The 57,671-nt window shown below is 37.2% G+C and carries 55 protein-coding genes, 1 tRNA gene and 3 rRNA genes (2 of these 59 cut by a window edge); 44 read left to right on the forward strand and 15 right to left on the reverse strand.

The genetic code is table 11. From position 1 onward, the window contains the following. Positions 1-303, forward strand: partial view of a cyclic nucleotide-binding domain-containing protein gene (locus CES88_RS09445; RefSeq protein ID WP_290733717.1) — the 3' portion only. The gene continues 168 nt to the left of window position 1, outside the view; 303 of the gene's 471 nt are visible here — the last part of the coding sequence; its start codon lies beyond the left edge, outside the window; it ends in the stop codon at positions 301-303. Between the two features lie 24 nt (positions 304-327). On the opposite strand, the gene CES88_RS09450 is transcribed toward CES88_RS09445, so the two are convergent. Both CES88_RS09450 and CES88_RS09455 read right to left on the reverse strand, forming a co-directional pair. Further along, positions 328-762 carry a FliG C-terminal domain-containing protein gene (locus tag CES88_RS09450; protein ID WP_290733728.1) on the reverse strand — a complete coding sequence of 145 codons (435 nt, stop codon included), beginning with the start codon at positions 760-762 and terminating at the stop codon, positions 328-330. Positions 763-779: 17 nt separating this feature from the next. Then, a complete protein-coding gene (locus CES88_RS09455; protein WP_290733730.1) occupies positions 780-1,205 on the reverse strand; it encodes a hypothetical protein in 426 nt (141 codons plus the stop codon). A 91-nt stretch (positions 1,206-1,296) separates the two neighbouring features. Between CES88_RS09455 and CES88_RS09460 the strand changes: the two genes are divergently transcribed. Genes CES88_RS09460 through CES88_RS09470 form a run of 3 tightly spaced genes read left to right on the forward strand, consistent with a single transcriptional unit; the run spans position 1,297 to position 3,962 of the window. Further along, complete coding sequence (locus CES88_RS09460; RefSeq protein ID WP_290733732.1) at positions 1,297-2,478, forward strand: thiolase family protein; 1,182 nt, start codon at positions 1,297-1,299, stop codon at positions 2,476-2,478. A 9-nt stretch (positions 2,479-2,487) separates the two neighbouring features. Continuing rightward, positions 2,488-3,789 (forward strand): hypothetical protein, encoded by a 1,302-nt coding sequence (locus CES88_RS09465; RefSeq protein WP_290733734.1) that lies wholly within the window; start codon positions 2,488-2,490, stop codon positions 3,787-3,789. Beyond that, complete coding sequence (locus CES88_RS09470) at positions 3,786-3,962, forward strand: hypothetical protein (protein ID WP_290733736.1); 177 nt, start codon at positions 3,786-3,788, stop codon at positions 3,960-3,962. The genes CES88_RS09465 and CES88_RS09470 overlap by 4 nt, the downstream gene beginning before the upstream one ends. 3 nt (positions 3,963-3,965) lie before the next feature. On the opposite strand, the gene CES88_RS09475 is transcribed toward CES88_RS09470, so the two are convergent. Next, positions 3,966-4,511: a hypothetical protein gene (locus CES88_RS09475; RefSeq protein ID WP_290733738.1), complete on the reverse strand. Its 546-nt coding sequence runs from the start codon at positions 4,509-4,511 to the stop codon at positions 3,966-3,968. A 120-nt stretch (positions 4,512-4,631) separates the two neighbouring features. Here CES88_RS09475 and CES88_RS09480 point away from each other — a divergent pair, with 120 nt between their 5' ends. The 9 genes from CES88_RS09480 to CES88_RS09520 all read left to right on the forward strand — a co-directional run bounded on the left by CES88_RS09480 (position 4,632) and on the right by CES88_RS09520 (position 13,429). After that, positions 4,632-5,504, forward strand: coding sequence for a hypothetical protein (locus CES88_RS09480; RefSeq protein ID WP_290733739.1), 873 nt, complete (start codon positions 4,632-4,634; stop codon positions 5,502-5,504). 127 nt (positions 5,505-5,631) lie between these two features. Next, positions 5,632-6,123: a ubiquinol-cytochrome c reductase iron-sulfur subunit gene (locus CES88_RS09485; RefSeq protein ID WP_290733741.1), complete on the forward strand. Its 492-nt coding sequence runs from the start codon at positions 5,632-5,634 to the stop codon at positions 6,121-6,123. A 50-nt stretch (positions 6,124-6,173) separates the two neighbouring features. Further along, positions 6,174-6,956: a cytochrome b N-terminal domain-containing protein gene (locus tag CES88_RS09490; protein ID WP_014242929.1), complete on the forward strand. Its 783-nt coding sequence runs from the start codon at positions 6,174-6,176 to the stop codon at positions 6,954-6,956. 29 nt (positions 6,957-6,985) lie between these two features. Next, positions 6,986-8,062, forward strand: a complete 1,077-nt coding sequence (locus CES88_RS09495; RefSeq protein ID WP_290733747.1) for a hypothetical protein — start codon at positions 6,986-6,988, stop codon at positions 8,060-8,062. A 29-nt stretch (positions 8,063-8,091) separates the two neighbouring features. Beyond that, entirely contained in the window at positions 8,092-10,932 is a 2,841-nt protein-coding gene (locus tag CES88_RS09500) for a c-type cytochrome (protein WP_290733749.1), read from the forward strand. Between the two features lie 55 nt (positions 10,933-10,987). Then, a complete protein-coding gene (locus CES88_RS09505) occupies positions 10,988-11,623 on the forward strand; it encodes a cytochrome c oxidase subunit 3 (protein WP_290733751.1) in 636 nt (211 codons plus the stop codon). 1 nt (position 11,624) lies between these two features. Further along, entirely contained in the window at positions 11,625-11,855 is a 231-nt protein-coding gene (locus CES88_RS09510; protein ID WP_290733753.1) for a hypothetical protein, read from the forward strand. Then, on the forward strand, positions 11,836-12,372 hold the full coding sequence (locus tag CES88_RS09515) for a DUF420 domain-containing protein (RefSeq protein ID WP_290733755.1): 537 nt from the start codon (positions 11,836-11,838) through the stop codon (positions 12,370-12,372). Before CES88_RS09510 ends, CES88_RS09515 begins: the two co-directional genes overlap by 20 nt. Before the next feature lie 52 nt (positions 12,373-12,424). Next, the gene (locus CES88_RS09520) at positions 12,425-13,429 is read left to right on the forward strand and encodes a hypothetical protein (RefSeq protein ID WP_290733757.1); all 1,005 of its coding nucleotides are present in this window, start codon (positions 12,425-12,427) and stop codon (positions 13,427-13,429) included. An 8-nt stretch (positions 13,430-13,437) separates the two neighbouring features. Here CES88_RS09520 and CES88_RS09525 read toward each other — a convergent pair whose 3' ends face one another. Continuing rightward, on the reverse strand, positions 13,438-14,592 hold the full coding sequence (locus tag CES88_RS09525; RefSeq protein WP_290733758.1) for an aminotransferase class V-fold PLP-dependent enzyme: 1,155 nt from the start codon (positions 14,590-14,592) through the stop codon (positions 13,438-13,440). After that, complete coding sequence (locus tag CES88_RS09530; protein ID WP_290733759.1) at positions 14,585-15,685, reverse strand: tryptophan 2,3-dioxygenase family protein; 1,101 nt, start codon at positions 15,683-15,685, stop codon at positions 14,585-14,587. Before CES88_RS09530 ends, CES88_RS09525 begins: the two co-directional genes overlap by 8 nt. Before the next feature lie 151 nt (positions 15,686-15,836). Between CES88_RS09530 and CES88_RS09535 the strand changes: the two genes are divergently transcribed. The 8 genes from CES88_RS09535 (at position 15,837) to CES88_RS09570 (ending at position 23,812) form a co-directional block, all read left to right on the forward strand. After that, on the forward strand, positions 15,837-16,805 hold the full coding sequence (locus CES88_RS09535) for a COX15/CtaA family protein (RefSeq protein ID WP_290733761.1): 969 nt from the start codon (positions 15,837-15,839) through the stop codon (positions 16,803-16,805). A gap of 27 nt (positions 16,806-16,832) precedes the next feature. Continuing rightward, entirely contained in the window at positions 16,833-18,656 is a 1,824-nt protein-coding gene (gene cyoE / locus CES88_RS09540; RefSeq protein ID WP_290733763.1) for a heme o synthase, read from the forward strand. Positions 18,657-18,766: 110 nt separating this feature from the next. Beyond that, positions 18,767-19,561, forward strand: a complete 795-nt coding sequence (locus tag CES88_RS09545; protein WP_290733765.1) for a hypothetical protein — start codon at positions 18,767-18,769, stop codon at positions 19,559-19,561. Between the two features lie 36 nt (positions 19,562-19,597). Then, positions 19,598-21,325: a cbb3-type cytochrome c oxidase subunit I gene (locus tag CES88_RS09550; RefSeq protein ID WP_290733767.1), complete on the forward strand. Its 1,728-nt coding sequence runs from the start codon at positions 19,598-19,600 to the stop codon at positions 21,323-21,325. A 4-nt stretch (positions 21,326-21,329) separates the two neighbouring features. Further along, positions 21,330-21,923, forward strand: a complete 594-nt coding sequence (locus CES88_RS09555; protein ID WP_290733769.1) for a cytochrome c oxidase subunit 3 — start codon at positions 21,330-21,332, stop codon at positions 21,921-21,923. A 9-nt stretch (positions 21,924-21,932) separates the two neighbouring features. Continuing rightward, entirely contained in the window at positions 21,933-22,829 is an 897-nt protein-coding gene (locus CES88_RS09560; RefSeq protein ID WP_290733771.1) for a cytochrome c, read from the forward strand. Positions 22,830-22,835: 6 nt separating this feature from the next. Continuing rightward, on the forward strand, positions 22,836-23,519 hold the full coding sequence (locus tag CES88_RS09565) for an SCO family protein (RefSeq protein ID WP_290733773.1): 684 nt from the start codon (positions 22,836-22,838) through the stop codon (positions 23,517-23,519). An 11-nt stretch (positions 23,520-23,530) separates the two neighbouring features. Continuing rightward, positions 23,531-23,812, forward strand: coding sequence for a cytochrome C oxidase subunit IV family protein (locus tag CES88_RS09570; protein WP_290733775.1), 282 nt, complete (start codon positions 23,531-23,533; stop codon positions 23,810-23,812). Between the two features lie 72 nt (positions 23,813-23,884). Here CES88_RS09570 and CES88_RS09575 read toward each other — a convergent pair whose 3' ends face one another. Continuing rightward, positions 23,885-24,883: an extracellular solute-binding protein gene (locus tag CES88_RS09575; RefSeq protein ID WP_290733777.1), complete on the reverse strand. Its 999-nt coding sequence runs from the start codon at positions 24,881-24,883 to the stop codon at positions 23,885-23,887. A gap of 140 nt (positions 24,884-25,023) precedes the next feature. Then, on the reverse strand, positions 25,024-25,599 hold the full coding sequence (locus CES88_RS09580; protein WP_290733778.1) for a peptidylprolyl isomerase: 576 nt from the start codon (positions 25,597-25,599) through the stop codon (positions 25,024-25,026). A gap of 209 nt (positions 25,600-25,808) precedes the next feature. On the opposite strand from CES88_RS09580, the gene CES88_RS09585 reads away from it, so the two are divergent. The 19 genes from CES88_RS09585 (at position 25,809) to CES88_RS09675 (ending at position 45,861) form a co-directional block, all read left to right on the forward strand. After that, positions 25,809-25,884 (forward strand) — tRNA-Ala (locus tag CES88_RS09585). Between the two features lie 262 nt (positions 25,885-26,146). Further along, positions 26,147-27,703 (forward strand): 16S ribosomal RNA (locus CES88_RS09590). A 243-nt stretch (positions 27,704-27,946) separates the two neighbouring features. Next, positions 27,947-30,876: ribosomal RNA gene (locus CES88_RS09595) — 23S ribosomal RNA — on the forward strand. 138 nt (positions 30,877-31,014) lie between these two features. Further along, positions 31,015-31,131, forward strand: a 5S ribosomal RNA gene (gene rrf, locus CES88_RS09600). Together the 16S, 23S and 5S rRNA genes with 1 tRNA gene alongside form the textbook arrangement of a ribosomal RNA operon. Before the next feature lie 183 nt (positions 31,132-31,314). Then, positions 31,315-33,714: a DNA translocase FtsK gene (locus tag CES88_RS09605; RefSeq protein ID WP_290733780.1), complete on the forward strand. Its 2,400-nt coding sequence runs from the start codon at positions 31,315-31,317 to the stop codon at positions 33,712-33,714. Between the two features lie 177 nt (positions 33,715-33,891). Further along, positions 33,892-34,692: a 30S ribosomal protein S2 gene (rpsB, locus tag CES88_RS09610; RefSeq protein WP_290733782.1), complete on the forward strand. Its 801-nt coding sequence runs from the start codon at positions 33,892-33,894 to the stop codon at positions 34,690-34,692. 33 nt (positions 34,693-34,725) lie between these two features. After that, positions 34,726-35,613, forward strand: a complete 888-nt coding sequence (gene tsf, locus CES88_RS09615) for a translation elongation factor Ts (RefSeq protein ID WP_290733784.1) — start codon at positions 34,726-34,728, stop codon at positions 35,611-35,613. 79 nt (positions 35,614-35,692) lie between these two features. Further along, positions 35,693-36,400, forward strand: a complete 708-nt coding sequence (gene pyrH / locus CES88_RS09620) for a UMP kinase (protein WP_290733785.1) — start codon at positions 35,693-35,695, stop codon at positions 36,398-36,400. A 13-nt stretch (positions 36,401-36,413) separates the two neighbouring features. Next, positions 36,414-36,971 carry a ribosome recycling factor gene (gene frr, locus CES88_RS09625; protein WP_290733787.1) on the forward strand — a complete coding sequence of 186 codons (558 nt, stop codon included), beginning with the start codon at positions 36,414-36,416 and terminating at the stop codon, positions 36,969-36,971. Position 36,972: 1 nt separating this feature from the next. Next, positions 36,973-37,728, forward strand: a complete 756-nt coding sequence (gene uppS, locus CES88_RS09630; RefSeq protein ID WP_290733789.1) for a polyprenyl diphosphate synthase — start codon at positions 36,973-36,975, stop codon at positions 37,726-37,728. 11 nt (positions 37,729-37,739) lie between these two features. After that, positions 37,740-38,564: a phosphatidate cytidylyltransferase gene (locus CES88_RS09635; RefSeq protein ID WP_290733791.1), complete on the forward strand. Its 825-nt coding sequence runs from the start codon at positions 37,740-37,742 to the stop codon at positions 38,562-38,564. A 7-nt stretch (positions 38,565-38,571) separates the two neighbouring features. After that, positions 38,572-40,140 carry an RIP metalloprotease RseP gene (gene rseP, locus CES88_RS09640; RefSeq protein ID WP_290733793.1) on the forward strand — a complete coding sequence of 523 codons (1,569 nt, stop codon included), beginning with the start codon at positions 38,572-38,574 and terminating at the stop codon, positions 40,138-40,140. Continuing rightward, on the forward strand, positions 40,140-40,754 hold the full coding sequence (locus CES88_RS09645) for a hypothetical protein (RefSeq protein ID WP_290733795.1): 615 nt from the start codon (positions 40,140-40,142) through the stop codon (positions 40,752-40,754). The genes rseP and CES88_RS09645 overlap by 1 nt, the downstream gene beginning before the upstream one ends. 112 nt (positions 40,755-40,866) lie before the next feature. Continuing rightward, complete coding sequence (locus tag CES88_RS09650; RefSeq protein WP_290733797.1) at positions 40,867-41,409, forward strand: hypothetical protein; 543 nt, start codon at positions 40,867-40,869, stop codon at positions 41,407-41,409. Beyond that, a complete protein-coding gene (gene pssA / locus CES88_RS09655) occupies positions 41,406-42,164 on the forward strand; it encodes a CDP-diacylglycerol--serine O-phosphatidyltransferase (protein ID WP_290733799.1) in 759 nt (252 codons plus the stop codon). The genes CES88_RS09650 and pssA overlap by 4 nt, the downstream gene beginning before the upstream one ends. Next, positions 42,139-43,098: a hypothetical protein gene (locus CES88_RS09660; RefSeq protein ID WP_290733801.1), complete on the forward strand. Its 960-nt coding sequence runs from the start codon at positions 42,139-42,141 to the stop codon at positions 43,096-43,098. The genes pssA and CES88_RS09660 overlap by 26 nt, the downstream gene beginning before the upstream one ends. Further along, positions 43,085-43,855, forward strand: coding sequence for a tRNA pseudouridine(38-40) synthase TruA (gene truA / locus CES88_RS09665; RefSeq protein WP_290733803.1), 771 nt, complete (start codon positions 43,085-43,087; stop codon positions 43,853-43,855). Before CES88_RS09660 ends, truA begins: the two co-directional genes overlap by 14 nt. Positions 43,856-43,983: 128 nt before the next feature. Continuing rightward, positions 43,984-45,264: a trigger factor gene (gene tig, locus CES88_RS09670; RefSeq protein ID WP_290733804.1), complete on the forward strand. Its 1,281-nt coding sequence runs from the start codon at positions 43,984-43,986 to the stop codon at positions 45,262-45,264. Between the two features lie 135 nt (positions 45,265-45,399). Then, positions 45,400-45,861: a hypothetical protein gene (locus CES88_RS09675; protein ID WP_290733806.1), complete on the forward strand. Its 462-nt coding sequence runs from the start codon at positions 45,400-45,402 to the stop codon at positions 45,859-45,861. On the opposite strand, the gene CES88_RS09680 is transcribed toward CES88_RS09675, so the two are convergent. The 5 genes from CES88_RS09680 to hisC all read right to left on the reverse strand — a co-directional run bounded on the left by CES88_RS09680 (position 45,858) and on the right by hisC (position 49,989). Then, positions 45,858-46,046 carry a hypothetical protein gene (locus CES88_RS09680; RefSeq protein ID WP_290733808.1) on the reverse strand — a complete coding sequence of 63 codons (189 nt, stop codon included), beginning with the start codon at positions 46,044-46,046 and terminating at the stop codon, positions 45,858-45,860. The two genes, CES88_RS09675 and CES88_RS09680, sit on opposite strands and share 4 nt — an antisense overlap. A 69-nt stretch (positions 46,047-46,115) precedes the next feature. Next, positions 46,116-46,748 carry a flavin reductase family protein gene (locus CES88_RS09685; protein WP_290733809.1) on the reverse strand — a complete coding sequence of 211 codons (633 nt, stop codon included), beginning with the start codon at positions 46,746-46,748 and terminating at the stop codon, positions 46,116-46,118. Positions 46,749-46,764: 16 nt separating this feature from the next. Next, the gene (locus CES88_RS09690; protein WP_290733810.1) at positions 46,765-47,853 is read right to left on the reverse strand and encodes a homogentisate 1,2-dioxygenase; all 1,089 of its coding nucleotides are present in this window, start codon (positions 47,851-47,853) and stop codon (positions 46,765-46,767) included. Continuing rightward, positions 47,840-48,853 (reverse strand): fumarylacetoacetate hydrolase family protein, encoded by a 1,014-nt coding sequence (locus CES88_RS09695; protein ID WP_290733811.1) that lies wholly within the window; start codon positions 48,851-48,853, stop codon positions 47,840-47,842. Before CES88_RS09695 ends, CES88_RS09690 begins: the two co-directional genes overlap by 14 nt. Continuing rightward, positions 48,850-49,989, reverse strand: coding sequence for a histidinol-phosphate transaminase (gene hisC / locus CES88_RS09700; protein ID WP_290733812.1), 1,140 nt, complete (start codon positions 49,987-49,989; stop codon positions 48,850-48,852). Before hisC ends, CES88_RS09695 begins: the two co-directional genes overlap by 4 nt. Before the next feature lie 127 nt (positions 49,990-50,116). Between hisC and CES88_RS09705 the strand changes: the two genes are divergently transcribed. The 3 genes from CES88_RS09705 to CES88_RS09715 are packed head-to-tail and all read left to right on the forward strand — an operon-like array spanning position 50,117 to position 52,223. After that, the gene (locus CES88_RS09705; RefSeq protein WP_290733813.1) at positions 50,117-50,539 is read left to right on the forward strand and encodes a DUF309 domain-containing protein; all 423 of its coding nucleotides are present in this window, start codon (positions 50,117-50,119) and stop codon (positions 50,537-50,539) included. Further along, a complete protein-coding gene (locus CES88_RS09710; protein ID WP_290733815.1) occupies positions 50,536-51,255 on the forward strand; it encodes an EI24 domain-containing protein in 720 nt (239 codons plus the stop codon). Before CES88_RS09705 ends, CES88_RS09710 begins: the two co-directional genes overlap by 4 nt. After that, positions 51,252-52,223, forward strand: a complete 972-nt coding sequence (locus CES88_RS09715) for a hypothetical protein (protein ID WP_290733817.1) — start codon at positions 51,252-51,254, stop codon at positions 52,221-52,223. The genes CES88_RS09710 and CES88_RS09715 overlap by 4 nt, the downstream gene beginning before the upstream one ends. Here CES88_RS09715 and CES88_RS09720 read toward each other — a convergent pair. Continuing rightward, entirely contained in the window at positions 52,218-54,884 is a 2,667-nt protein-coding gene (locus tag CES88_RS09720) for a valine--tRNA ligase (RefSeq protein WP_290733819.1), read from the reverse strand. The two genes, CES88_RS09715 and CES88_RS09720, sit on opposite strands and share 6 nt — an antisense overlap. Positions 54,885-55,078: 194 nt before the next feature. On the opposite strand from CES88_RS09720, the gene CES88_RS09725 reads away from it, so the two are divergent. Continuing rightward, complete coding sequence (locus tag CES88_RS09725; RefSeq protein ID WP_290733821.1) at positions 55,079-55,837, forward strand: hypothetical protein; 759 nt, start codon at positions 55,079-55,081, stop codon at positions 55,835-55,837. Here CES88_RS09725 and CES88_RS09730 read toward each other — a convergent pair. Both CES88_RS09730 and CES88_RS09735 read right to left on the reverse strand, forming a co-directional pair. Then, a complete protein-coding gene (locus CES88_RS09730) occupies positions 55,834-56,793 on the reverse strand; it encodes a hypothetical protein (RefSeq protein ID WP_290733823.1) in 960 nt (319 codons plus the stop codon). The genes CES88_RS09725 and CES88_RS09730 overlap by 4 nt on opposite strands. Further along, positions 56,790-57,671 carry the 3' portion of a hypothetical protein gene (locus CES88_RS09735; RefSeq protein ID WP_290733825.1) on the reverse strand. The gene runs 198 nt beyond the window's last position, so the window shows 882 of its 1,080 coding nt (coding positions 199-1,080); its start codon lies beyond the right edge, outside the window; the stop codon is at positions 56,790-56,792. Before CES88_RS09735 ends, CES88_RS09730 begins: the two co-directional genes overlap by 4 nt.

Consider the following 57,671-nt stretch of genomic DNA (forward strand, 5'->3'; position numbering starts at 1 on the left):
GGAGAAAAGAACTTTATCGGTGAACTTTCAATGTTTAATGATGAGAAGAGATATGCGTCTGCAATCGCTTTGGAAGAAACAGAAGTTTATATGATAAAGAAGACAGATATCAGAAAGGTTTTAAAAGAGTGTCCAGAATGGGTAACAAATATTATGGTTACGCTGACGGACCGTCTACGTGATGTTGATGAACTTATGCGTGAACATAGAGTTTCTGATAGTGATATTGCAAATTTAAGTAGTGGTGAACAAAAAGATATGAGAACAGCTCTTAAAGAATATAGAGGTAGGAGAGGTCTTTAAGTTGATCTCTCCTAAATATAGTAATTAGTTTAGTTTGATTTGCTGTCTTCTATTTAATGTCGCAATTACTTGAACAATTTTTTCTCTAGCTTTTGAAATAGAGTCATTTTCGTTATTTAATCTGGCCTTCATTGCATGATAAGATTTCTCGGCATATTCTCTTGGCAGTGTAGAAAGAGCTTTCTTTTGAAATTCAAGTGTACAGGCGCGAATGGCGACTCCAAAAACACCAGAATGAACATTTCTACAAAGAGTCTGAAGATCAAATTCATTTAATTTATAAATATCATTGAAAGAAATACTTTTCTCAAGGAGCTCAGCAGCGAGTTGAGGATTTCTCTTTTGAATATTTCTAAAGAGAGTTGCCTTCTCTTCTTCTGGCATGATTTGGAGCATTTCAATTATTTGCGCTTTACCGTTAATAAAGACTCCACTTGGTGTATTATTATTTGCGTCCATGATTTATTCTCCGGTTATTAGGCTTGGTCTTCCCACTTCATCTTTTCTTTCATATATCTTTGGCGGGCATTATCGACAGTATTTTTATGCGATTCAACAAGGTGTTGGATTTCACTTTCCTGGCCCTCTCTTACTTCGTTAACTTGATCATCGTGGGCTTTCTTTAAGTTTGAAAGTTCTTCTTTCAGTCTTTCATTTTCCATTGCAACATTCTTATTTTGCTTAGAGCGAACACTTGTAAGTTTTTGCTCAAGCTCTATCTCAAGAGCATTGATTTGTTTCTCATAATCATTTCTTAGTCGTGATATTTGCGCTTCGTTCTTTTTGACTTCTTTACCAAATTCATTCTCGTGCTCAGTTCTAAGCTTTTTTAATTCCGAATTATATCTCTTATCCTCAGCTTCTTTGAACCTTGTGGCCTTGAGATGGGTAATATTTGTCATAATTAGACTCGCGAGAAAATGTTTTGCAGATACGTACTCTGCGACACTATAATTTTACGAGATCAGTACCAGTTGTTACAAGGAGGCAAATATGACGTCTATTGATTCAGGTAAAATATATCTAGTTAGCGGTAAGAGAACACCCTTTGGTAAGTTCGGAGGATCATTAAAGGATATCTCTCCTGTGGATCTCGCTGTAACAGCAGCGAAGGCAACATTAGAGGAAATTAACCTCTCTGCTTCAAAAATTCAGCACGTTATCCTAGGTAATGTTGTAACTTCAACAACTGATACTATTTATGGAGGAAGACACTTGGCCTTAAAGTTGGGTTGCCCTGAAGAGGTTCCTGGATATAATGTTAACCGACTTTGTGGGTCGGGTATTCAGTCAATACTTGATGGTTTTAGAATGATTAAAACTGGTGAGCACGATTGTGTTCTTGCAGCAGGTGCTGAAAATATGTCACTCGTTCCCCATTTAACTTATGGATCCCGTTTTGGAACGAAGTATGGACCACTTAAAAGTGTGGATATGCTCCTAGATTCTCTCACTGATAAGTTTACGAATTCGCCAATGGGTATAACGGCAGAAAAGCTCTCAAAGAAATTTAATGTTACAAGAGAGCAATGCGATGAGTATTCGTTACAATCCCATCAAAAAGCAACTAAGGCCTATGCTGATGGTCACCTTCAGGGAGAAATTACACCTGTTGAACTTAAACGTGGCTCTTGTGAGAAAGACGAGCATTTGAGAGAAAATGCATCACTTGAAGATATGAGTAAGCTACGTGCTTCTTTTCAAGAGGGAGGGGTCGTAACTCCAGGTTCTGCTTCTGGAATTGTTGATGGTGCCGTTGCTGTTGTTTTAGCGTCAGGAAAATTCTGTCAGGAAAATAATTTAACACCAATCGCTGAGATTGTTGATGGATGTGTTGTTGGAGTTGATCCTACAATTATGGGAATTGGTCCAAGTCCTGCGATTAAGAAATTACTTGCAGCAAATAAAATGGAATTGAAAGATATTGATCTTGTTGAAATTAACGAAGCTTTTTCAGGCCAAACTCTTTCATGTGTAAAGGATTTAGAGTTAGATGAGTCGAAGTTAAATATTTGGGGAGGGGCAATTGCGCTTGGCCATCCTCTTGGAGCCTCAGGAACTCGAATTACTTTAACGCTTGCTAGACAATTACATGCCGTTAAGGGAGAATTTGGAATAGCTTCGGCTTGCATCGGTGGTGGACAAGGAATCGCTGTTTTAATTAAAAAGGTTTAGTTGTAATAGATGGAAAAAATCTTAGTTCATAAAGAAGATTTTGATGAGTTTCGCTCTTGGCTTGGTTTGAATATTGAATCAATTACTTGGCAAGGGCGATTTCAGCATGAGTTTGAAGAATTTTGGAAGCTGTTTTTTTTGGATGGCCTTTCTCTTCTTCAGGTTTCTGCGCGCTTTGAGTACGCAACTTCAAATACTAAGATAGGACCAATTATTTCGTGGTTCCAATGGGTGAGAGATAAATTTATAAGTTTTATCTTCATTAAGAACGACGTCTCTGTTTTAGAATTAGCAAATCAATTAGATATGGGAGTTTCAGAGCTCGCTTCAACTCTTAGAGTATTCTTTGTAGAAGTATATCCACACTATGAGGACCATTTTTCCGATGTTTTTCAAGTTGGAAACAAAGCTTCACCAAATATTTATCACAAGTATAGTGGTTTAAAAGAAAAGTATAATCTAGAAGAAATTTTTAGAGGAAGTCATGATGAAGAAATAATGCCTTCTCTTGAAGTTACTCTCTATGATGAGTGGTCTATTTTCTTAGAAAAAATGAAGAAAGATCTTTTTCATCCAGAATTTAATTTATCAAAAATAAGAAAGAATGCCTCTCTCAGAAAGCAGGCTATATTTGTAGCTGAAGTTCTTGTCCTTCTCGCAGTTGGAACAAGTCTCTTCTATATTTTAAAATATGGAAATGAAAGCTTTGAAAAATATCTAACAGATAAAATTTCTGTTTATGAGCCACAGTTTAAATGGCTTGATAAGAATTTAACTTTTAAGTCTACTGAGAAAGTAGAGGAGAAATCTTTCCCTTTAAATATTGGCGCAATCGAAGAAGTTGATGATTCAGCCAGTCAGCTGGGAGAAGTCCTCGTTGAAGAGTCTCGTTTTGAAGCGGAGTCAGAGGTTGTATTAACGTCAATGGACTCTCTTCCAAAAGATTTTGAAATTGCAGGGTTAGAACAATCCGAATATGAAGAATTAAGACAACGTGGTTATAGAGACTCGATGTATGGTAATACTAAAGTTTACCGAGTTATGATGAAGTCTGTCGATACCGATAGAGTTAGAACAAACCTTGCTGACTTATTGAAAAAGTATGAGGTAACTCAAGTTGATAACGTTAAGCCAGGCCTCGCCGTTCCTGGAGGCTATTATTATAACCTCTATGTTTCAAGAGCAAAGCTCAAAGAGTTTATGGCCCAGGTTAATGAAGTCGACGACACTGTTATTTATGAAAGTAGAACTAGGACGGTACGAAACCCTCCTGGAAAAAATAAAGTATTTATATGGGTGAAAAGATTATGAAAAAAATTCTATGCTTAACGTTATTAGTAGGCGTATTTGCTTCTTGTTCTTCTAGTACAAACAAAGCTGTAAAAGAGGATGTTAATGAGAAAACTGAGGAAGTGACTAAGAAAATCAAGAAGAGAAAAGGTTATTGTTCTCCTCTAGATAAGGCCATGAATAAGTGTGATTAATTTCTACATTTGTCCATCTGGAATTTCAAAGAGTCCTTTTACTTTACGAAGTAGAACGTGGCTCTTTCCTAGATAGTACCACTGTCTAAAAAAACCAATTACCATTGAAGCAATAAATCCGTAGATTACTCCGGAGTGAGTTGTTTTTGCTACAAGGCCTGTGTCGTGTGCTCCTCCGAGTAAGAATCCTATCATTCCAAGGATAAGCATTAGAATTGTCCAAGGGATAGTTTGTCTTTTACAAAGATCAGCTTCGTGAACAAATCTCTTAACTTTTTTAATATACGGTTCTAAATCTTCCGGAGCTTCTTCAAAAAGTTCAGCAAGATTATTTTCAGAGTGAAGAATTAGATCAATATTATTTACTAGTCTTGCAACACCTATGAAGTAGAACATCACAAATGCTTGTGCAAAAATTGTATATATAAAGACTGTTATTGCTAAATGAATATGAGAAAGTTCGACAAGGTCATAACCAAGCGCCTTTGAAGCAGTGAGTAAGACTGACGCAACCATGATTAAGATCAATGTTCTAAGTAAATTTGCCATTATGTATGTCCGTATAAGTTTTTATTCAATTGTCATAATAGTGTAGATTTGCTACTAAAAGCACTACTAAACTGAAAATGAACATAGTCCAATAAGCGGCAATTGAAAAGGCTCAATTCGATGACGGAAGTTGAAAAAGAACCAAAGAAATTAATCTTAAAAGGTGACAAGAAATTACTTGAGAATCCTTTTGTAGGAAGTTTGATTGTGCCAATAGCAATAGTGTTAGTGGGAGCTTTGATTATTTTTGGTGTAACAAAAATGTTATCTACAGAGTCTTCATACAAAGATCACGTCCGTGAACTTCAGTCTAAGGCTTTTGGAAATAAGTGGATTGCAGCTTACGAGTTAAGTAAGAAAATCGGGTCTTCGCAGATTCCTGATGAGGACATTCCATGGCTAGTGGAAAATTTATCCGATGTTTATTCTAATTCTCCTGACCCTAGAACAAGAGACTTTGTTGTGGTGGCACTTGGTGGACTGAGAAGTGAGCTGGCTTTCCCTGTTTTAGAAATGGCCTTAAAAGACAAGAGTTCAGATGTTCGCTTCCATACTTTAGTAGCTCTTGGAAATATGCCTCAAGGGGTGGCTTTTAATTGGGAATCATTAAAACCATATTTTACTGATGAAGATCATGCGATTAGACAAGCTGTTGTTCTCGCAGTTGGGACGCATAAAGTAAAGGCCTTGGAAGGCTCAGTTGTAGGAAGTCTTCGAGACGAAAGTATTGCTGTTAGATATTCAGCTGCAACGGCGCTTATTTACTATGAAAATGATGCGTCGATCCAGACAATTAAGCAAATTTTAGAAACTGGTGTAAGTTCGGTTTTTGATGTGAATCAAGTGACGAATTTAAAACTAAATATATTGAATGCAATTGAAAAAATGAAGTGGAAGAAGATGACGACTGTTGTGCAAAGTGTTGTTGATGGGAATAATAATCCAAAAGTTACAACAAAAGCCCAGCAAGTTTTAAATGAATTGAAAAATTAAGACATTGTCGGCATAATCTAACTACGTAATTTTTTAGAATTAATATTAAATAAACCCTGTTAACGGAGCCGGAGTGCTTGGTTTTCGGGGTATTAAACTTTTTAAAGGTTTGAGAATGAGTACTGAAATGAAACAAAGTTTAAACCGTAGAGAGTTCTTTAGTTATCTCTCTGTTGCTTGGATTGCATTCTCTGCTGCATGTGCAGGTCTTGCAACTTTAGCATTTCGTTTTTCTTATCCGAATGTGAGCTTTGATCCTGAAATGGATTTCATTGCTGGTAGACCAGGTGATTATGAGGCCGGTGTTGATGAGCGTTGGAAGAATGGTTACGGTGTTTGGATGGTTAAGCAAGAAGGTAAACTGGTAGCTCTTTCAAATATTTGTACGCACCTTGGTTGTATTCCTAACTGGCTTCCTGCTGAATTAAAATTTAAGTGTCCTTGTCATGGTTCTGGTTACTATATGAGTGGTGTGAACTTTGAGGGACCAGCACCACGCCCATTAGAAAGATATAAAATTTCTCTCACAGCAGAGGGAACAATTAAAGTAGATAAGACGAAAGTTTACCGTTCAGAAAAAGGTCAATGGGATAATCCAGACTCTTTTTTAAACGTTTAATTTAATTTTTAATTTAAAAGATAGTGAAATAACTACAAAGGTAGAAAAAGATGTCAGAAAAAGGTTTGGCACAAAAAGTTCGTGAGACACAAGTTTGGAAGTCTATTTTTAGACATGGACCTCCAGATAATGCGCGTAATAGAGCAAGTGTTGTAGCGGGTAACGTGTTTCTTCATTTACACCCAATTAAGTTAAAGAAGTCTGGTGTTCAGCTAGGATACACATGGTGTATGGGTGGACTTACATTCTTTATTTTCTTAGCGCTAACTGTGACAGGACTTTTATTAATGTTCTACTACAGACCTACTGCTGAGTATGCATACAATGATATTATAGCACTTAAAGAGCACGTTCCTCTCGGGATTATGAGAGAGATTCATAGATGGGGTGCTCACGCCATGGTTATTACGGTTTGGTTACATATGTTCAGAGTCTTTATGACTGGTTCGTATAAGCCACCTCGTGAATTCAACTGGGGTATTGGTGTAATCCTTTTAGTATTAACACTACTTTTATCATTCACAGGTTACCTACTTCCTTGGGATCAGCTTGCAATTTGGGCGATTACAGTTGGGGCGAATATGGCAAAAGCAACTCCATTTATGGGTCACGGTGGTCCAGGTGCAGCTCTTGCTCAGATTGGTGACTTTGTAATGGTTTCAGATAAGAACGACGTGCGTTTTCAACTTCTAGCGGGACGTTTCGTTGGTGAGCCAGCACTGTTAAGATTCTATATTCTTCACTGTGTATTCATCCCACTTGTTGTAGGTGTGTTGATTGCAGTTCACTTTTGGAGAGTAAGAAAAGACGGTGGGATTTCGGCTCCACTTTAGTTGGTAGTTTTTAATTTTAAGGATATGAAATGAAAGAATTAATTAACTGGTTAGCTGATCCAATTAGATCGTTTCCAATTTTTACAATCTTGTTCTTCTTGATGATTAGATATTACAAGGTTGTTGGGACTAAGAAATTTGCTTACTGGGGGCTTGCTGTAACTCTTCCTGTTGTAGCTTGGTTTTGTGCAGACCCTAACTTTATTAAAATTATACTTTGGCCGGATAATATTCCGATCAATATCATTATTATCATGCTTACGTTCTTAACTTGGCTCAGTCTTTATAAGTGTGCTGAAAATGATAAGAGAATTGAAGCTGGAGAGTGTCCAATTGAAGCACTTCCGGAGAATAGAGAGAAAGTTTGGTGTTGGCCAAACCTTGTATATACAGAGCTATTTGTAATAATTGCTACAACAATTTTTCTAGTTGTTTGGGCAATTATCTTCAAAGCTCCTCTTGAAGAGCCAGCAAACGTTACATGGGCACCAAACCCAGCAAAAGCACCATGGTACTTTCTTGGTCTTCAAGAAATGCTTGTTTACTTTGACCCTTGGATGGCCGGAGTTCTTCTTCCTGGAGTTATCGTTGTTGGATTAATTGCGATTCCATATATTGATACGAACCCTAAAGGGAATGGTTACTATACTTTTGTTGAAAGAAAGTTAGCAGTAACTTCATTCTTATTTGGTTGGTTAGTTCTTTGGATTTATCTAATTATTGTAGGAACATTTCTTCGAGGACCTAACTGGACATTCTATGGACCATTTGAGTACTGGGATTTTCATAAGGTTGTTGCTGAATACAATATTAATCTTTCTGAATATATTTGGATTAAGATTTTAAATGTTCCAATGCCAAAGAATTTACTGGTAAGAGAAATTTTCGGAATTCTGGCAACTGTTGGTTACTTAGTTGTTCTACCTCTTGTTTCTCTTAAGTCAAAGTACTGTAAAGAGCTTTATGAAAAGTCTGGAGCTATTAGATACTACATCTTTATATTCTTATTCATTATTATGATGAGTTTACCAATAAAGATGGTTTTAAGATGGTTAATTAATTTGAAATATATTGTTGCACTACCAGAGTGGGAATTAAACTTATAACCCCTCGGGTGTGAAAAAAGGGAATACTGATGAGTAAGAAGCAAGAGCCAGGAATGGCTTGGAACATGCAGAAACTTAATAAGATCTTTGCATTTCTTTCTGTTGCATTTTTAATAACTGTTGTTTGGGTTTTTCTTGATGACTATATTCGTCCGTGGAAAGCTGTTCAGTTAAAGGGAATGGAAATAAAGAAGCAGAAAATTGCTAAAGATATTAAAGCAGCAAAAGAAGAAATTAATGAAGATGAGCTCGCAAAACTTGATATGCAATTAGAGGCTTCTCAAAAGACTGTTGACTCAAGAAAGAAAGATATAGTCGCAGCTGAAGAAGAGCTTAGACTTGTTAAGAAAGATCTAAAAAATGAGACAATTGTTGGTGGTATTGCTAACTCTCAAGTTTCTGCTGTTGGTTTCCAGTACGGTGTTGCTCATGCAGAACACGCAAGTAATGCAGATTCTCTATATGCAAAACTTCAAGTGAAGAAGAAAGAATTTGCAGACTCTTCTGAGAGAAAGAAAATCCTTCAAGCTAAGGAAAAAGAATTAAGTAGAAAAATTAGATCTTATAACAAAGAAGTTACAGATACTGAAAGAAGTATTGAAAATATTGTAGGTAAGAAGAATTTACTCCAAGGTGCAAAAGATAAACTAAATGTTAATCCAGTATTTGTACTTAGAAATCTACCATTCATTGATTTCATGGACCCAACAGTAAAAATTCATCAAGTTGTTCTAGATAATATTACAGATGATAGATACTTTAGACATGTTCCTAAAGTTGACCGTTGTATGACTTGTCACGTTTTCATTGATCAAGAAGGTTATGAAGCTCAAGAAAACCCATACAAGACTCACCCTAACTTAGACCTAATGGTTGGAGCTAAGGGGAAACACCCAATGAAACAATTTGGGTGTACAACTTGTCACGGTGGAGAAGGACATAGAGTTAATGATTTCAATGCAGCAGCTCACATGCCAAAAGACGATGCCCAAAAGAAAGAGTGGGAAGAGAAATATAATTGGCATGAGCCACATAAGGTTCCAATCGTTCAGTTCCGTAAGGGTCAGTACGAAGCAGGTTGTGTAAAATGTCACAATAATGTTGAGTATATTCCAGAGGGAACAGTCGTCAATGATGGTAAGAGAAATATTAGAAAGTTTGGTTGTTATGCTTGTCACAAAATTGAAGGGTGGGAGCATAATAGAAAACCAGGTCCAAGTTTAGAGAAAATTGCCTCTAAGGTAAGCAAAGAATTCTTTATGAATTGGGTTTGGGATCCAAAAGCATTTAATAAGCATGCAAAAATGCCTCAGTTCTTTAATCAGACGAATAACAACTCTGCTGAATTTGTTAAGAAGAACGTAACTGAAGTAAATGCAATTGCTGAGTTCGTATTTGAGAAATCAAAAAAATATAAGCCATTTGCTAAATACACTGGTGGAAATACTGAAAGAGGTAAGAAGCTAGTTCGTGAAGTTGGTTGTATGGGATGCCACGGAGTTGAAGACTTTGCGGTAGAGTCTAAGAAAGTTGATGCCTTTGTTGGTCCTCATCTTTCGGGAATTGGCTCAAAAGTTAAGAACTCTGACTGGATGGTTTCATGGTTATTAAAACCAGATCACTATCAAGAAGATACAATTATGCCATCTTTTAGACTTTCTAATAGAGAAGCAAATGATATTACAGCTTACTTAATGTCTAAGAAGAATAAGAAATTTGAAGAGTTAAAGTTTGAGAATATCGATAATGATTTAAGAGATGAATTACTTGTAGAGTACTTCGCAGCATTTGACCCTGAAGATGTAGCGAAAGCTAGACTTGCTAAAATGAGTGATCATGAAAGAACTATGGAGCTGGGTTATAGATCTGTTGGTAAGTACGGATGTTACTCTTGTCACAATATTGAAGGTTTCGAAGGACGTGCTCCAATTGGGCCAGAGTTAACGAAGCTTGGTTCTAAGCCACTTACTCAATTTGGTTTTGGTCATGAGAAAGTTGAGCATAGTAGAGATAAATGGATTGAAGCCCATTTACTTAACCCAAGAAGATGGGACAATGGTGCAGATAAGCCATTTAAAGATTTACTTAGAATGCCTCAGTTTAATATGACTGAAAAACAGGCGAGTGACATTACTGTTGCTCTACTTGGACAAGTTTCAGACAGAGTTCCCGTTACAGGTGTTAAGCAACTTGATAAAGATGAAGCAGTTGTTGCGGAAGGAATGAAAGTTGTAACGAAATATAACTGTATTGGTTGTCATCAGATTGATGGAGACTTTGGAGATATTCTTTCTCTTTATGAAGATGATATCAATCAAGGACCACCAAGACTTGTTGGTCAAGGACATAGAGTTCAAGCAGATTGGTTTAATTACTTCTTAAGTAATGTTTATCCAATTAGACATTTTGATAAGGACTTCGCTGGAACACCGATTAGAATGCCATCGTTTAATCTTTCTAATGAAGAGAGAAATAAGCTTGTGGCCATGTTCCAACATAAGTCTAAGCAGAAAACATTTGAAAACTTACCTGCGAAAGTTGAATGGTTACCAGGTGAGAGAAATGGTGCTCTTAAGTTAATTCAGTCTCTTGGTTGTAATACTTGTCACGGCGGATTACCTGGAAGTACGACTGAGCCAACAGCTCCGAATTTGAAGTTTGCTAAGCATCGTCTTCGTCCATCTTGGATTAAGAAGTGGTTAAGTAATCCTCAAGCAATTCTAGAAGGTACGCTGATGCCATCGTTCTGGGAAGATGGGGAGAGTATGGATTCTGAAGTATTTGGTGGAGACGCTGAGAAGCAAAAAGATGCTCTAGTTAAATACTTACAAGAAATCGGTGAAGATAAATTTTCACCAAACCAGAAATAATATAAAAAGGATCTAGTGAAGACTAGGTCCTATCTACAGAGTGTAGGAGAATTATATGTCCGGACATAATACAAAAACTGTCGCTCACGATGGAATTATTGATTTCCCAAATGATCCAGATTTTGGAAAAGCGAGTCCAAATAAGATTGGAATGTGGCTATTCTTAGGAACAGATGGAATGTCCTTTTCAGGACTTTTAATTGCTTATGCAGTTCTTAGATGGACAAGGCATTGGCCAGTTCCTGTTGAGGCCCTTGGTGGTGTAGCTCTTTCTGGTTTCATGACTTTTATACTAATTTGTTCTTCTGTTTCAATGGTTCTCTGTATTGATTCATGTAAGCAAAGAGATAGAAAGGGAATTTTGATGTGGCTTGGGCTCACAATTCTTGGAGGAGCAATCTTCTTAGGGATTCAGGCTTATGAGTATATCCATCTTCACCATGCAATGGGGATGACTTTTTCTACATACGCTCACGGAAATAACCTCTTCTCCTCAACATTCTTTGCGATTACAGGGTTTCACGGACTCCATGTTTTTACAGGAGTTTGCTATCTTTGCTATATGTGGAAACTTGCTTATGAGGGAAGATTTGATAAAGGCGATTATACATTACTAGAGCTTGCTGGACTATTTTGGCACTTTGTAGACCTTGTATGGATTCTCGTTTTTACTTTTATCTATTTACTATAATATGAATAAGCTTAGACTAATTACATTTATTTCTTTGATTACTCTTCTTGAGAGCGCCCATGCTTGTCCTGGGTGCGCAGGCTCTATGGGAAACCCAAGAGATAAGTACTTAGTCTATATTCTCACAGTATTCATTATCCTTTGCTATATTCCATTTTATTTTCTCTATAAGACTATAATTAAGCATAGAGATTTTAATAATCACATAGATCATGCTGGAAAAGCAGAATAATACAAAAGCATACACGATCATTGGAGTTGTAAGTACTATTACAATCTCCTTTCTTGTGTGGCTTATTTATTTTAAAACTCCCCATGAAACGTCTGCAAGTTGGGTAGGGACTTTACCTGCTACTAACGCTCTTTTAAATTCAATTTCATTTATTCTTCTCTGTTGTGGACTATTCTTTATTAAGACTGGCTATAGAGCGCTTCATATCAAATGTATGATTGCGGCGACTTTTTCTTCATTCTTATTTGTTATTAGCTACATTACTTATCACCACTTTCACGGAGATACGAAATTTCTAGCGACGGGTTTAATAAAGTATATCTACTTTACTATTCTTATTACTCATATTCTTCTTTCAATTCCTCTCGTTCCTCTTGTCTTGGCAACTCTTTGGAATGCTTATAAAGAAAATTTTGATACGCATAAGAAGTTAGCCCGTATAACTTTTCCTATCTGGGTTTATATATCTATTACTGGTGTTTTAATTTATTTAATCTTAAACAACTTCAATGTTTAGTTGAAAAATTAGTCTTAAAAATATAGAAGTAATCTTCATCACTAGGTAGTTTATGAAGATTATACTTTCACTTGTACTTACATTTTTTTTAAATGGTGCTTTTGCAAAAGAGTATCAGATATTTGATCCAAAGAAGAATTCTATATGGACTCCTTATACATATGTTATTAACGGAACTTTTGATGTTATTCAAAATCCTTATTGGTTTTCACAGAAGAATTACTCTGAAAAAATGACCGTTGTTTGGAATAGAATCAAAGAACCTGACAAGAATATTAAACGTGATGGAGGCTACGGGAAATTAATCAAAGATGAATTCTTTAGCTCAAGAGTTGTTCCAAATATAGGACTTCATTTTATTGGAGGCTCTTACGATACGCTAATGCTTAGGGAGTACTTTGAGTACAATGGTTATCCCGCTCCTGCTGTTTGGTCATTTCTTTTTACTTATGCTGCACATATGGGGAATGAGGCTCTAGAAACCAGCCATCATGAAATATCTAGCCATGACCATATTGCAGATCTCTACGTCTTTGACCTAGCTGCTTTTATTATGTCTTACAATAAGACCTATATGAATTTTCTCTTAGATGAAATGGAAGTAAAGGCCTGGCATTTTCAGCCTGTCTGGTCTCTTAAGTCAGATGACTTTTTTAATGCAGGATTAAATTATATCACGAGACCAAAGGTACTTCAGTTTAATGATGGGAAGCTTAAGCCTTTCATTTATTTTGGAATGCAAAATATTGCGGGCTTAAGTTTTACTTACAAAGAGGAGAGAGTGATCTCTGTAGGTGGAGGAATGTCATTAACTGATCCTCTAGAACAAAAAGGGAGATTTGTTGTTTCTCTCTTTCATGAGACTAATGGAGAGCTAGATGGTTCTCTCTTTATAAATGGAAGTGAGGATATGAGTTGGAGATTAAACCTCTATCCTAATCTCTTAAAGTATAAAGATGTTGATCCTGGGTTTATTGTTGGAAATAAACGAGGTGGTGGAATTAGTCTTGGACTCACTGTCAATATGCCATTTGGACTTGGAACAGATCATCTCTAGTTATCTGTTTAAACGTTAAACTTCTCTAATTGATAATCATTACTGTCGTGATAAATAGAAAAACCAAAACGCAGACGATTCTTTCTAGAATCAGTAAGAATTCCGTTTTCTTCTAACTTCTTCTTTATAGAGTTTACAATTTCTGGAGATTCAAGATTGAAGGTTAGAAAGTGCCCATGGTGGTGAAGGTCTTGTAGAATTAAATTTTCTCTATTTAAATGTGGATGAGACATCTCCTCAATGATTTTCAAGAAAACTTCTTGGCAAATCTTTACATGATTGTGAATAAATTCAGAATTTATTTCTTCTCTCTCATACATTTCTAAAACAGAGACCATTCGGTAGAGAGAAGTAAAGTCTAGAGTTGATCCAGCGAACCGAAGTCCATCATTTGGAAATCCAACTTGATTTTCATTCACGTTATCAAGCGCTGAAAGTTCAGCAAACCATCCCGTATTCTTTGGTCTAAGTTTGCAGTCCTTAGGTATGGTCATGAAGCAACATCCTTCTCCAGCTCCTAGGTACTTATAGCTGCCTGCTAGGTAGAAAATCTTGTCACCAATGGAAGAAAGGTTTATTGGGAGGGCCATAAAAGCGTGGTAACCATCTATTATAATATTAGAATTATTCTCGGCAATCTCTTCAACAAAACCTTCAAGGTTGTTGATCGCCAGCCCGCTATTAAAGAAAACATGAGAAGTAAAAACGATATCATAGCCGGACTTACTTTCTTGAATAAATCTTTCTTCAAAATTTTCAAATGGGAGTGTCGCAATAATAGTGGCTTCAATAACTCCCGCTTCAATAAGTCTATTGAGCTGTCTGGAGAAAGAGTAGAATTCGGAGTCTGTCGTTAAGAGTTTGATTTTACCATCAAATGAGCTGAGTATTCTATTTACAAGCTCATGGGTATTAGGAGCAAAAGTAATATCGCTAGATCTAGTGAAGTTTAAAACTTCTGATAGTAGCTCTTGTGCTCTTGGGATTTTATTTGAAAAAATATATTCCCATTTATCATCTACCATTTTACTGGAGTCTTCCCAGTACTCAAGTTGTGCTTCTCTGGTGCAGTCTGGCCAGTAGTGATGACTGTGGCACGCAAAGTGAATCTTTCCATGATTCTTTTTAATGAAATTTGAAAAAAGCTTTTGGTACTTATTCATTGAAGTGAAATCCTAAATTTTTCTTAATGTCTTCAGGAAGTGTTGGGAGTTTTGACCTTGGGATAAGAAAAGTCGAGAGATTAAATAGGTCTAAGTAGACTCTATTATTTTCAGCGGCCATCTTTAAATAGTGATGACCAGAAGATCCTCCTGTTCCAATCTTAGTTCCAAGCATTCTCTGCGCCATAATGGCGTGTCTGTATCTCCATGTAGTAAAGAGTTCATCCATGTCCATTAAAGTTGTAAGAAATCGGTATGGGAGATGAAGAATAGGCTCGTCCCTATAAAGAAGGATAAAGAGAGCATTTAAAGTGGCTTCTCTAGATAAGGTTCTTTTACCAATTTTTATAAGTTGCTTATGTCTACTATCATCTAAAAGAGAAGCAAAAGTTTCACGAGTGGCATTTAAGTTCTCTAGTTGCATGGCCATTCCTCTTGAATCAAGAGTAGCCTGGTTTTCATGAATGGTTTTTTCGTCATCGTCCAAAATAATGTTAATTTGCTTTTCGTACTCACTCCAAAAATCGAATTTTTCACTCTTAGTGAAAGGGATTCTTTCAAGCCAGGCCTCTGCTAGTTCTAAAATTGAGGCAGATGATTCAATTTCTAGTATTCTCTTCTTGTCTTCGTCATTTAGTCGTCCAAGAAAGTATTCTCTATCAACTTCTTTTCTGTTATTTGTTTTTAGACCCATCAAGACTTCAATTTCTCTGAATTGGACACTTTGAAATCCAGATGCAGGAACAAGAAGATCTCTAAATTCAAGAAAGTCCATAGGTGTCATGGTCTCCATAACTCCTAATTGGTCAACTAAGAGACCTTGAATTTTTGTAATTCTTTCAAGTCTTGCGACAACAGTGGTTAAGTCACTCTCATGAACTGTTTTTCCTGAAAACATTGTAACGATAGATTTTAATTCATGAATTATTTGTTTAAACCATAGTTCATAAACTTGGTGGACAATAATAAATAAAGTTTCATCATGAGCTTCATTATTTTCTATTTCTAATGATTTAGGTAACTGGGTATCAAGTAGTTTATTTAGTTGAAGATAGTCGCCATAGTAAACGGGCTCGTGAGGTTTTCTGGACATTATATTTCCTTATTCTTTCTTTTAAGGTTAACCAACTTGGGAGGAAATGAAAATAGATATCAAACTCACTTGGCTTGAGATTTTCGAACTTTTATTGCTCAATAGCATTAGATTTGATAACTCTAATTTAAAGTAATTAATTGGAGAAGAAATGTTGTCTGGTCATAGTCACCCTAAATTTAGAAAGCTCTTAAGTATCTGTATTTTTACAGTGTTCTTTCTGATTTTAGTTGGAGGATTGGTTAGGAGTACTGGCTCAGGGCTAGGATGTCCCGATTGGCCAAAGTGTTTTGGACAATATGTTCCTCCTACGGATATTTCACAATTACCGCTAGATTATAAAGAGAGATTTAAAGTCTCTGGAAAGGTAATTGCTGATTTTAATCCTGTTAAGACCTGGATTGAATATATAAATAGACTCGTTGGCGCAACAACTGGAATACTTGTCTTTTTAATGGCGCTAGCTTCTTCAAGTTATAAGTCAGAAAATAAATCTATTATTTACCTCTCGTGGGCAACTGTATTTGCTGTTGGTTTTAACGGTTGGTTGGGCTCTATTGTCGTTTCTACTAATTTAAAGCCCGTCATTATCACACTCCATATGCTAGCAGCCGTGGTGACAATATTTCTCTTATTGGAAGCAAGAGTTAGATCTGATGAGAATAATTTTATTTTTCATTTGAAAAAAGAATCAGGAGCACCACTTAAGAAACTTCTTCTCTTTTTAATTTTACTTACATTTGGACAAATAATTCTTGGAACCCAAGTTAGAGAAGATATTGATCACCTGTCTCGAGATGGAATTGTTCGAAATTTATGGATCTCTAAACTTGGACTTGAGTATCTCATTCACCGCTCGTATTCAATTTTAATTGTTGTGGTCCATGTATTCTTATTTATAAAGGTCTCTAAATTATCCAATGTTCATTCTAGAATTATTGGATGGACTAGATTTACGTGTGGCATCGTCTTTGTGAATATTCTTTCTGGAATTGCACTGGCCTATGGGGGAGTACCTCCTGCTGTACAGCCAGTTCACTTACTTTTTGGGTTGATGTTGGCCTGTGCCCAGTATTTTTTATTCACTTTAATCTCAAAATCTTCTGCCCTTGAAGTGTAGGTCGATACAGAGTATATAGAACAGATAATGCACTTTTTAATTAACCTCACAATTTTTTTGACTTACCTCCTAATTATACTAGGGGGTGTAGTTCATAATACTGGTTCAGGTCTAAGCTGTCCTGATTGGCCGCTATGTTATGGAAAGATCATTTCCACAGCTTCGTCACAAGGAGCATTTTTAGAGCAATTACATCGTTTCTTAGCAAGCGCTATTGGTTTTTTAACTCTTGTTATTTTTTGGATGGGAAGAGCTCACAAAGAAAGTTATAGCAAATTTTATAAATATACTTTTGGATGCTTCTTCTTAGTTCTTCTTCAGGGAGGATTAGGAGCATCGACATTCTTTTATAAGTTACCAACTTTAATTTCGACGACACATCTTTGCATTAGCTTAGTTTTTCTCTGTAGCCTTCTCTCGATGAGAAGTGAATTTAGATCAAGCATGCAAAAGAGAGGTCTTTCGATAGATTCCAAGAGTTTTAAGAATCTCTTTGATCCTACTTTAAAGGATGGGGTATTTTTCTCTCTACTTGCCGTATCGGTTCAAATTTTCTTAGGAGCAGTTCTTAGACATAGTGGAGCGGGAAAAATTTGTGGAGCGGGAGAGTTCTTTCTGCAATGTGTACATCATCAAAGTCATGAAATCCTTTACTGGTCTAGCATTCCTAAGGTTCAGCTGAATCTTGCTCATAAGTATTTTGCAATAGTATCTCTTGTGACTGTCGTTTGGAATTGCTCAAGAGTTTTCTTTTCAGGGCATAAGTGGGAAGGAGTTTCTAATAAATTTAAAAATTCTCTAAAAGCTCATTCTGTTTTGATAACCACTGTTATTTTAATTCAAGCATTCTCAGGTTCACTTGTTGCTAAGTCTAGTGTGAGTGTTATCCCTACAACTGTACATTTAGCGATAGGGACATTACTTATTTGTCTCCTTTGGAATTTTAGAAATAAATTAAAGTACACGGAGCTAGAAGCCCTAGGTGAAAACCAGCATACTTTTGTTAGTGATGTTCTAGAGATTACAAAGCTTAGGCTTGGAACTTTAGTTGTTGTGACAATCGTTGTTGGAATATTTGCGGCACCCGGTGAGCTCAACTTCTTTAAGGCCATATTCTCGCTTATTTTGATGACGATGGTTGTCTGTGGGGCGACGACTTTAAATTGTTATATTGAAAGAGACGTCGATAAATTAATGGACCGTACAAAGAATAGAGCTCTTCCATCTGGAAGAATGAAGCCCTCGACTTCTCTAATTATTGGTTACGGAATGATTGTTATAGCTCTTCCTCTAATTGCAATTTTTGTTAATTGGCCAACAATGATTCTCTCATTGTTAGCAGCAGTTCTCTATTTATTTGCCTACACACCTATGAAGTTAAAGAGTGAATTGGCCCTCTTTGTTGGAGCGATACCAGGGGCAATTCCTCCTGTGATGGGTTGGACAACAGTGACCGGCAAAATTGATGCTATGGCAATTATACTTTTTTCAATTCTTTTTGTTTGGCAGATCCCTCATTTTCTAGCTATCGCAATTTATTACTCTAAAGATTATGACGCGGGTCATATTAAAGTTTATCCAAATAAGACAGGTTTCGATAAATCTAAACGAGATATCTTTATTTATACTATTGTATTGGTACTAACTTCACTGACCCCTTATTTAATCGGCTATGCGAGCGTTGGCTACTTGAATACATCTCTTGTTTTAGGCGCATTATTTATAATTCTCTCTATTTTAGGATTTTTTAAAGACACGGAATTGAAGACTGATCGTTGGGCAAGGCAGTATTTTCTCGCCTCAATTATCTATCTACCAATTCTTTTATCATCTTTGATTTTCTTTAGCTGAAATCTATAGTAGAAGAATCTAGAATTATCATACTTTTATATATAGAATATAGTGACTTAGAACTCTAATTTACTAATTCTAACTTCATAGTTTATTGAAAGGTTTTATCTATGACTGTTTTATCTGCTGCAGTTGCAAATACTGCAAAAACTTGGACTCTTTGGGAGAGAATGCAAACTCCTGAGGATATTTCTGTTAATGGCCATCTTATTGACTGGCTTTTTAACTTCACGACTTACCTGAATTTATTCTTTTTCATCCTAGTATGTGCAGGGATTTTTGGTTTTTCTTATCTGTATAGCGCTAAGAGAAACAAGAAGGCTTACTATACTTATGGAAATAAGAAAATTCACATCATCGTTTTAACGGTAATTGGTCTATCAGTATTCCTTGGTATTGATATGAACATTACAAGAATTTCGAATCAAGACTACGTTGAAGTATTCGCAAATTGGCCGAAAGAAGATGAGAAGCCACTTCGTATAGAAGTTATGGCGCAACAGTGGGCATGGCATTTTAGATATGCGGGTCGTGATGGTGTTTTTAATACTGAAGATGACGTAGTTCAACTAAATGATCTTAGACTACCTGTTGGTAGAAAAGTTATTTTCCAAGTTGTTTCTAAAGACGTTATTCACTCTCTCTATTTTCCAAATACGAGAAGAAAAGTTGATGCAATTCCTGGTCGTATAACAAGACTTTGGTTTGAATTAACAAAAGATGGATACTACAACATTGCCTGTGCGGAAATGTGTGGAACTTATCATTACAGAATGAAAGCTTACTTAACTTCATATACTCAAAATAACTTTGAAGAATGGATGAAGGAAGCAGAAGACAAAGCAATTGCCCAAAATGATCGTGAAAATGCTGATCTATATTGGGGATGGCCTTGGACTTGGTAAAATTAAACGAATTAGTTATTAAGGAGATATAGAGCAATGGCTTTTTACGAACAACATATCCATGATGCTCCAAAAACTTTCTTGTCGAAGTATATTTTTTCTTACGACCATAAAGTGATTGGAAAACAATTTCTTTGGTATGGAATCCTATTCCTAGGAATCGGGGGAATGATGGCCCTTATGATTCGTTGGACACTAGCGTTTCCTGGACAACCGTTCCCAGTAATTGGAAATTTCTTATTTCCTTCTACAGGTGGAGTTGTTCCTCCTGATACGTATGCGATGCTTTTTACTATGCACGGTACGATCATGATTTTCTACGCAATTACGCCGATCTTAATTGGAGCATTTGGTAATTACCTTATACCTCTTATGATTGGGGCGAGAGATATGGCATTTCCTTTGTTGAACTTGCTCTCTTTTCACGTAGCAGTTCTCTCTGGCGTACTTTTACTTGCGGGGTTATTTACTCCTCTAGGTGCAGCCGCTGGGGGATGGACGTCATATCCAACCCTTTCAACATTAATTGGTTCTCCTGGGGTTGGACAAACTCTTTGGACTCTCGCGATTTTTGTTCTAGGGATTTCATCTACAATGGGTGCCATTAACTACATTACAACTATCATTACGCTTAGAGCTCCAGGTATGGGATATTTCGATATGCCACTATCTGTTTGGGGACTTGGACTGACTGCAATTTTAAATGCAATCTTTCTTCCTGTTCTAGGTGCAGGTTGTTTACTTCTAGTATTTGATAGAGTTTTTGGAACTGCGTTCTTCCTTGCAGGGGCTGCGGCAACTTCAGGAACAGGGGACCCAATTTTATTCCAACACGTATTTTGGATCTTCGGTCACCCGGAAGTTTATATCCTAATTCTTCCAGCGTGGGGAATTGTGTCTGACCTTCTATCATTTTTTGCTAGAAAGCCGGCGTTTGGAGCAAAAGCAACAGCATTATCGATGACGACAATTACAATTCTTTCAACTGTAGTTTACGGTCACCATATGTACACAACTCAGATGTCTCCACTGTTAACTCAGTCGTTTATGACACTGACGATGACCATTTCAATTCCATCAGCAATCTTTTTTGCGAACTGGCTTGGAACAATTTGGAAAGGTTCGATCCGTTTCCATTCTCCGATGCTTTTCTCTCTAGGGGTTGTATTCGTATTTGGTCTTGGTGGTTTAACTGGTTTATACCTTGCAACAGTTACAACTGACCTTTACCTTCACGATACTTACTTCGTTGTTGGTCACTTTCATTACACAATGGCTGCTTCTGTTTTACTTGGTGGTTTTGCTGCTACTTATTTCTGGATGCCAAAAATGTTTGGAACGATGATGAACGAGTTTTGGGCAAAGGTTCATTTTTGGATCACAATGATTGGTCTTAACGGTATCTTCATGGGAATGATGGTTGTTGGTTATGCGGGAATGCATAGAAGACTATACAATCCATTCGTCTATGAATTTATGGAAAGAATGATGCCAATTAATACTTTTATTACTTGGTCTGCAATCATTATGGGACTTTCACAGATTATTTTTGTGATTAATTTTGTACATGCAGTATTTTTCAAGAAAGAAAAAGCTGGTGACAACCCATGGGAAGTTGGAACACTTGAATGGACTATTCCATCTCCATCTCCTCACTATAACTTTAAGGAAATCCCTATTGTTAAGTGTGGACCACACGAGTTTGGAAATCCTAATTTAACTGGTGAAAGAGACTTTCAATACCAAACAGAAGAGCTTGCATAATTAAATGAGTACAGTACTTAGTAGCTCCACATTGAATAAAGAAAGAGTTGGAAGACAAATTACGTCTTCCATCGCTATGACTGTTATCCTGGTCACTTTTTCGATGTTGTTTGCTTCATTACTTTTGGGGTTCACTGTCTTTAGAATAACTTCTGAAGTATGGCCACCAATGGGGTTTGAGAGAGTTGATCTCTTTCTCCCTACAATCAGTACGATTGTAATTGCACTAAGTAGTTTTACTTTTTGGAAATATGAAAGACTTTTTTTAATTGAGAATTCTGAAAAGAAGTTGTGGCTTGGTTTTACAACACTTTTAGGACTCTCATTTATGGTCACTCAAATGTTACTTTGGAGAGACCTGCACACAAAAGGAATTTATGTTCAAGATGGGATTTTTCCATCGATCATTTTTTCTTTTACATGGACTCATGCCGCACACGTTGTAGTTGCATGGCTTCTACTATTTTATTTGGTACCGACGCTTAAAGAAGATGTCAGTGTTGAAAGTCTTGAGAATAGAGTTTTTAACATTGGAAAATTTTGGCACTTCTTAGGTGTTGTTTGGTTAATTATGTATATAACGATTTTTTTATTTTAGAGGAATGACATGAAGAATATGGCTAAGCTAATTTCAACTCTTCTTATCCTTGGTGCTTTTACTTCTTGTAGTGAGAGTCACTTTCGCGAAGATAAAATCTTTGCTGGTGGTAAGTATGTAACTGCTAAGACTTTGAACAAAGGAAAACAAACTTATACTGAGTATTGTATGCCTTGTCATGGTGTGAACGGAGATGGGAAAGGTGTGGCATCCAAAGGGATGAAAGTACCTCCGAGAGACTTTACTAAAGGTATATTTAAATTTGGTCATGTGCTTTCCGGAGAGTTGCCACATGATGAGGATCTATTTGAACTTTTAAAGAAAGGTTTAGATGGTACAGCGATGCTTCCGTGGGATTTAAAGCCAGATCAAGCAAATGCAGTTGTCCAATACATTAAAACTTTTGCACCTAAGGTTTGGGAAGGTAAGGATAAAGAGCTTGGAAAGCATGTTGAGTTAATAAGTGATCCATATGGACTTGCGCACCAGTCTGCGGCCATAGCAAAAGGTAAGGCTATTTATCACGGTGAAGCTAATTGCCAGTCTTGTCACAGAGCTTATATTGGAGTTGAGGCCCTAGGTAAAATTACAGAAGAAAACCCAAGAGAAGTTGATATGACGGTTTTTCAACAAAAGCCACAAGAGACAGAATGGGGATTTCAAAATATTCCACCAGACTTTACTTGGGATACTGTTAGAAGTGCAAGAACTGTTGACGACCTTGCTCACAGAATTGCCGCAGGAATTGGCGGAACATCGATGCCAGCATGGAAAGATACAATTACTGATGATCAAATTTGGGCTGTTTCATATTATGTAAAAAGCTTGATGGATATGAAAGATACTCAACTTAGAAAAGACTTAATGAACGCCATTAAAGCTGAAAACCAAAAATTTGGAAAATAGGTAAGAATGTCTACTGTTATTGGTTACGTTAGAAAAAATACATTCTTCGAAAAGCTTGTTGCTAGCAAGCTTTTTTGGTTTCTATTTATTGCTTTTACTTTTTCGTATCCAATTTATAAGTCAGTAGTTAGAGAACTACCTCCACCGCTTCCAAAACTGTATAAAGTTCCAGAGTACACTCTTATAAATAGCTTCAATAAGCCATTTGGAAGTAAAGACTTAGAAGGTAAGCTTTATATTGCTGGATTCGCTTTTACTAGTTGCCCAACAACTTGCCCGGCCCTCATGGAAAAAATGGATAAAATTCAAAAAAGAGTGAGAGGCCTTGGAACAAATATTGCTCTTGTTACTTATACTGTAGATCCAGAGTACGACACACCAGACGTTCTTTTTAAATTTGCAAGAAAGAGGCATGCTAATCCATACGTGTGGACGTTTCTAACTGGAAGTGAAGCAGATCTTAAGAAAACGATTATAGATGGTTTTAAAGTCCCGATGGGAAAGCGTGAGCCAATATCTGGAAATGTAGACGGCGAGGAAGTATCTTTGATAGATATCGCTCATAGTGAGAAATTTGTGCTTGTAGATTGGAACGGTTATGTTCGAAAATATTACGAGACAGATAAACATAGCATTAATCAGATGATGATTGATGTTGGTTTGCTCGCCAATAGTAATGAAAAAAAATAAGGAGAAATATCATGTCTGAAGTACGCCACCATAGCCATAAGAAATTATACTTAATCATATTCTTTGCTCTTGCTGTATTAACAGCTGTTGAGATCTTAGTTGCGGAATCGGCACTTGCTTATCACTTAATCGCAACTTCTGTTATTTCTCTTGCACTAGGAAAGGCATTTCTAGTCGCTTACTTTTTCATGCATTTAAATGAAGAGACAAAGTGGCTTAAGTGGATTGCTGCAGTTCCTTGTTCTGCATTTATCTATGCGGCAGCTTTAATTGTAGAGTCAATGTACAGATAAGAATTAGAAGAAAAATTATAGAAAACAAAAGAGCTCCCCTTGAGGAGCTTTTTTGTTTTTAGGATGCAATAATTATTTGTATTCTGCTTTAGACATTACTTCTTTTGCAACTTCAACAAAGTTCCCAATAGTTCCAACATTAATTCTATCAACATTGAATGTTCCAAAACCTTCAAGAGTAGGGCTAATTGAAGCATTGCTATTGACTGGGTATTGGTCGAATGCTTTTGCTACAGGAGCTTGAACTTCTTTTGAACTTAGGTATTCTAAAAGCATTGTAGCTTCTTTTGTGTTCTTAGAATATTTAACGATTCCAATTCCAACACCATTTACATGAGCATTTGAAAAACCTTGATTCGCAAAAAATGGTTTTACTGGATAGTCGGCATCAGCTTCAATAAATGGAGCTAGGTAGTAAGAGTTCACAACTCCAACATGACAATCTCCAGCGGCGATTGCACGAATAACATCACGATCGCTTGTCGTCGGCTCTTTCGCAAAGTTAGTAACCCAAGATTTTAAAATATTAACAACTCTATCTGCTCCAAGGTGAGCAACCATAGAGGCTACAAGAGCTTGGTTATAAGAACTTCCAGAAGTTCTCACACATAACTTATTTTCCCATTTCTTATTTCCAAGATCTGCATAAGTAGATAACTCATTTGGAGAAACAAGATTCTTGTTATACATAATGACTCTAGATCGGTAGAAAATTGTAAACCAATTCTTATTCGTTTCAATAAAGTTCGCTGGAACATTTGCTTCAACTACTTTTGAATTAAAGGCCTTGTAGATTCCAGATTGAGTTGCAAGAGAATGATAAACGAGGTCTTTATCTAGGTGTAAATCAGCAAGCGTATTTTCACCTTCATTTTTTATTTTATTAATAAGGTCTTTGCTTTTACCTTCAACAAACTTAACTTCAATTCCAGTTCTCTCTGTAAAAGGTTTAAAGACAGCCTCAAGTTGTTCACCTGGGTAAACAGAGTAAATAGTTAATGATTTAGCTGCTGCATTCGTAGTGCTTATCAAAAGAAGTGATAAGAGTAATAGCTTAAAAATTTGATTCATAATAACTCCATATTGTTAGTGTGGAGTGGTTGTATAAGGTGTGGTTTGAGTTGTCAAACAAAAGTGGCGGCAGTTAAACGAATACTCATTCTCTATGCATTTAAGTCGTTATAAAGAATGAGTTTATAAGAGATTAGCTTTTATAACTGAATTGAAATTGTAATAATCTTATCGTTTAAGTTGATTCGATCTAAAGTTTCAAGCCCATCAACAACTTGTCCAAAGACAGTGTAATTAGAGTCCAGATGATTCAGTGTTGTTAAAGAGATATAGAATTGTGAATCTGCACTATCAATATCCTCCGGCTTTCTTGCCATTGCGACAGTTCCTTTAATGTGTTGAAGTTTATTAAATTCAGCCTTAAGTTTTTCACCGCTTCCACCGTTACCTGTTCCTGTAGGATCTCCAGTTTGTATAAGAAATTTTGGATGCACTCTATGAAACTTTAAACCATCATAAAAACCTTCCTGAACCAGCTGTAGAAAGCGAGTTACAGTGTTTGGAGCTTCATGTGGATAGAGTTTAATAACTATATTTCCCTTTGCTGTTTTTAATATGACAGACTCTTGGGAAAGCCCATTATCATTGACCTTTAGGTCCTTTGAAGTAATGTTTTTTGATACATTTATTTCATTAGGGATAATGTTTTTTTCTTTTTCACTACAACTAGTAAAAAGAAGACTGAGGAGAACTGGAAAAAGAAGACGAAATTTCATAAAACCTGCTATTTTTAAATGTTTTTTATAGTGATTAGTAGTGTCGACTAATGGCCTTTATTAATACAGACTTAAGTCAACAAAATCACCTAGTAGAATTATGGAAAAAAAATCAAAAAAACACAAATTAATTTAAATTCTTTGTTGACAGGTGAACAGGAAACTCATAAATTACGTCTCACATCGAAACAACAAGTTTTGGAAAGCACGGGGGTGTAGCTCAGTTGGGAGAGCACTTGCTTTGCACGCAAGGGGTCGCAGGTTCAACTCCTGTCATCTCCACCATTTCTTGATTTAGTTTCGGCTCTTTAAAATTCGAATAATAGTTAAAGATATGAAGCTTCGGCTGAATATCAAGATGAGAAGATCCCAAAAATAGTATAAGTGCTAATTAAAGTCTTGGCGTAACTAAATCTTGGATGCTGTAAACAGTTGAAGTTAGTAACGTAGAATTCCAAAAGCCAAGAGCCAAATTTATTTGGAAGATTTAGAGCACTGTATATCAATTTTTAATTTTTAAATTTTAATGAAGACAACAGTTCATATTTGCTTGGAGAGTTTGATCCTGGCTCAGAACGAACGCTGTCGGCATGCCTAACACATGCAAGTCGTACGAGAAAGCTTCTTCGGAAGTGATTAGAGTGGCGCACGGGTGAGTAACACGTAGGTGATCTACCATTTGGCGGGGGATAACCAGAAGAAATTCTGGCTAATACCGCATACGTACTGCAATTTTGAAAGTAGCAGTAGAAAGAGTGCCTCTCCTTGGAAGCACTTACCAAATGATGAGCCTGCGTAGCATTAGTTTGATGGTGAGGTAATGGCTTACCATGACTACGATGCTTAGCTGGTCTGAGAGGATGATCAGTCACACTGGAACTGAGACACGGTCCAGACTCCTACGGGAGGCAGCAGTGGGGAATATTGCGCAATGGGGGAAACCCTGACGCAGCAATGCCGAGTGAGTGAGGAAGGCCTTCGGGTTGTAAAGCTCTGTCAGAAGGGAATAATGGTATAGGGTCCAATAGGCCTTATATTTGAAGGTACCTTCAAAGGAAGCACCGGCTAACTTCGTGCCAGCAGCCGCGGTAATACGAAGGGTGCAAGCGTTGTTCGGATTTATTGGGCGTAAAGCGCGCGCAGGCGGATTGTTAAGTCAGATGTGAAATCTCGGGGCTCAACCCCGAAACTGCGTCTGAAACTGATAATCTAGAATCTCGGAGAGGGAAGGGGAATTTCGCATGTAGGGGTAAAATCCGTAGAGATGCGAAGGAACACCAGAGGCGAAGGCGCCTTCCTGGACGAGTATTGACGCTGAGGCGCGAAAGCGTGGGTAGCAAACAGGATTAGATACCCTGGTAGTCCACGCCGTAAACGATGTGCACTAGATATTGGAGGTTTGACCCCTTCAGTGTCGTAGCTAACGCATTAAGTGCACCGCCTGGGGAGTACGGTCGCAAGACTAAAACTCAAAGGAATTGACGGGGGCCCGCACAAGCGGTGGATTATGTGGTTTAATTCGAAGCAACGCGCAGAACCTTACCTAGGCTTGAAATCCTGAGAATCTGATGGAAACATCGGAGTGCTCTTCGGAGAATTCAGTGACAGGCGCTGCATGGCTGTCGTCAGCTCGTGTCGTGAGATGTTGGGTTAAGTCTCGCAACGAGCGCAACCCCTATCCTTAGTTGCCAGCATTAAGTTGGGCACTCTAGGGAGACTGCCCGGGCTAACCGGGAGGAAGGTGGGGATGACGTCAAGTCCTCATGGCCCTTATGTCTAGGGCTACACACGTAATACAATGGTGCATACAAAGGGACGCGACCTGGCAACAGTGAGCAAATCTCAAAAAGTGCATCTCAGTCCGGATTGGAGTCTGCAACTCGACTCCATGAAGTTGGAATCGCTAGTAATCGGAGATCAGCACGCTCCGGTGAATACGTTCCCGGGCCTTGTACACACCGCCCGTCACACCACGGGAGTTGGTCTTACCTGAAGTCGTGGCCCTAACTGCTTGCAGAGGGGAGCGCCTACGGTCGGACCGATGACTGGGGTGAAGTCGTAACAAGGTAGCCGTAGGGGAACCTGCGGCTGGATCACCTCCTTTTAAAGGAATTGAACAGCTTGCTGTTCTATGACCGGTCAAGGAGCACTTATGCTTTTGGGATCTTTTTTCATCTTTCAACTCTTATAGTTGTTATTTTTCAAAGTACTTTAACGAGTATTTTAAAAAATAACAGCATAGATCTTTAACATTCTCATAACAGAATCAGATAGAAGACGAGAACCTAAAATAAAAATAAAATTCAAACCAAGAAAATTTAAAAACTTGTGTAAAAACTTTAGATAGATAAAAGCTACTAAGGGCATATGGTGGATATCTTGGCAGCAAGAGGCGATGAAGGACGTTTACTAGGTAACGATATGCTAAGACGAGTGATCAAGTACGCTTTGACTCTTAGATTTCCGAATGGGGTAACCCCGCTAGCAGAAATGCTAGTGACTACATGGTGAGTAAAGTAGCCATGATAGAGTGAACGCAGGGAACTGAAACATCTAAGTACCTGCAGGAGAATAAATCAATTGAGATTCTGCTAGTAGCGGCGAGCGAACGCAGACCAGCCCAAACCGGCCAGTTTACTGCCCGGGGTTGTAGGACCTCATTTAGGATTCATGAAGGCTAGGGGAACGTGTTGGGAAGCACGACCAAAGAGAGTGAAAGTCTCGTACCCGAAAGTTTGATTGACCGAGAGGTATCCTGAGTAGGACGGAACACGAGAAATTCTGTCTGAATCTGGGAGGACCACCTTCCAAGGCTAAATACTCCTTGCTGACCGATAGTGAACTAGTACCGTGAGGGAAAGATGAAAAGAACCCCGATAAGGGGAGTGAAATAGAACTTGAAACCATATGCTTACAATCGGTGAAAGGGCTATTGTAAAGCCTGATCACGTACCTTTTGCATTATGAGCCGCCGAGTTACGGTGTGTAGCAAGGTTAAGCCGTCGCAGGTGTAGCCGTAGGGAAACCGAGTCTGAATAGGGCGATTAGTTGCATGTCGTAGACCCGAAACGGGATGAGCTTGCCATGAGCAGGTTGAAGCGGAGGTAATACTTCGTGGAGGACCGAACCCATATAGGTTGAAAACTGTTGGGATGACTTGTGGTAAGGGGTGAAAGGCCAATCAAATTCCGTGATAGCTGGTTCTCTCCGAAATGCATTTAGGTGCAGCGTTTGATGATTACTGACGGGGGTACAGCACTGAATTGGCTAGGGGGTTTACCGACTTACCAAACCATATCAAACTCAGAATACCGTTAAGTACAGTCAAGCAGTGAGACTATGGATGCTAAGGTCCATGGTCGAAAGGGAAAGAGCCCAGATCGACAGTTAAGGTCCCTAAATCGTATCTAAGTGGGAAAGGTTGTGGAACTACTCTGACATCCAGGAGGTTGGCTTAGAAGCAGCCATCCTTTAAAGAAAGCGTAATAGCTCACTGGACTAGTGGTTCTGCGCCGAAAATGTAACGGGGCTAAAGATACGTACCGAAACTTCGAAATTACTTCGGTAATTGGTAGGAGAGCATTGTGTTTACTGATGAAGACGTACCGGCAAGGAGCGTTGGAGGCATCACAAGAGCTGATGGCGGCATGAGTAGCGATAAGAAATGTGAGAATCATTTCCGCCGAAAATCTAAGGGTTCCTGGACCAGGTGACTCCGTCCAGGGTTAGTCGGATCCTAAGGTGAGGCCGAAAGGCGTAATCGATGGACAACGGGTTAATATTCCCGTACTTGGTATTTGTCGCTTGACATGAAGGAGTGACGGAGAAAGGTAGCAAAGCCAACTGTTGGATGTTGGTTTAAGAGCGTAGGAGGAGATCTTAGGTAAATCCGGGATCTTGTTAACTCTGAGACTTGATGACGAGGGCCTAGCCCGAAGTTTGTGATCCTATGCTTCCTAGAAAAGCTTCGCATGGAGATAGATATCAATCCGTACCGTAAACCGACACAGGTAGATGAGAAGAGAATTCTCAGGCGCTTGGGAGAACTCTAGTTAAGGAACTCTGCAAATTGGTGCCGTAACTTCGGGAGAAGGCACGCCTTGCTTGGTGACATCACTTGCTGGTGAAGCTGAACGAGGTCGCAGTGAAGAGGGGGTAGCGACTGTTTATCAAAAACATAGGTCTATGCAAACTCGTAAGAGGATGTATATGGACTGACGCCTGCCCGGTGCTGGAAGGTTAAGAGGAGAGGTTAGCTTTCGGGCGAAGCTTCGAATTGAAGCCCCAGTAAACGGCGGCCGTAACTATAACGGTCCTAAGGTAGCGAAATTCCTAGTCGGGTAAGTTCCGACCTGCACGAATGGCGTAACGACTTCCCCACTGTCTCAACTAGAGGCCCAGCGAAATTGGAGTGCGCGTGAAGATACGCGCAACCCGCGGAAGGACGAAAAGACCCCGTGAACCTTTACTGTAGCTTGACATTGGGTTTTGATTAACATTGCGTAGGATAGGTGGGAGTTTTTGATCCCTGCATTCCGGTGTAGGAGTAGACATCCTTGAAATACCACCCTTTGTTAATTGAAATCCTAACCTACGATCCTGATCGGGTCGGGGGACAATGTCTGGTGGGCAGTTTGACTGGGGCGGTCGCCTCCTAAAGAGTAACGGAGGCGCACAAAGGTTCGCTCAAGCCGAATGGAAACCGGCTGTAGAGTGTAAACGCATAAGCGAGCTTGACTGCAACACATACATGTGGAGCAGGGTCGAAAGACGGTGTTAGTGATCCGGTGGTTCCGAGTGGAAGGGCCATCGCTCAACGGATAAAAGGTACTCCGGGGATAACAGGCTGATCTCCCCCAAGAGTTCACATCGACGGGGAGGTTTGGCACCTCGATGTCGGCTCATCGCATCCTGGGGCTGGAGCAGGTCCCAAGGGTTAGACTGTTCGTCTATTAAAGCGGTACGCGAGCTGGGTTCAGAACGTCGTGAGACAGTTCGGTCTCTATCCTCCGTGGGCGTAAGAAATTTGAGAAAATCTGACCTTAGTACGAGAGGACCGGGTTGGACGAACCTATGGTGTACCGGTTATGTCGCCAGATGTACCGCCGGGTAGCTAAGTTCGGAAAGGATAACCGCTGAAAGCATCTAAGTGGGAAGCCCATTTCAAGATAAGATTTCTATTAGACAGCTTGTAGACCACGAGCTTGATAGGTTGGGGGTGTAAGTGCAGTAATGCATTGAGCTGACCAATACTAATTTGTCGTTTTGCTTTTATCTATTTTATTTTAGGTTCACTTCTATTTGGTTTTGTTTTGAGAATGCCAAAGATGATTGATAAAATTTTCGTGGTGGAGTTGACTCTGTTTGCCACGAGTAGTATTAAAGAGTCCATATCTAAATTGTTAAAATCAGTTTGGGTGTGTCGATAGCGACGAGGAAATACCTGATCCCATCCCGAACTCAGAAGTCAAGCTCGTCAGCGGCGAAAGTAGTGCCAGGGGGACTTGGTGTGAGGCTAGCACGATGCACCCATTATTTAAAAAGCTCATCTTCGGATGAGCTTTTTTTTTGTCTAAAGCATTTGCAGGAGCAAATGATTCTAAGCAATACAGCGAGGGCAGGAGCCCGAGTCGTGTAAGTCTAAATTCTCTTCTTTCTTAAGTAACTTCGCAGTTTTTTCTTTTAGTGCAATCTCTTGCGCGATACAATAGTTATATGATCTCTAAAATACTAAAAATACAACTTATAGGCTTATTCTTTATTACTTTAATCGCTTTCTATGCGTATTACTTCTCTGATGTCCTGCCAGACAACTTCTTTCTTATTTCATCAGGGTCTAGTGATGTTAACTTCTTTAGTTATTACTTAACTACTTTGGTTGCGCTTGTTGGCTATTATACAGGTCCTTGGATTTTTCTTCCGTTCTTCTTCTTTGCTCTTCTTTACACTTTTGTTTTTTCAAAGAGAGAGTCACTTTTAGATGCTTTTAATGCTCTAACACTTTTTGGAACTTTCTTATTTTGCACTTATTTAGTTTATCCAAGCTTTATGGGAGCAGGAATTTTCTATGTCCTTGAGAATAACTTTTCAGGAATGATGATTTTCTTATGTACAGCTTTTTGTCTTGTAGGCTTCTTGGCTGGCTCTTTTAGAGAGTCTTTTAAAGATAGTGTTTTTTCAATAATAGACTTTTTAAAAAATGCTCCTTCTAAAGTGGCAAAGGCCTCTGCTCAAATTTCTCCTTCTGAAATAAATAATAGATTACAAAATAAAAGTGAGGACTTTGTTTCTAAAGTTAAAACAAAAGTACCTTTACTTCTTAAGGGAGAAGCAAAATCTGATGAAAAACCAGCATTTGCTCAGAGAATGGAGCAGGCAGAAAAGCCATCTCCAAGCGTAGAAGTAGAAAAGGAAAAGTCTTCAATTGCATCTTTTTTTAAGAAGGATTCTGGAAGTGATGATGTTGAAGATGTAACTCCAATAGAAAAAAACGAAGAAAAAGTAAGTCATTCAGTTATTAACGAAGACAAATCAGCTCCCGGTGGTGGAGTGGTGAGAATGGCCTCATCAACGAGCCCTTATAAGCTTAAAAATTCTAATGCTGGAGCACCAGAAGAAAGTCAGTACTACTCATTAGTAAAAACAATCTCTAAAAAGAAAGACGTGAAGAGAGTTGGTCACCCTGATGATAAATACTTTGACGAGATCACAGATATAATTGAAGAAAAACTCTCTGAATTTAAAATTGATGGACTCATTATCAATGTTCTGAAAGGGCCAGTAGTTGATACATTCGAATTAGAACTTGGGTCTGGTATTAAAGTTTCAAAAGTAACTGGTGTTACCGAAGATTTATCAATGGCCTTATATGGGGCACCTATTAGAATTGTATATCCAATGAAGGGTAGAACAACAATTGGGATCGAAGTACCTAGAAACCCTAGGGAAATTATCTATCTAGACGAAGTTCTTGATTCTCAAGATTTTAAAGATTCAAAGACAATGCTTCCAGTTGCTATGGGAAAAGATGCTTTTGGAGACACATTTGTCGTAGATTTAGCGGCCATGCCACATATGCTTGTAGCTGGGGCAACAGGAGCAGGTAAGTCTGTTTTTATTAACTCACTTCTTGTCTCACTATTAGTTAAGAAATCCCCAAGACAAATGAAGTTAATTCTTATTGATCCAAAACAGCTTGAACTTGCTGTTTATTCAAAGCTTCCGCATTTAGTAATGCCAGTGGTAACGGATGCAAAAACTGCCTCGATTGCTCTTCTTTGGGCCGTTCAAGAAATGGAGAGAAGATATTCTATTTTAAAAGAATTTGGAGTTAGAAATATTGCAGGATTTAACGAAAAGTTGAAAACTGCTGGACCTGCGATGATTGCTAAAATTCACCAGTACTATGAAGACTCTGGAGCAGACGAGTACGAACTACCATGCTTAGTGGTAGTGGTTGATGAATTTGCAGACTTAATTCTTACAAAAGCAGGAAAAGAAATTGAGATGAATATTGCTAGACTTGCAGCAAAGGCTAGAGCCGCCGGAGTTCACTTAGTTCTAGCAACTCAACGTCCATCAGTTGATGTAATTACAGGTGTGATAAAATCAAATTTTCCAACACGAGTTTCATTTAGAGTAACATCTTCTACCGACTCAAGAACAATTCTAGATAAGATGGGGGCTGAAAAGCTACTCGGAAAAGGGGATATGCTTTATAAGCGCGGAGTTGAAATGACTCGTGTTCATTCATCTTTTGTAGATGAGGCCGAGATTGAAGTTTTGACGGAAGAACTGAGTCAGCTGCCACAAGACTTTAATGAAAACGCGATGGAGTTTTTAGAAAATGGTGGAGAAGTGGAAACTGATGAGTACACTTATGGCTCTCACGTCGTAGCTCCAGATAGTACGAGCTCTGATGATGATATGTATAATCAAGCCCTTAGAATTGTGATGGAGTCGAGATCTGCTTCGGCATCAATGCTCCAAAGAAGACTTAGAATTGGCTACAATAGGGCGGCAAACCTTATTGAAGAGATGGAAACGAAAGGAATAGTGGGACCAGCTCAGGGGTCAAAACCTCGTAAAGTTCTCGCTGCGTCAGATAGCTTGTAAAATATAGTTTTTAGTCAGCAAATAATGCTTTTAGGTGGTCATTTACACCTTGAAGCATTATGATCTCTATGCTATTTAAAATCACTTAATTGCAATCGTGCAAAATAAACATTCCCTCTCGGGAAGGTCTACCAATTGGTAGCTTGAGGGATTAGACTAACCAACCTAGGAGTAAACATGTCTAATGAATTAAAAATCCAAGATCTATTATCTGCAGGAGCACACTTTGGTCACCAGACTCACAAGTGGAATCCAAAAATGAAGAAATATGTTTTTGGTGAAAGAAACGGAATCTACATTGTTGACCTTGGAAAGACAATTCCAGCAGCAAAGCAAGCATATGACTTTCTTAAGAAAGTATCTTCAGAAGGTAAGCCAGTTCTTTTCGTAGGAACTAAGAGACAAGCTTCTGAAACAGTTAGAAATGCAGCAATTAGCTGTGGAGCTAACCACGTTACTTATAGATGGCTAGGTGGAATGCTTACTAATTATAAAACAATTACTCTTTCAGTTGATAAGCTTAGAAAAGTAGAAAAAATGAAAGAAACTGGTGACTTCGGACTTCTAACAAAGAAAGAAAGATCTAAAATTGAAAAAGACGTAATCAAGCTAGAGAAAAACCTTGGTGGAATCAAAGACATGAGAAAGATCCCAGGAGCTTTATTTGTTGTTGATCCTAACTCTGAGAGAATTGCTGTTCAAGAAGCAAACGTACTAGGTATTCCTGTAGTTGCTATCACAGATACAAACTGTAGCCCAGATGGAATTGATTTTGTTGTTCCAGGTAACGATGATGCAATTAAGTCTGTTTCTCTATTTGCAGATTACTTTGCAAGTGCAGTTAACGAAGGTCTTGGACAAGCTAAGAAAACAGGAAAGCTTTCTAAAGATACAAAGACTGCTAGAGACACAACTTTAGAAAAAGAAATCATTTCAAAGTACGAAAATGATATCGATCTTAAAGGTGACGAAGAATAATTAATTTTTAATTGATATAGTGGAGAATAAAAAATGGCAATTTCTGCAAAAGATGTAAAAGAGCTAAGAGAGAAAACTGGCGCAGGTATGATGGACTGTAAGAAAGCATTAACTGAAGTTAATGGTGACTTAGAAGCAGCTGTTGATTACCTAAGAACTAAAGGTTTAGCTAAGGCGGCAAAGAAAGCTAGCCGTGTAGCTGCTGAAGGTGCTGTTGTTACTCTTATCGATGGTAATAATGGAGTAATCTTAGAAGTAAACTGTGAAACAGACTTTGTTTCTAAGGGCGATGACTTCCAAGGTTTCGCGAAAAGTATGGCAGAGTTTGCTCTTTCAAATAAAGCCGGATCTGTTGATGAATTAAAATCTGCTAAAGAAGCAGCTATCACAGAATTAACTATGAAGTGTGGAGAGAAAGTAGACGCTAGAAGATTAGTATCTCTTTCAACTTCTGGACTTTTAGGTTCTTATAACCACGGTGGAAAGATTGGTGTACTTGTTGATCTTGAAACTGATAAAGCAGATGCTCCTGAAGTGGCTGAACTTGCAAAAGATATTTCTATGCACGTTGCTGCAGCAGCTCCAACTTTCTTAAGTGGAGATGATATTGATGAAAGCTTTAAAGAAAGAGAAGCTGAAGTTTATAGAGCGCAATTGAAAGAAGAAGGGAAGCCTGCTGATATGATTGAAAAAATCGTTCTAGGTAAACTTGGAAAACTAGCTAAAGAAGTTTGTCTTCTTGAGCAAGCTTTTATCAAGAACCCTGATTTAAGTATTAAGAAACTTGTTGCTGAAACAGCTTCAAAAGTTGGTGGAACAATTACTGTTAAGTCATTCCACAAACTAAATCTTGGTGAAGGTATCGAAAAGAAAGAAGATAACCTTGCTGATGAAGTTGCAAAAATGACGAGTGGGCACTAGGTCTTACAAAATTTAAAAAAATAAAGGGGACTTTAATTGTCCCCTTTTTTTTGATCTACTTTCAAATATTGGAGCGCACGTGAAATATAATAGAATTCTTTTGAAGTTATCTGGGGAAGCACTTGCTGGCGACAAAGGTGGTGGCGTTTGTAACGAGATTTTAAACCAAATTTGTGATGAAGTTAAAAACTTACATAAAATGGGTGTTGAAGTCGCAATTGTAATCGGTGGTGGAAATATTCACAGAGGAGTTGCTGGAGCAACGAAGGGAATGGATAGAACGACTTCTGATCACATGGGGATGCTCGCAACAGTTATTAATTCCTTGGCCATTCAGGACTGTTTAGAAAGAAAAGAAATTAGTACAAGAGTAATGTCGGCAATAGAGATGGCAGAGATAGCGGAACCCTATATTCGCCGCCGCGCTGTGAGACATTTAGAAAAGAAGAGAGTTATAATATTTGCAGCTGGTACAGGTAACCCGTACTTTACAACTGACACTGCTGCGGCGCTTCGTGCCAATGAAATTGATGCTGATGTCATCATGAAGGCGACAAAAGTTGATGGGATCTATGACAAAGATCCAATGGAACATAAAGACGCTGTAAAGTTTGATGAATTAAAGTATATTGATGTACTAAATAAAGGTATAAAAGTAATGGATTCTGCAGCAATTTCATTGTGTATGGATAATGAAATTGAGATTATTGTTTTCAATATGTTCGATAAGGGTAATGTTCAAAAAGCCGTTATTGGAGATACTATTGGAACTATAGTTAGGAATTAATGGAGAAGAATATATGATGGATGAAATTAAGTCGACATTAAATACTCAAATGACAAAATCAATTGATTCACTTAAGCATCAATTAACGAAAGTTAGAACTGGTAGAGCGTCAGCTAGTGTTCTAGACGGGGTGTCTGTTGATTACTATGGTTCAGCTACAGCAGTAGCTCAAGTTGGACAAATTAGTACACCGGAAGCAAGACTTCTACAGATTCAACCATTCGATAAAACGATGATCGCTGCTATCGAAAAAGCTATCCTAGGAGCAAATCTTGGTCTTACTCCATCAAATGATGGGAACTTAATCAGAATTCCTTTTCCGGCCCTAACGGAAGAGAGAAGAAAAGAGCAAGTTAAAGAGATTAAGAAGAGTGGCGAAGATGCAAAAATTGGAATCAGAAACTCTCGTCGTGATCAAAATGAAGTTGTAAAGAAAGCTGAAAAGGCAAAAGAGATTTCAGAAGATGATTCAAAGAAATTTCAAGCTGAGATTCAGACAATTACTGATAAGTATGTCGCAGAAGTTGACGTGATTATAGAGGCAAAAGAAAAAGAGCTACTTTCAATTTAAAATGGATAAAGCAAAACTCAAACATATTGCTATAATAATGGACGGTAATGGGCGCTGGGCTCAGTGCCGCTCTCATGAGCGTATTTGGGGGCATATTCGTGGCTCTAAAATTGTTTCGAATATAGTTGAGGAGGCCGATGATCTTGGCGTGCAAGCGTTAACTTTATATGCATTTTCAACAGAGAATTGGAGCAGACCTCTCGGAGAAGTTACAGTTCTCTTTAAGTTATTAAAGAAGTTTCTCTTAAAAGAAAGAAGTAGAATCCTTAAGAATAATATTCAATTTAAGGTCATGGGTGATACATCAAAATTACCTGAGAAAACGAAGTCTTTAATAAAAGATTTAGAAGAAGAATCAAATTCAAACACCGGACTTAAGCTTACTTTTGCTTTTGGCTATGGTGGGAGAGATGAGATTGTTCAAGCTGCAAATAATTTTATAAAAGAAAATCCTGGGAAGGAGTTAACGGAAGAGCTCCTTCAGTCATATTTACTCATGCCACATCTTGGTGATGTCGATTTAATGATTAGAACTGGTGGTGATCAAAGAATATCAAACTTTCTTCTTTGGCAGTCAGCTTACGCTGAACTTTATTTTACAGAAACGAAGTGGCCAGACTTTACAAGAGTAGAGTTTAGAAAGATTGTGGAATTTGTATCTAAGCGCGAGAGAAGATTTGGTAATGTATGTTCTTCCGATTTACAGACATCAAAGTTGATGGCCGTAGAAAATAAAGAAATTATTACTAACCTTTAAGGTATATTCTCATGTCTAATACTCAGAAAAGAATTTTCTCTGCCCTTGTTTTAGCCTTTATCGTAGGAGTTTGCCTCTACTTTGGAACGAGAACAACATTACTATTCATTCTTGTCACTGGAGTAATAAGTATTGATGAGCTATTTGTTAATTTTTTCAAAGGCTCTAGAAAAAGTGTAAATTATCTATTATCTCATCTTGTTCTAATTTTACCGTTTATTTATTTTAATCTCATTGATGTGAGTACTCACTTCTTAGGAGTCTTTGTAAATGCGGGACTTGTTCTAAACTTATTATTATTAGTTTATCTATTCTATACTCCTATGGAGTCAAATTTTGTTGTAAGAAAGTTAAAAAAATACTCTATTGCTTCTTCTTTATTGATTCTTCTTCCGCTTATGTCTTTGGCCTCAATTTTTCAATTCAACAAGTGGATCTCTCTTGTAGTGGTTCTTCTTCTTGTAAATTTTGGAATGGATACTGGAGCATGGTTCTTTGGTAAGAATTTTGGAAAACACAAGCTTTGGCCAAGTGTAAGCCCAAATAAAACAATTGAAGGCGTTATTGGTGGAGCTCTTACTTCTGCATTTGTTGGAGGGATTGCATTTCACTTTCTCTTTGGAAGAATGGAAGTAAAATTGTTTATATTCTTTGCATTCCTAGGCTTGATGTCCCAAGTTGGCGATCTCATTCAATCTAAGCTTAAGAGACAATGTGAAATTAAGGATAGTTCTGCACTTATTCCAGGTCACGGCGGAGTTTATGATAGAATAGATAGTCTAATGTTCTTAACCCCATTCTTTGCGGTTGCGATCAAGTATTTTTATTTCGGATAGGTAAGAGATGATTGAAAAAGTATTGATATTTATATTATTCCTTGGGCCTTTAGTTTTCTTTCATGAGCTAGGGCACTTTCTATTTGCGAGACTTTTTGGAGTAAAAGTCCAAGTATTCTCCATAGGCTTTGGACCAAAGTTATTTAAATTTAAAAAAGGTGACACTGAGTACGCACTTTCATTAATTCCTCTTGGTGGATATGTGAAAATGTTTGGTGACGATCCATTCAATGGCGATGCTATTCCTGTTGAAGAAAGAAAGTATAGCTTTACTCATAAGAGTAAGTGGGCAAGATTTTGGATTGTCTTTGGTGGACCTCTTGCGAACTTTATTATGGCCTATGTTATTTTCTTTTCGCTCTTAATTGGTGGCGAGAAAATGCCTGAATTAAAAATGGGACTAGTTACAAAGGATTCAAAGTTTGCAAACTTCGGTATTAAGACTGGTGATATTCTTAAAGAGGTAAATGGAGAATCTGTTTCAAATCCATCTGATGTAGTTCTAATGGACGGAGGGGTGAAGACTCTTACCGTAGAGCGCTTTGGTGAAATGAAAACTGTAAATATAGGAATGAGTGGAGAAGAATTTTTTGAAGAGATGGTTAATTACCCACCATTTCTAAGACGTCCTGTTATGACTTCTTATAATGGAGAGGTATTTGCTCTGTCATTGAATAAAGACTCCGTAAATTGGGGAGAGTCTCTTGATGAGCTCGCAGATCATGCTGAGAACCAAAGTGTTTACTTATTTAAAATGAAAAAAGATGCGGACCTCGGTGATATAAATATCCAGGAAGAGAGACCATTTGTAAGCGAAGTAAAAATTGGTAATAAAGGAATGGAGAATTTCTTTAAAACAATGAGAGAAGCAAAGCTTTATCCAAATGATATGTTTGTAAAAAGTATTTCTATGAAATCTCCTGCTGAAAAAGCTGGGATTCTAGGTGGGAATATTATCTTGGGACTTAATGGAGAAGATATCTATAGCTTTGAAGTTTTAAGAGCAACACTTCAAAAGATTGAAACAAAAGAAGTTCAAGTAAAAATCTTAGCAGATAATATTGAAAAGTCTGTGAGTCTTACTCCGGATGTAAAACCTCAAGGGGAGAAGAAAGTAAAACTCATTGGAGTCTACTCAAACGGTGTATTCCAAGGAATGAGGTTTGTTGACACTCCTTCTAAAGGCTTTGTTGGGTCGTTCACGGGAGCTTTTTCAAGAACTTGGGACACTATTGTAAAAACAGTAGGCTCGTTTAAAAAACTTATTGTTGGAGAAGTTTCACTTAAGAATATTGGAGGACCTCTCGCTATTGGTAAGGTTGCTTCGGATTCTTTTCAGACGAGCCTTTCTTACTTTTTTCAATTGATGGCCTTGATTTCAGTTAACCTTGGAGTTATAAACCTATTCCCAATTCCAGTTTTGGATGGCGGGCATATTTTATTTCTAGGACTTGAATTTTTAAATAGAGGACCCGTCTCCAGAAGAAAAATGGAAATTGCACAACAATTTGGTCTTTCAATGTTACTGATGCTGATGATTGGTGCGATCTTTAACGACGTGGTGAGATTCTTTTAATGGCCTACCTCTTTATCGATACCTCTGATCATTTAGTGCTAGGTCTTTTAGACGAAGAGTATAATTGGTTAGAGTTTATCGAAACGGATGACAAGAAGAGCTCAGCCTCTATCCATTCTCATATTTACAATCTCTTAGAGCTTAGAGGATTGAAAGTAAAAGAGATCAAGGGACTTTTTCAAGTTGCTGGACCTGGCTCATATACAGGAATGAGAATATCTGAAGGGATTGCCCAAGTTCTTGAGTGGCAGAATATCCCGATATACTCTTTCTATCATTTTGCTGTTCCTTATATTTTAGGTGTTAATAATGGCGCTTGGGTTTCTAAGGCCTTTAAGAATGAAGTATTTCTCTATGAGTGGCGCGGTAGTGTAGTAAAAAAATCTCTACATGCTGAGAGCGAATTAGTCTCTTTGCAAAATAGTTTAAGGCATGAGCTCGGTGAGTTTTGGACTCACTTTGATGGAAACTTTGAGGGGGTTAAACTTTCGAGCGCAAAGCTTATGAAAGATAATCTAAAAGAGCTATTAACTCATGTCGCAGACAGTCAGATGAGAGAAAAGCCCTTTTATTACAGATCCTTAGAAAATGAGTTCCGTGTAAGCAATAAATGACATTGGCGCAATTTGTTGATAGATTTATTACATGGGATTAACTTACTTACCTCGGTGGATATATTTCTGTATTTCATTTCTAGCATTCTTGTTAATGCTATCGTTTGGTTTTTTGGGATTCCTATTAACCGTCGCGGCCTTTGCTTTTCTCTTTGGAATTTTTAGAAAACAAAAACAAGATTTTAGAGATCATTCTAACGATAATGTTATTGTCTCTCCTGTTAATGGAAGAGTTTATAAAATTTATAAAAATGTAGATCATGACTTCTTTGGAAAAGATATGACTTGTGTTCTTATTCAAGTTCCCTTCTGGAAAGAGTTTGGATTGTTTTTCCCTGCGAAGGCCGAAATTCATGAGGTTCAATCTAGTAGAAAAGATTGTCTTGATCACCTTGTAAAGTTTAGACTATCAAGTGGAATAGATATAGGTCTTGCTGTTGGACAAAATATTCTTAGGCTTGCGCCACAGATTGTAGTGCTGCCTGGGGACCGTGGGAAACAGAAAGTTAATTTTGGATTTCTTCCAATGGGTGGTGAGGTGAAAGTATACATCCCATCTGTGTTGGAAGTTTTAATTAATGAAAAAGATGAAGTAGTTGCTGGCGAAGGAATTCTTGCTGGGATACCTACAGATGTTGAGGAAAAAATAATATGATTGATCAACCTAAGAGACTTGCTTTCTTTTTACCAAACACTTTTACAGCGTTGAATATGGCCTGTGGTTTTGCCTCAGTAATAATGTCGTGGAATGGACAATTCTATAATGCAAGTATGATTCTTCTTTTAGGAGCAATCTTTGATTCCGTTGATGGAAGAGTTGCTAGAATGACTGGAACCCAATCTCAGTTTGGAGAGCAATTTGATTCAATCAGTGATGTTGTATCATTTGGTATAGCTCCTGCATTTCTTGTTTATAACTGCTTTTTTAAAGATCTTGGACGACTTGGAATGGTCGTATCATTTATTTATCTTCTTTGTGGAGCCTTGAGACTTGCTAGGTTTAATGCAAATATTGATAAAGTAAGTAGTGATTATTTTCAAGGCCTTCCTATTCCGACTGCAGCTTTAGGACTTGTGGGTTATGTTCTACTAGCAATTGAGTTTGAACTTATTAAAACTTTAACCCCTTTTACAATTTTCTATGTTGTCCTTTACTCTTTGCTGATGATTTCAAATGTTCCATTTTATTCATTTAAAAATGCAGCATGGGTAAAAACTCATAAGAAGAGAGTATTAGCTTTAATATTTCTTTTGCTAGCATTGATATTTACATATGAACAATTAATGATTGGTGTAATCACTGGAGCGTATGTTCTTGGTGGATTGATTTACTTTATTACTCATAAAGGTGCACTTGAAGATGTTTTTTCATGGAAGAGCGAAAATGATGAAATTAACGAAGGTAATTAAGTTATTTACTTTAACTCTAATTTTAGCAAATTCTTATGCTGAAGACTTCGGGCAAACGGTGCCTGGAAGTATTCCAAATGCAATGGAAGACGTTAAAGTTGATGGTGAAAGTGTCTATATTCCAGATGGAAATGAAAGACCATTAGATAAGGTTGAGAAGAAGAAAACGTCGGCACTTGTGCCGGGTGAAGAAGATTATGGAACTGAGGTCTCAGGCAAAGGTTCTCCTTCGCAGTTTAACTCAGGCGCGCCATTTAGTGGACTTGATTCTGACAGCTATATTACCTATACGAATAAAGATATTTTAAAAGGACTTGCAAAGAAGAGTAAGTCGTCTTTTTCATTCGAATTTTTTCAAAATAATTTTGATTACACTGATACTAGAGGAGTATATTCAAAAACTTTTGATTCCGATTCAGGAGCAAAAGGTGGATCACTTCATATTTCAATGGATCGCTATTTATATAAAGGCTTTCTAAATTTTGGTTATGGTGGTGGACTTGGAGTTGGTTATAGTACAGGAAAAGGGATTTTTGCAGACGATAATACAGTTAGTAAAACTCGATTTAATCTCTACTCGTTGCCAATTGATTTAAGACTACTCATTGAATTGCCTATAGGAGAAGTTGTTAAGCTATCATTTGCTGGAGGACCAAGTGTTATGGGCCTCATTCAAAATAGAAGTGATAGAGATGACGGTGATAAAGATAAAGAGAGACGGCAAGTAGGCTATGGGTATTCTGCAGAAGGAAAACTTAAGTTAAATCTAGGGCACCTTTTTACGGATACAGGTTTTGAATACTATAGAACTCATGAGGTTAGTTTCATGTCTATTGATTTGGCCATCCGTACACAAAATTATTCTGGATTTGCAGATGAAGTTGAAATTTCGGGAATGTCATACGGCTTAGGTTTCACTTTTGAATTTCTATAAATTAAAAATTAAATATAAAGGCCAGCGCTATCAGGGTTGGCAAAAGCAACCTCATTCTGAATTAACGATTCAAGGGCAATTAGAGAAAGCTCTTTTAAAAATTGTAAAATCAAATGATATTCATACAATTGGTTCGGGTAGAACAGACTCGGGGGTCCATGCTCTCGCTCAAGTTGCCAGAATTCAAATTCCATTTTCAATTGAGAGTTCATCACTACTTAAGGCGATAAATTCTCACTTACCTGATGATATTGAATGCATGACTTGCGAGGATTCGAGTGAAGACTTTCATCCAGTTTTTGGGGCCAAGGATAAGACCTATCGTTATGTTTTTAGTCTTGGAAAAAGAAGGGATGCACTTGCTGGTGATATGGTGACTTATCTTTCTCGGAGCCTAGATATTGAAAAAATGAAAATGGCCTGCAAAGAGTTCATTGGAGAGCATGACTTTGCAGATTTTTACACAACGGGCACGGAAGTTTCATCTACAGTTAGAAGAATTTTTGACTGTAGCTTAGAAAAGTCATCTGGCTCAGGGTTTCTTAAAGATATCTACCCCGAGTACTTTGTCTTTGAAGTTAAAGGAAGTGGCTTCTTGAAGCAGATGGTCAGGCTGATGGTTGCAACTATTTGGAATATTGGAGAAGGGAAAGTGAGCTTAGATGAGCTTCGGGTGGCCCTTAGCTCACCAACTGGCAGAAAGCTGGCTCCAGTGGCCCCTCCCCAAGGACTTTATCTCTATGAAGTGAATTACTAGCCCTTTAACAAAACTCGCAAATCCCCTCTCTAATACAGTACTTTCATTGACTTTTGAGGCCAATCTCGATACTTTCACCACCTAAAAATTAAGTTAATATGATGCAACTAGTTACGCGAGGGAAAGATATGTCTTATACTGTTGAAACAATTAATGATTGTACAAAGAAAATTGTTTTTAATTTTGAAACTCTAGATCTTACTGCTGAAATTAAAACAGCAATTGTTCAAAAGCAAAAAACAACCTCATTAAAAGGTTTTAGAAAAGGAAAAGCTCCTTTAAGTATGGTTGAGCAAGTTTATGGACCACAAATCCAATCAGAAGCTTTAAATCAATTTGTACAAAATCAATTCTTTGATGCTGTTCAAAAAGAAGAGCTAAGAATCGTTGGTTACCCATCGTTTGAAAATATGAATTACGATGAAGGGAAATCAGTTAAGTTTGATGCTCTCGTTGAAATTTTCCCAACTGTAGAAGTAAAAGGTTTAGATAAAATTACTGTAGCTAAAGAAACAGTAGCGGTTTCTGACGAAGATGTTACAGCAATGGAAAAGAATTACCTAGGTTCTAGAGCAGAGATGAAAGAAATTGAAGAAGATGTGAAACTGGCAAATGGTCAATTCGCAGTTCTTAACTTTCAAGGTGAAAAAGAAGATGGTGAGAAGCCAGAAAATATGAAAGGTGAAGAGTTCTTACTTGAAATTGGTTCAGGGCAATTTATCCCAGGATTTGAAGAAGGTATGATTGGTATGAAAAAAGGTGAGAAGAAAGTTATTGAACTTACTTTCCCTGGAGACTACCACGTTGAAGAACTTAAAAACTCTAAAGTAAAATTTGATACTGAGCTTTTAGAAATTAAGCAAAAGGTATTCCCTGACTTTACAGATGAGCTTGCTAAAGAATTTGGATTTGAAACTGTAGAAGATTTCAAAACAAAAACAAAAGATAATCTCTTTAAGCAAAAAGAAAGAGAAGTTGCTGAGAAAATGCACCAAGAAATTCTTGAGAAATTAATTGAAGCAAATAAGTTTGATGTTCCAGCTTCACTTGTTTCGCAGCAAGAAGCTAGCCTTAAAGAAGATCTTTCTAGAAACCTTAAAGGGCAAGGGTTCAACGAGCAAATGCTTGGTGAGTACTTTGAAAAATGGGCAGGAGATCTTTCTGAGAAAGCAACTTTTCAAGTTCGTTCAGGATTAATTCTTGATAACCTTGCAAAGAAATACAATGTTGAAGCAACAGATTCTGACTTTGATGCAAAGATTGAAGAGATGGCCGCTGGTTCAGGTATGCAAGCTGATCAAATTAAAGGTTACTATTCTTCTGATGCAAAACTAAAAGGAAACTTAATGTACGCTATCAGAGAAGAGAAGACTTTTGAGAAGATTAAAGAAGAAATTAAACTAAAGTAATTTGTTTAAATATTGATCAAATATCACTAAGCCCGCGTAAATGCGGGCTTTTTTTATTGTATTTTTTATAGTGGTAGTTGTGTGGTGTTCGAATTTCTGTAGAATTTATCTAAATAAATATATCTGGAGTATATAGTGAAATCAGCCCTAAAGGTTCTTTTAGTCTTTATTTTTATTACTAATATTGCGGCTTCCTCAGATCCTGCAGTTGAAACTATTTCAAAAGTTGCAGCAGACTTTAAACAGGATTTGATTCGAGAGCACTCAGCAGAGAGCGTGAAGATAGTTGTTAAGAAGATTAGAGGACTTGATGCACTTGATGTTCGTGAATATATTGAAGATGGAGCCTACTCAGGAGGGACGTCTTTTATAGCTGATAAAATTAAGTTTTGTGATGGAAGAGATTGTCGAATTTTTCACATGAAAGCTGTTATTACAACGCCAATCGGACTTGAATTTACTTTTGTAAGAGTTCTCTTATTGCATAAGAGAAATGATTCAATACCAGACGTCTTAGACTTCTTCGTTGAAACAGGTCTACTTGCTAACCCTAGAACTGTTGACAGTGAAGGATGGGGTGAGCTTTTCTCAATTTAAAAGACATTTAACTTATTAAAAGCCGAGGCCATCTTTTGCACAAACTTAGATGGCCTTTTTAGTACAGCAGCAGATTCTTCTGCATTTTTCTCTGCCGTGGCCATTGTGATTCTTGTCTTAGTGGCAATTGAACCAGCTTTGTTAATCTCTTTTAATCTTTCTTGTGTTGTTTGATTTATTTTCATAGAAGCCCTATCGGAAGGGCCGGTGACAAACTTGAGGAAAAATGTAGGGTATTCCTCAAGTCATTGAAATTATTTTTGAATTTGCTTCTGCATAAGGCGCTCTCTTTGAATGAGATGATCGCAGAGTATCCAATCATTGCCAGCACCTCTTCCCACAGGTTTGAATTTAGAAGTATCAATTCTTCCTGAATCGAGAAGATCCTCATTTATATGAACCTTTACCACCTCTCCAGTAATAATTTGCCCACAACCAGGTTCATCGCCATAGCTAAGGTGATCTCTATAGATACATTCAAAGTGTATTTTACTTTCAAGGATTCTCTTGGCCTTAACAATGTCTGAATCAATTGGTGTAAGTCCCGCAAGTTTAAATTCATCTTCCCCGTAAGGTAGCTCTACAGAAGTTGTATTGATCTGATCAATGATCTCTTCACTGACAAAGCTCACAACAAATTCTTTCTCTCTAAAAATATTTCTAGGAGTATCTTTCATCTCTCCTGTTGAACTCTTGATCATTGGAGAGAAGGCGATAATCATTGGCTTAGCACTAACAGCTGTGAAAAATGAAAAAGGAGCTACGTTATTTGTTCCATTCTCATTTACTGTTGAGACCACTGCAATTGGCCTTGGAAGTATAGAGCCAATAAGAAATTTATAATTTTTAGCAAATTCACCATTTGTATCGAAACTTTTCATATTCATAATTTAATCCTTTTGACTACATCCAACTTTTCCAATAATCACTTACTTCATTCTCTGCAAACCACTTTGTTGGCTCAAGTGGATATCTGGCATCAACCATAACGGCATACTCGTCAGTGTGAGTTTTATCATCGACACTATTAAAGGCCTTTGGGTGTGGCCCATGATGAATTCCTTGTGGGTGAAACGTTAGTGCTCCAGCATCTATATTATCTCTACTGAAGAAGTTTCCTTGATGATAGAAAAGAACTTCATCGTAATCAATATTTGAGTGATAGAAAGGAACTCTAAGGACCCCATGCTTTGAGTCCTCTAAAGGCCTTTCTACAAAAGAGCAAATAACAAAATTTCTACAAACATAAGTCGTATGTCCAGAGGGTGGAATATGATACTTATGTGACATCACAGGGCAAAGATCGTAGATAGAGAGCTTCGTTGGATAAACGGAACCTTTCCATCCTTTTGCATCAAGTGGGTTAAAAGGATAAGTAACTGTCGTAATTTTACCTAGTCTTTTTATTTCAACTTTATACTCACTTAAATTTTGTTCAGAGCCAAGTGCGCTCTCAGGAGTTTCAATAACCGTTTGGTCATATAGAGCATTTGGACCAAGCATTCCTCTGTCCGGCTGTTCAAATTCAGAGTTTGATTCGATTTTAAATATCTTTGTCGCATTCTTTACGAAAAGTTTATAAGTTGTCCCTCTTGGAATTGTAATATAATCACCACGCTTATAAGTGAGGTGGCCATAGATCGTTTCAAAATGTCCCTCTCCCTCATGAATGAAGTAGAGTTCATCAAAGTCTGCATTTCTAAAGAAGCATTCAAAGCTCACGGTATAATGAGCAACATTGATTGTAACATCGTTATTAAAGAGAATGGGTTGAAAGTAATTTACTTCTAAGTGATCGCCAAACATTGGCTTTTGGCATCTTGGTTTTAATTCACCTTCGATATTAGTCCAATTTACTGGTGGGTTTTGGTGATAAATCTGACTTACTCTGCCAAAGAAACCTTTTCTTCCATGCTCCTCTTCATAAAGACCTTCTGGAATCTTTACGTGAGCTTGTTTAGAAAAAGTTCCACTTGATTTAAAGCTTTCCATTCTTCTTTCCTATTTTATTTTTTAAAGTTCCAATACCTTCAATAAATAATTCTATCTCATCTCCAGATTGAATCCATTTATCAATCTCAAGCCCACAGCCTGTTCCTACAGTTCCAGAGCCAAAGAGATCTCCTGGGAGAACCCATTCGTCTTGTGAAACATGAGTGATCATTTGGGCAAAAGAGAAGTGAGAGTCTCCGGACTGTCCTCTTGACCATTCCTTTCCATTAACAGTGGCGGTCATTAGAAGGTCAGGCTCTAGACCATCAAACTCATCGATTGTTGTAATAACAGGACCAATGATTGAGCAGAAGTCTTTTCCTTTTGCTGGGCCTAGTCTGATGGCCATCTCTTTCTTTTGAATATCTCTCGCTGAAATATCGTTTAAGATTGTAAAGCCAAAGATATGTTTTAAGGCATCTTCTTCTTTTATATTAATTCCCTCTTTTCCTACAACCATTCCAATTTCTAATTCGTAGTCGAGAATATTAGTATAGCTAGGCCAGAGCACTTCTTCATCAGGTCCAATAAAACCTTGTGTTGCCCCTTTGTAATAAGCAGGTATTTCATACCAAGCTTCAGGAATAGGCTCTCCTCTTTTTTCGAAACCTTTCGCCACATGTTTTTCGTGGGCATAGAAGTCTCTGTAGGTTGCAATTTTATCAAGAGGCTTTGCTAGAGAAATACTTTCATCATCTAGTTTATAAAATGTAGGTGTTCCATCTTTTAATTTTAGGTCTCCAACAAGTTTTAGAAATTGAAAAAGTCCATAGCTCTCTTGAAGAGCATCTAGAGGATCATCACAGAAATTTAAGACGTCAAAGAGAGAGCTTGGGAGAGTTCGATCAGCTCTTTCGTATGGGTTAAATCTTCCTTCTCTTTCATAATCACAGGCCCAGACAAAGTTTGGGTCAATGATAATTCCTTCATTTTCATCTAAGATTCCAAGGCGCGTTTTTCCACCGGGAATGAAGTTATTTCTGTAGTGACAAATTTTCATTTCTTAGCTCTCCCAAATAGATCATTATACTTTGGAAGAATTTTTTCCATTGCTTCAAAGTAGTGTTGCATCTCTTCTTTATTTCCAAGTGAAACTCTTACGTAGTCCGGCATCTCATTTGCCTTAAGAGGACGAATTATCACACCTTCATTTAAAAGGTGCTCAAACATCCACTCACTAGCTTCAAGTGATCCTGTTTTATAAGTGATAAAGTTTGTTATAGACTTTATTGGATTAAAATCATGCTTTGTTAAAAACTCAAAAGTTTCATTATATCTTTTAACATTATTTTTTAGTGTTCTATTTAAGTGAGGTGTATCATTGAGGGCACCTCTCGCTCCTAGTTGTCCAATGAGATTTGGTTCAAAGGGGAGTTTTACCTTGCTGAGATTTGTAATGAAGTCCTCATGAGCAAAGCCATAGCCAACTCTAATTCCTGAAAGCCCGTAGGCCTTAGAAAATGTTCTAAGAGTAATGACGTTGTCATAGCGGTAGTCCATTGAGTCAGGGTAATCATCGCAGTCTTTTGCGAATTCAAAATATGCTTCATCTAGTAAAACAATGACGTGGTCGGGAACGTATTCCATTAAGTAATCAAATTCTTTCTTTGTAATATAAGTTCCTGTTGGATTATTCGGATTTGCAATATAGATCGCTTTTGTTTTCTCATTGATTGATTTAGCAAGAGCTTCAACATCAAAACGGTAATCCTTAGTTAGTGGAACCTTCTTCAAGTGAGCGCCGACACTTCTAGTGAGTATATAAAATCCGATGAAAGTATTCTCGCACGTGAGAACTTCATCTCCTGGTTGAAGAAAGGCCCTTGCAATATAGGCCATAATACCTTCGCTTCCATTTCCTAGAATTATATTTCCAGGTTTTAAATTATAGAGCTTACATAGGGACTTCTTTAATTGGAAGGCATGCATATCTGGATAGCGATGTAGATCCCAAAGACCACCAGTCATTTCCTTAATTGCATAAGGTGAAGGTCCAAGTGGATTTTCATTACTAGCAAGCTTTGAAATATTAGTTAATCCCTTCTCTCTAGCAACTTCTTCTATAGGTTTTCCTGCCTGATAGACTTGCAGTTCTTTTAAATAGTCGGGAACTAGTGTTCTAGCTAGTTTTTCCATTGGAGCTCCTTATCTTCTTCGTCTTCATCACAGTCTTTTATGTACCTAATTTTTTATCATTTCTTAGGCCTTTTGTGTTCATGAAATTCACCTTGTAACAAATGAATAGCCTTTTTATAATGGTTAGATGGAAACAAATTATCAATTCGGCCAATTCACTAATGAGCATCTTAACTTACTGAAAACAGGCATTGTTCTTTATAACGAAGATAAATTTTGGGAATGTCATGAGGAAGTTGAAGATCTCTGGCTCTCCGATTATGGTGACGATGCGCGCTATGTCTATTGGGTGGTTATTCAAGTGGCCACTTCCCTTTACCATTATTTAGATGGAAATCTTAATGGCGCAGAGGGAATGATTAGAAAGGCGAAGAGAAAATTGGAAATTTGTGAAAAGAGAAAAGTTGAAACGGAAATTCTTTATAAATATCTTAGTTGGGAAAAATTTAAGAGAATAATACGAAAAATTCCAGAAAAAAGTTGTTTAGATGACTATAATGAACTTTATAGTTTTAAATTTAAAAATCCAAATCATTGGGAAAAAATATGAGCAGACCAATCAAGGCGATACACAAATCACTTAGCTTATTAAAAGAAGATAAAGTTATTCTACTCTTATCAATGATTCCAGTTCTGATTGGAATCATTGCTTACTATTATATTGGAAATTTATTCTATGTAGATTTTCTTGATTGGGGGAAGAACTTAGTTGCTGAAAAGATTAGCAGTAGTGAATGGCTGAGTTATATTTCTTGGATCTTTACAGCTATTCTCACTGTAATTCTTTACTTTCTTGTCAGTTGGACCTTTGTTCTCTTTGTTTCTATTATTTCTTCGCCTTTTAATGACATTATTTCGGGTAGGGTGGAAAAGCGTTTATTAGGTGAGCCTTCTCCAGATTTTGATACCGATAAATTCTTTAAGAGAATGTTAAAGGTCTTAGCTAATGAGGCGAAGAAAATTTTATTTATTCTTCTTCTATCAATTCTTGCATTCATCCTAGGTCTTTTCTTTCCTCCTGTCTCTTTTGCTATATCTGCCTTATTGCTGGCCGTTTCATTTTTAGATTATTCGTGGTCAAGGAAGAATTTAAGCTTTTCAGACTGTGTCGGAAGTTTAAGAAGATCATTTCTTACATATCTTTTTACAGGTTGTGTTTTTATGGCGTTAATTTCAATGCCTATTTTAAATCTCTTCATTCTTCCATTTGCTGTAATTTATTATTCAGTGCTCTTTTATACAAAAGAGAATGGGCTAAAAATTTGAAAACAAAATTCTTAATTCAGGGACCAAGAGATAAAGATAAGTTAGTTTCTTTATTTCCTTTCTTTATAAAGCTCAATGAGTTTTTTCCAGATTCAGAAGTTAATGTCATTGTGGATAAGGGGTTGGAGGGTGTTTTGGAACTGCTTCCTCATAAGGTGAGAATTTATCCTTTACCTGAAAGTCTAAATACGATTATAGGAATCCATAAATTTGCAGTAAATGTTAAAGATGTATTTAATATTGATCACTTCTTTGACTTCTCATTCGACTTTAAAGGAGCGCTGACGGGCTTTTCTTTTAGAGCAAAGAATCGAATAGGAGAGGACTGTGGAGGGAAGAAACTTCTCTATACGACTAAGATGGGAGTTGCTCCTCATAACACACCAATAGATCTGATTTCAATTAATTATCTAAATACAATACTTGAAAGTGATATGGATGATTTCTTTTTTAAATTACCTGAAATTGAAGACGAGGAAGAAGACAATGTTCATGAGCTATTTGAAAATACAAAACCAAATTTCTTTCTTTTAAAAAACTCAAAGAAGAACTTTTATTTATGGAAAGAACTCATTCTACTAATGGATAGTGGCGTTGTTGTTATTTGGGATATGAAAAATCTAAGTTTCTGGCAGGAGCTAAAGTCTCATGAGAATTTGAAAGTTGAGTTGATTATTCAGGGTGAGGTTGAGGGCCTGAGTTTTCTACCGGACTTAATTGAGAAATCTCAGTATATTTTAACAGATGATAAGTATCTCGCTCATGCCTGTCTCTTCTATGAAAAAAGAGCCTTTCTATTCTGTGAAGATGATTACACAAGAATTAACTCTAATTACTTTTCTAATATTGATGATTTAATTATCACAGAAGATTGTGATGTTGTTGAAATATTTAAAGATGGAAAAAAGAAAGAAATCAGAGTCATGGATGAAGTTTTAGACCTCATCCATGATGTTATGAAATTATGACTTAAAATTTTCTAAATTTTCAACTATAGAGTTCTTTTTCTCAGTCAGTTCAGAGTGCTCTTCCTTTACCTTAGAAATAACTTCGTCTTTAGCATTAGAAATGAATTTTTCATTTGATAATTTCTTATCTAATTTTTCAATCTCTTTTTCTGTCTTAGAAAGATCTTTTTCAAGTTTTTGTATTTGCTCAGAAAGATCAATAGATCCATCAAGAGGTATGAATACTTCTGTGTGAGTCGTGGCCTTCATTACAGACTTTGTAGGTCTGGAACTATTCTTATCTTCCACAGTAAGAGACTTAACTCTTGCAAGATCAGCAAAACCTTTTTCTGTAGTTTTGAAAAAATCTAAGAGATCTTTTTGGTCAGTAAATAAAGCAGCATTGATTTCTTCTTTAGGCTTAAGATTTAGAGATGATCTAAGATTTCTAAGAGAAGTAATAACCTCAATAAACTTATTCATCATTTCTTGGTCACTTGTGAAGTTTAGTTTTGACTCAAACTCAGGATAGTCTTGAATGATTAAGAGTTCTTCCTCACTGTCTTTTAAATGACTCCATAGCTCTTCAGTTATAAATGGAGTAATAGGGTGAAGAAGAGTCACAATTTGTCTAAAAGAATACTTAAGAACTGAGGCTCTTCTAATCATTGCAGCTTCATCATCACCATGAAGAATATTCTTAGAAAGTTCAATGAACCAAGAGCAAAATTTATCATAAACGAAGGCATAGATTGCTGAGCAAGAGTCGTCGAAGCGGTACTCTTCCATAGAGTCGTTCATGACTTTAGTTACCTCATTTAATTCTGAGAGAATCCATTTTTCTTGTTGGTCTAAATCACTTGGCAAAGTAGATTCTCCCTTTTCAAGAAAAGGAGATATAAATCTAAAAGCATTCCAGATTTTATTAATGAAATTCCTATAACCACCAATTCTTTCAGGGTCTAAGTTTAATCCTCGGTTATATCCAGAACCTGCCGCGAGAGTAAACCTAAAGGCATCGGCTCCATACTCTTCAACTGTTTCAAGAGGATCAAGTCCATTACCAAGAGACTTACTCATTTTTCTTCCAAGTTTATCTCTCACAAGGGCATGAATATAGATGTCGCTAAATGGTTTTTCTCCAGTAACTTTTAAAGACATCATCATCATTCTAGCTACCCAGAAGAAAATAATATCAAAGCCTGTGACTAAACAAGTTGTTGGAAAGAAGCGGTCATAGCCTCTTTCTTTCATTCTCTCAGCGTTTGGCCAGCCCAGAGTGGACATTGGCCATAGCCCTGAAGAGAACCATGTATCTAGAACGTCAGGGTCTTGAGTGACATTTTCACTTTTACACTTTGAACAACTTGTCTCATCAGTCTCACTTGCCCATTGGTGAGAGCAATCAGAACAATTGAATACAGGAATTTGATGTCCCCACCATAACTGCCTAGAGAGACACCAGTTTCTTGGCTCTCTCATCCAAGAGAAGTAAGTATTCTCCCACTGCTTAGGATAGAATTTTGTATCACCTTTTTCAACGCACTCTAGAGCTTCTTTAGACATGTCTTGAACGTTTAGAAACCATTGTTTAGAAACCATTGGTTCTATTACAGATTTTGATCTATCTCCATGTCCTACTTGATGTGTATGTTCGATCTCTTTAACATATGCTCCGACTTCTTTTAGTTTTTCAACAACGAGTTTTCGTGCTTTCTTAGTTGTAAGGCCTTGGAATTCTCCAGTCGCTTCACTAAGTGTTCCATCTTTATTCAAAATATTAATAATCTCTAAATTGTGTCTCTTACCAATTTCAAAATCGTTGAAGTCGTGACCAGGGGTAACTTTTAGGCAACCAGTTCCCACTTCAATATCAACATGTTCATCTCCAATAATTAAAACTTCTCTATTGCAAATAGGGACGATAGCTTTTTTTCCGATAAGATGAGCAAATCTTTCATCTTTAGGATTTACTGCAACAGCAGTATCTCCGAGAAGAGTTTCCGGTCTTGTCGTCGCAATCTCTAGTTTTATGTCGCTATCTTTTACGGAGTAGAGGATGTGGTAGAAAGCACCTTTAACTTCTTTGTGCTCAACTTCAGCGTCTGAAATTGCAGATTGTAAAACAGTATCCCAGTTAATAATGTAGTCTGATTGATAGATGAGTCCTTCATTGTAAAGCATAACAAAAACTTTTCTAACAGCTTCATTAGCTTCTGGGTCCATTGTAAACATGGAGTAGTCCCAGTCTGGAGAGGCCCCCATCGTTTTTTGTTGTTGGGCAATAATACCACCGTATTCATCTTTCCATTTCCAAATTTTTTCTAAGAACTCTTCCCTAGTGAATTCGTGCCTAGTCTTTCCTTCTTCAGCTTGAACTTGTTTTTCTACAACAGATTGGGTGGCAATACCTGCGTGATCCATTCCTGGAAGCCAAAGAGTTTCAAATCCCTTCATTCTCTTCCAACGAATTAATGTATCTTGATTCGTTACGTCTAGCGCGTGTCCTGCGTGAAGTCTTCCTGTGACATTTGGAGGAGGCATAATAATACAGTAGCTCTTTCCAGTTTTTCCTGGAGTAGGTTTAAAGTACTTTCCATCTTCCCAAATTTTATACCACTTCTTTTCAGCGTCAATTGGTGAATAAGTCGTAGAAATATTATTTGTTTCTTCAGCAGACATAACTAACTTCCCATAAATTTATTTGAACTTAAAAATGGTGAAACTATAACATAAGAGGTGGGTTAGAGAAATAATTTGCTAAGTAAAGTGAATAAGATTTGCGGTTGATGCGGTGTGGCTTTTTTGGCGCAAAAGAAAATAGCATCTAAATAGAAAATAACTATATAATGAAGCTTTAAATTTAAGGAGAGAGTGTGAAAGTAATTTGTAAAATTCTATTTATTAGTTGTGTCCTTCTTCAAAGTGCTTACTCATATGAGTGGTCAAGAACATCATTGAGTTACCTCAATGGTTCAAGCTTTAAGTTGGGAGATAATAATCGCGTAGAGTATACGTTTGAGCATGCTGGAGCCTGGAAGTACGGAGATAACTTTTTCTGGTTTGATGTGACGGATCCTCAATCTTCAAATGATTCAAGTAAGACTGCGATATATGGCGAGTGGGCACCGCGCTTGAGCTTTGGAAAGATTTTTGAATTCTACAGTAAAGATCGATTTGTAAAAGACGTTCTCTTGAGCACAACTTTTGAGCATGGAAAGAGTACTGCAACTTCGAGGTCAAGACTAATTGGAGCAGGAGTAGATTTAAACTTACCTCTTTTTCAATTCTTTCAAATTAACTTCTATGTCAGAGATAATCTAGATGCTGAAGGGACATCTCTGCAGTCTACAATAGCTTACAATCTTCCTATGAATATTTCAGAGAAATTATCTTTCTACTATAGTGCTTATATCGATATTGTTTTTGGTAGTGAGGGAAATAGAAGTGATAACACCCTTGTAAAGAGTCATTGGCATACAGGTCAGCAGCTAGCTTATGATGTGGGAAAAGCCTATGGCCATTCTGATGTCATTTATCTGGGAGCGGAATATCAGTACTGGAATAGAAAGTATGGAATTGAAGGCGGCCCAGTAGAAAATAATTTAAAATTACTTGTTAAATGGATTTTTTAAATTTCTAGAAGCCAGTCATTTACTGGCTCAGGTAAAGAGTCTGGCCTTTGGTAGTTAGGGTCAGGCTTAGGAAAGAGTTCACTCTTTTTGACTTTGAGGGGAGCTAAGTCATCCTTTGGAATCCAATCATTAGAAGGCTTAGGTAAGTCTGTAATCTCTGTATTATTATCTTCCTTACTTGGAAAGAGTTCGATATTTCCAATAACATCATCAATCTTCTTAAGTGTGGACTCTTGAGTTGTAAGTTCTCTAGAATATTTGAAAAGTTTTAACTTATCTAGAGAAGCAAGCTTAGGAGATTTTTCAAAACTTGATGTTTGATAAATAGTCTTTGATAAGAAAGCGAGTTTTCTTAGTAAATCAAAGTGGAGAGGTCTTGTTAAAAGATTAATCTCCTCTGGTGATGATTTCGTAAAAGTTTTAATCCAAGGAGTGAGCAGAGTTATCTTCTTATCAAGCTTTAAAAGTTCTAAGTTCTTTAGAGACTTATTCTGAGATTTTTGAGTGAGATAAGTTTGATAATACTTATACTTAATAATAATGTTTAGATCTCTGATCACGGCCTTAAGTATCCAGTGAGCAAAAGGAGAGAGATCTTCTTTATATTTTCTCTCTATTTTCATAAGCTCATTAATTTCACTTTGATTCACTCTCGCAGTTTTATAGTCAGATGTTTTAAAGAAAGATAGGACTGATTTATATGTTTCCATCTTTATGAGAATGTAGAGTTCATTTTTAGGGATTCTACTAAAAAAAGTATCACTTAGAATAACGTCAGTAAGAACCTCATCTTTGTCTGATTTACTGAGTTCATAGTGATTTATTGAATCTATTAAAATTTGGTATTCAGCGGGTGTTCCTGTGGATTCTAGATGTATTTTTCCTTTATATGCATCTCTAAAGTCAGTTGCATGAATATTTATAAAGAAAAGAAGGGGGAGGATTAGTGCAATCATTTTTTCACCTCTTGTACACTTTCTTTTTTAGATACCTCTAGAAGAGAGTCATTTGTGAGAGTATTCTTCTTTGTATTTAAGAGAAAGAACTTTCCATGATAAGGAAGAATAAGTTTATCGTCCATATTAATGATGGAGCTGACCCATTTGAAAGAACTTAATATTTCAACGTCTTTATTCTCTAAGTTGATTGAACTTGCTTCGTAAGTTTCTTCCCTGTTCTCTTTCGTCGCATTCTTTATGAAGTAGAGTTTCTTATCAGAACTATCGCAAATAATAGATCCACGATCGTTATACTTGCTATCGTAAATAATACTTCCTTTGGAAATTTGAAAGTTTTTTATTGGATACTTTGTTATGGAAGAATACTTTGCGATATTTCTTGTTCCAAACGTTCCTAGGAAGAGCGAGTCTTCGTTGATACAAAGTTCATACCTTGAGAATTCATTTTCAGCCTTTAAGAGAAGGTTTGATTTGGTACTGTTTCTATCGAACTCTATAACCCCTGCAACAGCATCTGTATTTAAATCTGAAAATAAAATGATCTTATCATTTAACATTACTCTTTGAGGAATGAAGTAGGGATTCTTATTGTTTTGTAGTTTTATTTCAAATGAAGTTCCAAGTGTCTTTAGGCTCGTAAAGTAAATGGTCATCTTGTAAGGATTGAAGTAGGAAACCCATGAATCATTTAAGTGTAATCGAGCATCTATGCCTTCACCTAGAAAGTTAGTCTTCTTTTCTCCGTAGCTAGTAAGGTAGATCTTATTGAGTTTTCTAACACTAAGGTAAGTATGAAAGTTTTCATTTTGTTCAATTATTTGAAATTTCTTAGTTGAGCTTGAAATAATATTATATTGTGAGCCTTCTTTTCCTTT

It is taken from the genome of Halobacteriovorax sp. JY17 (assembly GCF_002753895.1).
Taxonomy (GTDB): Bacteria; Bdellovibrionota; Bacteriovoracia; order Bacteriovoracales; family Bacteriovoracaceae; genus Halobacteriovorax.

Bases quoted from the DNA above. Each gene is read 5' to 3' on its own strand.
- CES88_RS09450 (WP_290733728.1), bottom strand. From the start codon at position 762: ATGGACGCAAATAATAATACACCAAGTGGAGTCTTTATTAACGGTAAA.
- CES88_RS09455 (WP_290733730.1), bottom strand. From the start codon at position 1,205: ATGACAAATATTACCCATCTCAAGGCCACAAGGTTCAAAGAAGCTGAG.
- CES88_RS09460 (WP_290733732.1), top strand. From the start codon at position 1,297: ATGACGTCTATTGATTCAGGTAAAATATATCTAGTTAGCGGTAAGAGA.
- CES88_RS09465 (WP_290733734.1), top strand. From the start codon at position 2,488: ATGGAAAAAATCTTAGTTCATAAAGAAGATTTTGATGAGTTTCGCTCT.
- CES88_RS09470 (WP_290733736.1), top strand. From the start codon at position 3,786: ATGAAAAAAATTCTATGCTTAACGTTATTAGTAGGCGTATTTGCTTCT.
- CES88_RS09475 (WP_290733738.1), bottom strand. From the start codon at position 4,511: ATGGCAAATTTACTTAGAACATTGATCTTAATCATGGTTGCGTCAGTC.
- CES88_RS09480 (WP_290733739.1), top strand. From the start codon at position 4,632: ATGACGGAAGTTGAAAAAGAACCAAAGAAATTAATCTTAAAAGGTGAC.
- CES88_RS09485 (WP_290733741.1), top strand. From the start codon at position 5,632: ATGAAACAAAGTTTAAACCGTAGAGAGTTCTTTAGTTATCTCTCTGTT.
- CES88_RS09490 (WP_014242929.1), top strand. From the start codon at position 6,174: ATGTCAGAAAAAGGTTTGGCACAAAAAGTTCGTGAGACACAAGTTTGG.
- CES88_RS09495 (WP_290733747.1), top strand. From the start codon at position 6,986: ATGAAAGAATTAATTAACTGGTTAGCTGATCCAATTAGATCGTTTCCA.
- CES88_RS09500 (WP_290733749.1), top strand. From the start codon at position 8,092: ATGAGTAAGAAGCAAGAGCCAGGAATGGCTTGGAACATGCAGAAACTT.
- CES88_RS09505 (WP_290733751.1), top strand. From the start codon at position 10,988: ATGTCCGGACATAATACAAAAACTGTCGCTCACGATGGAATTATTGAT.
- CES88_RS09510 (WP_290733753.1), top strand. From the start codon at position 11,625: ATGAATAAGCTTAGACTAATTACATTTATTTCTTTGATTACTCTTCTT.
- CES88_RS09515 (WP_290733755.1), top strand. From the start codon at position 11,836: ATGCTGGAAAAGCAGAATAATACAAAAGCATACACGATCATTGGAGTT.
- CES88_RS09520 (WP_290733757.1), top strand. From the start codon at position 12,425: ATGAAGATTATACTTTCACTTGTACTTACATTTTTTTTAAATGGTGCT.
- CES88_RS09525 (WP_290733758.1), bottom strand. From the start codon at position 14,592: ATGAATAAGTACCAAAAGCTTTTTTCAAATTTCATTAAAAAGAATCAT.
- CES88_RS09530 (WP_290733759.1), bottom strand. From the start codon at position 15,685: ATGTCCAGAAAACCTCACGAGCCCGTTTACTATGGCGACTATCTTCAA.
- CES88_RS09535 (WP_290733761.1), top strand. From the start codon at position 15,837: ATGTTGTCTGGTCATAGTCACCCTAAATTTAGAAAGCTCTTAAGTATC.
- cyoE (WP_290733763.1), top strand. From the start codon at position 16,833: ATGCACTTTTTAATTAACCTCACAATTTTTTTGACTTACCTCCTAATT.
- CES88_RS09545 (WP_290733765.1), top strand. From the start codon at position 18,767: ATGACTGTTTTATCTGCTGCAGTTGCAAATACTGCAAAAACTTGGACT.
- CES88_RS09550 (WP_290733767.1), top strand. From the start codon at position 19,598: ATGGCTTTTTACGAACAACATATCCATGATGCTCCAAAAACTTTCTTG.
- CES88_RS09555 (WP_290733769.1), top strand. From the start codon at position 21,330: ATGAGTACAGTACTTAGTAGCTCCACATTGAATAAAGAAAGAGTTGGA.
- CES88_RS09560 (WP_290733771.1), top strand. From the start codon at position 21,933: ATGAAGAATATGGCTAAGCTAATTTCAACTCTTCTTATCCTTGGTGCT.
- CES88_RS09565 (WP_290733773.1), top strand. From the start codon at position 22,836: ATGTCTACTGTTATTGGTTACGTTAGAAAAAATACATTCTTCGAAAAG.
- CES88_RS09570 (WP_290733775.1), top strand. From the start codon at position 23,531: ATGTCTGAAGTACGCCACCATAGCCATAAGAAATTATACTTAATCATA.
- CES88_RS09575 (WP_290733777.1), bottom strand. From the start codon at position 24,883: ATGAATCAAATTTTTAAGCTATTACTCTTATCACTTCTTTTGATAAGC.
- CES88_RS09580 (WP_290733778.1), bottom strand. From the start codon at position 25,599: ATGAAATTTCGTCTTCTTTTTCCAGTTCTCCTCAGTCTTCTTTTTACT.
- CES88_RS09605 (WP_290733780.1), top strand. From the start codon at position 31,315: ATGATCTCTAAAATACTAAAAATACAACTTATAGGCTTATTCTTTATT.
- rpsB (WP_290733782.1), top strand. From the start codon at position 33,892: ATGTCTAATGAATTAAAAATCCAAGATCTATTATCTGCAGGAGCACAC.
- tsf (WP_290733784.1), top strand. From the start codon at position 34,726: ATGGCAATTTCTGCAAAAGATGTAAAAGAGCTAAGAGAGAAAACTGGC.
- frr (WP_290733787.1), top strand. From the start codon at position 36,414: ATGATGGATGAAATTAAGTCGACATTAAATACTCAAATGACAAAATCA.
- uppS (WP_290733789.1), top strand. From the start codon at position 36,973: ATGGATAAAGCAAAACTCAAACATATTGCTATAATAATGGACGGTAAT.
- CES88_RS09635 (WP_290733791.1), top strand. From the start codon at position 37,740: ATGTCTAATACTCAGAAAAGAATTTTCTCTGCCCTTGTTTTAGCCTTT.
- rseP (WP_290733793.1), top strand. From the start codon at position 38,572: ATGATTGAAAAAGTATTGATATTTATATTATTCCTTGGGCCTTTAGTT.
- CES88_RS09645 (WP_290733795.1), top strand. From the start codon at position 40,140: ATGGCCTACCTCTTTATCGATACCTCTGATCATTTAGTGCTAGGTCTT.
- pssA (WP_290733799.1), top strand. From the start codon at position 41,406: ATGATTGATCAACCTAAGAGACTTGCTTTCTTTTTACCAAACACTTTT.
- CES88_RS09660 (WP_290733801.1), top strand. From the start codon at position 42,139: ATGATGAAATTAACGAAGGTAATTAAGTTATTTACTTTAACTCTAATT.
- tig (WP_290733804.1), top strand. From the start codon at position 43,984: ATGTCTTATACTGTTGAAACAATTAATGATTGTACAAAGAAAATTGTT.
- CES88_RS09680 (WP_290733808.1), bottom strand. From the start codon at position 46,046: ATGAAAATAAATCAAACAACACAAGAAAGATTAAAAGAGATTAACAAA.
- CES88_RS09685 (WP_290733809.1), bottom strand. From the start codon at position 46,748: ATGAATATGAAAAGTTTCGATACAAATGGTGAATTTGCTAAAAATTAT.
- CES88_RS09690 (WP_290733810.1), bottom strand. From the start codon at position 47,853: ATGGAAAGCTTTAAATCAAGTGGAACTTTTTCTAAACAAGCTCACGTA.
- CES88_RS09695 (WP_290733811.1), bottom strand. From the start codon at position 48,853: ATGAAAATTTGTCACTACAGAAATAACTTCATTCCCGGTGGAAAAACG.
- hisC (WP_290733812.1), bottom strand. From the start codon at position 49,989: ATGGAAAAACTAGCTAGAACACTAGTTCCCGACTATTTAAAAGAACTG.
- CES88_RS09705 (WP_290733813.1), top strand. From the start codon at position 50,117: ATGGAAACAAATTATCAATTCGGCCAATTCACTAATGAGCATCTTAAC.
- CES88_RS09710 (WP_290733815.1), top strand. From the start codon at position 50,536: ATGAGCAGACCAATCAAGGCGATACACAAATCACTTAGCTTATTAAAA.
- CES88_RS09720 (WP_290733819.1), bottom strand. From the start codon at position 54,884: ATGTCTGCTGAAGAAACAAATAATATTTCTACGACTTATTCACCAATT.
- CES88_RS09730 (WP_290733823.1), bottom strand. From the start codon at position 56,793: ATGATTGCACTAATCCTCCCCCTTCTTTTCTTTATAAATATTCATGCA.